Origin of the sequence: Neobacillus vireti, from assembly GCF_036962465.1 — a bacterium.
In the GTDB taxonomy this organism is placed as follows: Bacteria; Bacillota; Bacilli; order Bacillales; family Cytobacillaceae; genus Neobacillus; species Neobacillus vireti_B.
This window is the reverse complement of record NZ_JBALNF010000030.1, coordinates 49,863-107,533: the sequence shown is the minus strand read 5'-3', so window position 1 is coordinate 107,533 and position 57,671 is coordinate 49,863. Positions and strand designations below refer to the sequence as shown.

Sequence of the window (57,671 nt, the reverse complement as noted above, 5' to 3'; positions counted from 1 at the left end):
TAAGCGTTATATGGCTTTGCCGATTGTATTTGATAAAGATACAAAAGATCAATATTTGGATCCGCCTAACTTTGTAAGTAACCGCGGTATTGGTATCACAGTAAGTGCAAAAGATCCAGTAAGAATTATAAAATATTTGGACAATATGCTTAAAGAAGACAATCAAAAGTTGATTTTATGGGGAATTAAAGGCCAAACATATGATGTGAATGATAAAGGTCGTTTCGTTCGTACCCAAGATCAAATCAACAAAACTGCTGATGATAAGTTTAGAGAAGATTTCGGTTCTAAGATTTATGAGTGGGGCTGGCCTCGCGGAAATGGACTATTCTCTGACGGAAATGCATATGAACCTAGAAGACAAGTTGAAGTAGCGCAATTGTCCTATGATGAAGGCGACAAGAAATTGCTTAATGCCTATGGAGTTAAGGTTTTCTCAGATTTATTTGCTAAGCCAGATGAACGTCCTTGGTATCCTGCATGGGGTATACAGTTAGAAGAAGGTTCTAAGGAGCAAATCTTCACTCAACGACAAACTGATTTGGAAAAGAAATATTTCCCTAAGTTAGTTTTAGCCTCTCCTTCTAAATTTGATTCTGTTTGGAATGAGTATGTAAAACAGTACAATGCTCTCGATGTAAAAGCATATGAAAAGAAAATGACCACGGAAGTTAAAAAGCTGATTGAAATGTCTAAGTCCAACTCTAAGTAATATAACATAACTAACTTGCGTAACGGAGGCCGATATTGCCAAATTGGCTTATCGGCTTACTATTTTTTTACAATGTTTTATCTTCGAGATTATAAGCCTCATCTTGGTTAGAGAGAGAATGAGTATCTAAGGTGTGGCTTATGATGATTGAGTTTTGTATGTATTTGTTTTTTAAGAGGAGGGGTAAAAATGCAGGTTCAGACTGAAACAACAAAGACTGTTGTGGATTCTTCCGTATCGGTTCAATCGAAAAAAACTAAAAAAACATTTTTGAAAAAGGCAATGTCACAAAAAGCACTCATTGCAATGAGCTTTCCCTTTTTAATTTGGCTATTTGTTTTTAAATATATTCCATTATGGGGCTGGTCCATTGCCTTTCAAGACTTTAAACCCGCAAAAAGTTTGTTCGATCAAGAGTGGATAGGATTTGAACATTTTAAATTTTTATTTGCTGACCCGAACTTTTACCGCGTGCTTCGTAATACTTTAGGGATGAGCACCATTAACTTGGTATTGGGTTTTGTTACAGCTATTGGACTAGCACTTCTTTTAAACGAGCTAAAAGCTTTAAAGTTCAAGAAAGTTGTCCAAACCATTAGCTATATGCCACATTTTATTTCATGGGTTGTTGCTGCTAGTATTGTTTCCTATGCACTTTCACTCGATAACGGGATTGTAAATATTGTATTACTGAAATTAGGGATTGTTGATAAACCCATTCTATGGCTAGGCAAAGAGAAATGGTTTTGGGGAATCCTTGGTGCTTCTGATGTATGGAAAAACGTAGGCTGGAACACCATTATCTATTTGGCGGCTATCACGATGATTGACCCTGAGCAATATGAGGCAGCAGATATTGACGGTGCCACTAGATTGCAGCGAATCAAATATATCACGCTCCCATCTTTAAAACCAACGATCATCATTTTGCTGATTATGAATTTGGGCTATATTTTAGAATCTGGTTTTGAAGCCCAATATTTACTGGGGAATCCATTAAACCTCGACTACTCGGAAAACCTTGATATTTATGTGTTAAAGTACGGTATTTCTCTTGGTAACTTTTCACTTGCCACTGCAGCGGGGATCTTTAAGACCGTCGTGAGTTTCATCTTCTTATTTGCAGCAAATAGTATTGCCAAAAAGTTTGACCAGCCAAGGCTTTTCTAGGAGGGGATTTTATGGGAAAGAAACAACTTTTCAAAGCAACCAGGAGTCATACAGGCGCAAGCGACTATATTTTTGATATTTTTAACTATACCTTTATGTTTTTCCTTTGTGTCGTGATGTTATATCCATTTATTAATCAGATGGCTGTTTCTTTGAATGATGCGAATGATTCCATAAAGGGAGGAATTTACCTTTGGCCGAGGGAATTTACCTGGTCAAATTATAAATATGTGTTCGGAGAATCCAGTATTTTTCATTCGTTTATGATTTCAGTTTTGAGAACACTAATCGGAACATTGACATCCGTTCTTGGCACAGCAATGGTAGCTTATACGATTAGTCGAAAGGATTTTGTCTTTAAGAAATTTGTGACAATTGCTTTTGTTTTAACCATGTATTTTAGTGGCGGATTAATTCCAAATTACTTGCTTATCAAAGAACTTAATTTATTGGATAGTTTTTGGGTATATATTATCCCTGGGATTATCGGCGTATTTAATCTCATTGTTATTCGTTCTTTCATTGAAGGCATCCCAGAGAGTTTATTTGAATCAGCAAAAATCGATGGAGCAGGAGATTTTACTACATTTATAAAAATTGTCTTACCATTATCGCTTCCTGTATTGGCAACCGTTTCATTGTTTGTTGCTGTTGGTCAATGGAATTCTTGGTTTGATGTTTTCTTGTACAATTCTTCTTCTCCTGAACTAAGTACCTTGCAATATGAGCTCATGAAAATTTTACAGAATTCAAATGCTTCTATGTCAGGGAAGACTGCGGCAGATGCATTTGCTAGCAGTAATTCAGCTGCAAACACAGTAACTCCTACTTCCATAAGGGCAACCATGACGATAATTGCAAGTTTACCAATTATTATGGTGTACCCATTCCTGCAAAAGTATTTTGTAAAAGGCTTAACCTTGGGTGGAGTTAAGGGATGATTCTAAAAAAAATGGGACAATATGTCCCTTTTTTATTGAACATCTAGTGTTGAATGAAATAAAGAATATTTTGTAAAAAAATGAGGTATAAGCAAACTTATTATTAGGATACAAGGAGTGGAGTGACTAATGAAGCAAGGATTTAATCCTTATCTTCCACCTTGGGAATATATTCCTGATGGAGAACCATATGTTTTTAATAATCGAGTGTATGTGTATGGCTCTCATGACTGTTTTAACGGGCATGTCTTTTGCGTAAACGATTATGTGTGCTGGTCTGCACCGATGGATAATTTAGGTGATTGGCGGTATGAAGGCGTCATTTACAAAAAAACAGATGATCCACTCAATCCTGATGGCAGAATGTGTCTTTATGCACCGGACGTCACGGTGGGTCCAGATGGTCGATATTATCTCTATTATGTGCTTGACAAAGTTCCCATTGTGTCAGTAGCTGTCTGTGATTCGCCTGCAGGCCGTTACGAATTTTACGGTTATGTGCATTATCCAGATGGAACTCGTTTGGGGGAAAGAGAAGGCGACCAGCCTCAATTCGATCCAGGGGTCCTAACCGAAGGTGAGAAAACCTATTTGTACACCGGATTTTGTGCACCAGGTGACAAATCAAGAAAAGGTGCCATGGCGACGGTACTGGGTCTGGATATGCTTACCATTATGGAAGAACCAGTTTTTATTGCACCAAGTGAGCCCTACAGCAATGGCAGCGGGTACGAAGGACATGAGTTCTTTGAAGCACCGTCCATAAGGAAAAGAGGCAATACATATTATTTGATCTACTCCTCTATTCTCATGCATGAGCTTTGTTATGCGACAAGCAAGCATCCGACAGAAGGCTTTGTCTACCAGGGAGTCATCGTAAGCAATGCCGATCTTGGTATCGATACTTACAAACCAGCGGACAAGCCTATGTACTATGGTCACAATAATCATGGAAGCATTGTTGAAATTAATGGGAAATGGTACATCTTTTATCACAGGCATACCAACGGAACCGTTTACAGCAGGCAAGGCTGTGTTGAACCGATTGAGTTTAGAGACGATGGCACAATACCCCAAGTAGAGATGACATCCTGCGGGGCCAATGGAGGACCACTAGTGGGACGCGGGGAATATCCAGCTTATGTGGCATGCAATCTATTCTGTAAGGATGAGGAATTGTATTCGGGTACTCTCGGGGCATGGATGGACGGACGATTTCCGAAGGTTACACAGGATGGTAAGGATGGAGATAAAGAAATCGGATACATTGCGAATATGAGGGATACTGCTACAGCTGGTTTTAAATATTTCCAATGCGGCGTTATTCGAAAAGTCAAAATCAAGGTGCGTGGATATGCCAAAGGGAGTTTTGAAGTCAAAACAGCATGGAACGGGCCTGCCCTCGGAGAAATACCGGTTGATTTTACGAACATATGGACAGAATATTCCGCTGATATTACCATTCCGGACGGTATACAGGCGTTGTATTTTACTTATAAGGGGATCGGTAACGCAAGTCTCGCTTCTTTTACTTTGAAATAAATATACTTATGAGTAACCTCCTTTAAACTATGGAAAATAAGGGCATAGATACTGAATTCGTTAAAGTTTAAACTATCTTACTAATGAGAGGATGGAAAATATGGGACAAAAGGCAAAATTGATTCTTGAAAAGGATTTTAAAGTTTCTGAGATTGATAATCGTATCTACGGTTCTTTTATCGAACATCTAGGACGTGCCGTCTATGGCGGAATTTATCAGCCCGGTCATCCGCAGGCAGATGAAAATGGTTTCCGTCAGGATGTGATGGAAATGGTAAAGGAGCTTCAGGTTCCTATCATTCGTTATCCAGGTGGAAACTTTGTTTCTGGTTACAACTGGGAAGATGGCGTAGGACCAGTTGAAAATCGCCCACGCAGGCTTGATTTAGCCTGGCGCACTACTGAAACCAATGAAATTGGTACAAATGAGCTCATGAAATGGGCAAAGATGGTAAATGCGGATGTAAACATGGCTGTTAACTTAGGAACACGCGGGATTGATGCTGCAAGAAACCTTGTAGAATATTGCAACCATCCAGGCGGTTCTTATTATAGTGATTTGCGGATTTCACATGGGATTAAAGAACCGCATAAAATTAAAACTTGGTGCTTGGGTAATGAAATGGATGGTCCTTGGCAAATTGGCAGTAAAACTGCTGAAGAATATGGGCGGATTGCTGCCGAAGCAGCCAAGGTCATGAAGTGGGTTGACCCAACCATTGAACTTGTTGCATGCGGAAGCTCCGGCCGAGGCATGCCGACCTTTGCAGATTGGGAAGCAACTGTTTTGGATCACACCTATGATCATGTTGAATTTATTTCGCTTCATCAATATTACGGAAATCGTGATAATGACATCTCCAACTATTTGGCAATGACCCTCGAAATGGATGACTTTATCCGTTCAGTCATATCCATAGCCGATTATATTAAAGCGAAAAAACGAGGAAAGAAGAATATTAATCTTTCTTTTGATGAATGGAATGTGTGGTATCACAGTAATGATGCAGATAAGAAAATTGAACCTTGGAGCATTGCACCTCCGCAACTGGAAGATCATTATAATTTTGAGGATGCCCTATTGGTTGGATGTATGCTGATCACGTTATTAAAGCATGCTGACCGCATTAAAATTGCTTGTCTTGCCCAGTTGATCAATGTAATTGCACCTATTATGACAGAAGAAAATGGACCAGCCTGGAGGCAGACCATTTTCTATCCATATATGCACGCATCGGTATTTGGGCGCGGCGTTTCCTTGAATCCGATTATTTCAAGTCCAAAATATGATAGCAAGGATTTTACGGATGTACCTTATTTAGAATCAACAGCTGTATATAATGAAGAAAATGAACAGTTAACCATTTTTGCAGTAAACCGCCATTTAAAGGAAGGCTTGGAACTAGAGTGCGATATTCGTAATTTTGAAGGGTATGAGGTTGTGGAGCATATCGTGCTTGAAAACGAAGACTTAAAACTAACTAATTCGGCTAAGGGAACACCGGTTGCTCCTCATTCAAATGGTAATGCCTCGATTGAAAATGGTTTGGTTTCAGCTGTGTTGTCAAAATTGTCTTGGAATGTAATCCGGTTAGCAAAACGTAAATAGTTTCGAATCCAAATCCATAGTACAGTTCATTGGAAAAGGGAGTTTATGGCAGCGTAGAAATGATAGTAATAAAACTGGAGGAATACAAATGAATTACAGATTACTGGGAAAAACAAATTTAAAAGTTTCCGAGATAGGATATGGCGCCTGGGGTATAGGGAATACTGGATGGCAGGGAGCAAACGATGAAGAATCCATTAAGGCACTAAACAAAGCAATTGATCTCGGCCTGAATTTTATTGATACGGCCCTAGGTTATGGAAATGGCCACAGTGAACGTTTGGTTGGACAAATATTAAGAGAACGTCCAGAAACAATTTATGTATCAACCAAGATTCCTCCGAAAAATTTAAAATGGCCTGCTCCGGCTGGTATTCCTGCAGAAGAAGCCTTCCCGGCAGATCATATTATTTCCTGCACGGAAGAGAGCTTGCGCAATCTTGGTGTCGATACGATCGATGTCCAACAGTTCCACGTTTGGTCTGACGACTGGGTAAATCAAGGGGACTGGCTTGAAGCCATTAAAAAGTTGAAAGAGCAGGGGAAAATTAAATATTTTGGTGTTTCCATTAATGATCACCAGCCGGAAAATGCCATCAAGCTGATTGAGACAGGCGTAGTTGATACCATTCAGGTCATCTACAATATTTTTGAACAAAGACCGGAGGATAAGCTGTTCGCTGCATGTGAAAAAAATAATGTCGGTGTTATTGCCCGTGTACCTCTAGATGAAGGGGGACTAACCGGCAGGATCACCCCGGAAAGTCGATTTGAAGAGGGAGATTTCAGAAATCATTATTTTAAGGATGATAGGAAACTTGAAGTCTACAACCGGGTACAAGAAATCGTAACAGATCTTAACATTTCTATCGAAGATATAGCTGAAACTTCATTGAGATATATTTTAAGCCACCCAGTGGTTTCTACCGTTATACCCGGCATGCGTACGATCAAAAATGTCGAAAAAAACTGTAAGGTTGGAGACGGAAAAGGGCTTTCTCAAGAAGCGGTTACGAAGCTGAAAGCTCACAGGTGGATTCGTAATTTTTATCAGGCATAATTTTTGTTTAACCCATCTAAAAAAGTCTTTATTACCAAAGGATTTTACACGTCATTTACAACGGAGTAATAATTAATTCCTGCTTGTCATTATGACGGGCAGGCGGAGTCTCATCAAATATAGATGAAATATGTTAATAGGAGATGGATTAATGATGGCAAAGACAAGTGTTGAGGTTTCTTCTTTACAGAAAGTCTATGAAAGCTATTTTAATATTGGTGCAGCGGTTAACCTACGTACAATTGAAACACAACAGAATTTATTAGCAAAACATTTTAATAGTATTACAGCAGAAAATGATATGAAATTTGAGTTGCTACAACCGGAAGAGGGCAAATTTACATTTGAACGAGCCGATAAATTGGCAGCGTTCGCACAAACACACAGGATGAAGATGCGTGGGCATACTTTGGTATGGCACAATCAAACTCCTGACTGGGTTTTTGAGAATTCTAATGGAGAACAGGTTACTAGAGATCAATTGTTACAACGAATGAAAGACCATATGAACACGGTCATGCAAAGATATAAAGGACAAATTTACTGCTGGGATGTAGTCAATGAGGCAGTAACAGATGAAGGTCCAGAATTGTATAGAAAAACCAATTGGCTTGACATCATCGGCGAAGATTACATCGAAAAAGCTTTTGAATTTGCACATGCTGCTGACCCAGATGCATTGCTTTTTTACAATGATTATAATGAATCCAATCCAGGAAAACGGGAAAAGATTTATCAGCTTGTGAAATCATTGGTTGACAAAGGGGTCCCGATTCATGGAGTCGGTCTTCAGGCACACTGGAATTTAACAAACTCAAGCCTCGAGGACATTCGTGCGGCTATTGAACGTTATGCATCCCTTGGATTGAAACTGCAGCTGACAGAATTAGATATATCTGTGTTTAACCATGAAGACAAGCGCACGGACCTTATCGAACCGACAGCCGAAATGATTGAACTGCAGACCCAAAGATATCAACAGGTATTCGAATTACTTAGGGAATATCGTGGGGTCATTACGGCCGTAACGTTCTGGGGGGCGGCCGATGATTATACATGGTTAAATGATTTTCCAGTAAGAGGTCGTAAAAACTGGCCATTCTTATTTGATGAAAATCATCAGCCAAAAGAGGCTTTTTGGAAGGTTATTAACTTTTAAGAATTTCTAGTTTCACCAAAAGATAAATGTATATAGAAAGAGTTGCCTCAGACGATTTGGCAACTCTTTCTATTAAGGAAATTCTTTTTTAGAGTAGGTGAAAAAATGACATTAACCGTTAAAAATGTTTTGGATCGATTAATGGAGCCAGTGGACCAAATTCAAAATACTGTAGACATGCTCAAGTTCGGCCATCCAAACATGGAGGTCAAAGGAATTGCCACCACGTTTATGGCCACACAGCAAGTCATTGAGCGGACGATTGATCTAGGGGTCAATCTTTTAATTACCCATGAGGGCCTTTTTTATAGCCATATCGACAATCCAGAGTTATGGGAAGAAAGCACTGTCTTTTCTGAAAAACGTAGGATCATTAGAGAATCCGGGCTATCAATCTATCGGTTTCATGATTATGTACATCGCTACGAGCCAGATGGGATTATGGCTGGCTTGATAGAAGCCTTGGAATGGAAGGCATTTATAGAAAAGGACACCCCAACATCAACGATAGTTAAAATTCCTCCGATGTCTGTTAGGAAAATTGCTGAGTATGTCAAAGATAAGCTGGAAATTCAATTTGTACGTACAGTTGGAGAGCTATCTGATACTTGTACACGTATTGGATTGTTAGCAGGATATAGAGGGGGTGGAACTTTATCGATCCCGCTCTTTGAGAAGGAGGATGTAGATTTAATTATTTCAGGTGAAGGTCCAGAGTGGGAAACCCCCGAGTTTGTCAGGGATGCTGTCTATCAGGGGAAACGAAAAGCATTAATCGTGTTAGGACATGCTGAAAGCGAGGCACCTGGTATGAAATATTTAGCAAAATGGATCCAATCTGAATTCCCTGGCATTCCAGTCCATTTTATTCCTGAAAAACCACTTTTCAAAGTTGTATAATCGGCTTTTTATACGTGTTACTTATTTTTAAGGAGGAGTGATCCAATTTGAAAGTGGGCTTCAGATGGTATGGCGTGGGAAATGATACCGTCACTCTTAAAGCTATTAAACAAATACCTGGCGTTGAGACAATCGTTTGGGCGCTTCATGACATGCAGGCCGGCGAGGAATGGCCAATGGAACGAATCGAAGAAGTAAAATGGCAAGCCGATGAATATGGTTTTAATATCGATGTAGTAGAAAGTGTTAACGTACATGAAGATATTAAACTAGGGTACCCTACTCGGGACCATTACATAGAAAACTATAAACGCACGATTAAAAAACTGGCTAAAGTCGGAGTAAAGGTTATGGGATGAACAGTGCCGTCCTGGTTATGGGTTGTATGACCGGGCACTAGGTATCATGTACTTATTAGGCGCCTGGGATGCCTTCAGCCGATAAAAAAAAGAGTAATAGTACGACTCACTAACTTCCCCAAAAACCTATTTCAATGGAGGATGCCCTGTAATGGAAAATACAATCGATCATACTTGGAACAATCTAACCCAACAATACAAAGTAAACCATAAAGAAAGTTATTCCGCATGGCTTCAGTATAAAAAAGTTGAGGATCCTACCTTGGTAATGGAGTACCATCAACTCACTGCCCATATAGAAAGTTTTGCAGATTCCGTCGTCATAGAATCTGCACGAGATGAGCTTCGCACCGGCCTTTCTTCCATGCTAGAGGTTCATCCAGAAACATCATCGGGGACTAAACCAAATAATAGGATTGTATTAGTTACCAAGGCGGAATTAAATTTGTTAGAAAATAAGATTGAGGTAGATTTTAATCAAATCAATGATGACGGTTATTTTATCAAGACAGTTAAAACCAGTGAAAATACTACTATTTATCTAGTCGGCAAAAGAGATATAGGTGTCCTTTATGCCGCTTTTCATCTATTAAGATTGATCCAGAATCGGGAAAGCATAAATGATTTAAACATTGTGGAATCTCCTAAAAATCAATTAAGAATGATTAATCAGTGGGATAACATGGATGGCAGTATTGAACGCGGTTATGCTGGAAAGTCTATTTTTTACAAAGAAAATGTTTTTTCTGATGAACTAAATCGTATTCAAGATTATGCAAGATTGTTATCTTCTGTAGGGATCAATGCCATCGCCATTAATAATGTAAATGTCCACCAAGTGGAAACTAATTTAATTACTGCTAGCCTACTTCCTCGTGTAGTGGAGGTTGCCAGCATTTTTAGAGCTTATGGAATTAAAACATTTCTTAGTATTAATTATGCAAGTACGATTCAACTGGGGGATTTGGAAACGGCAGACCCGCTTGATCCTGAAGTGAAAGAATGGTGGAAAAATAAAGCCAAGGAAATTTACCAGTACATTCCTGATTTTGGAGGATTCCTCGTAAAAGCAGACTCCGAACACCGGCCTGGTCCATTTACTTATAACCGAAATCATGCAGATGGTGCAAATATGTTAGCTGAAGCATTAGAGCCATTTGGCGGTTTGGTTATTTGGAGATGTTTCGTCTATAACTGCATGCAGGATTGGCGTGATCGCTCAACCGATCGTGCAAGGGCTGCCTATGACCACTTTAAACCATTAGATGGAAAGTTCCATGAGAATGTGATCTTGCAGATTAAAAATGGACCGATGGATTTCCAGGTGCGGGAGGCGGTTTCCCCATTATTTGGTGCTATGCCGAAAACCAATCAAATGTTGGAGTTCCAAATCACCCAAGAATACACAGGGCAGCAAAAACATCTTTGTTACCTGGTTCCTCAGTGGAAGGATATCCTTGATTTTGACACCTTTGCAAATGGAGAAGGTTCACCCGTCAAACAGATCGTCGACGGTTCTTTGTTCCCGTACCGTTATTCAGGTATCGCAGCCGTTTCGAATATTGGGAATGACTACAACTGGACTGGACATACGTTAGCTCAAGCGAACCTATATGGTTTTGGCCGTTTAACATGGAACCCTGACCTTGAAGCAGAAACCATTACCAATGAATGGATTGGGCAAACATTCGGCCAAGATAAGATGGTTAACGAACTAATTAGTCAGATGCTTCTTAAAGCGTGGGAAATCTATGAACATTATACCTCACCACTTGGAGTTGGCTGGATGGTGAATCCGCATCATCACTATGGACCGAATGTCGATGGTTATGAATATTCGGTTTGGGGCACGTATCATTTTGCTGACTGCCATGGAATTGGTGTTGACCGCACTGTAAAAACAGGTACCGGTTATTCAGCACAGTATTTTAAAGAGAATGCCGACATGTATGAATCACTAGAAACCTGCCCGGATAAATTGTTATTGTTCTTCCACCATGTTCCCTATACACATAAGTTAAAATCAGGCGCTACCGTGATTCAGCATATTTACAATACCCACTTTGAAGGAGTTCGGGAAGCAGAGGAATTAAAAGAACGATGGACAAGATTAAAGGGAAGAATTGATTCCGAGCGTTATGAAGACATTTTAAATAGATTGGAAGAACAAGTATCACATTCTAAAGAGTGGCGCGATATCATTAACACGTATTTTTACAGAAAATCAGGCATCGCCGATGAACAAAATAGAAAAATCTATTAAGACGAGTTAAAGGTGGAGCTGTAATGGGAATTTCAAATAGCCAGGGAGCGGCGCCGCAAATAAGTTTGCTTAAGCTAACATGGCCCATTTTTATTGAACTGTTTCTTCAAGTGGTTATGGGCAGCACGGATACGATTATGTTGTCCCATATTTCTGATGATGCGGTAGCCGCAGTTGGGGTATCAAATCAACTTGTTTTCTTTACCATTCTTATCTTTAATTTTGTTTCAATGGGGACCGCTGTAGTCCTCTCCCAGTATTTAGGAGCGGGCCTGCGTGAACAAGCTAAGATCGTAACGACCATGTCAATCAAGCTAAATTTCATCATGGGTTTTATTATCAGTATCATCATGGTCATTTTTAAAAGCGAATTTTTGGCATTTTTTCATCTTCCAGAACATCTTGCCGGGTTAGGAAAGCAGTATCTTTCCATTGTTGGCGGAACTCTTTTTATTCAGGCATTATTGCAAACCGTCTCTTCTATTTTAAGGGCGAATGGCTACACGCGAGATGCGATGTTTGTGTCAATGTTCATGAACGTTGTTCATTTAGCGATCAACAGTATTTTGATTTTTGGTTTATTGGGATTCCCACAACTAGGTGTGAAGGGGACGGCCATCTCAACTGGAATAAGCAGAACAGCAGCCCTATTGGTGATTCTCGTGATTATGTATAAACGGATTCCAATGAATATTAAGTTAAAAGATTATCTAACAAATGATAGTACACAAGTAAAAAAAATCATAAACATTGGTATTCCGGCTGCTAGTGAACAACTCTGTTACAACGCCAGTCAGTTAGTGATCACGTCGATGATCGCTATTCTTGGTGCTGCTGCCTTAACCACCCGTGTTTATACACAAAGTGTTAATTCTTATATTGTTCTATTTGGCTTGGCCATGGGGCAGGGAACACAGATTTTAATAGGTTATAAGGTAGGTGCCCGTGATTTTGATGGTGCCTATCGCCAATTATTAACTAGTTTAAAATACAGCTTTATTCTCACCTTTACGGTTGCTGTATTTATTTGTTTCTTCCGGGAATCTCTGCTTTCAATTTTTACGGATAATAAAGAGATTATTTCGATGGGAAGCAAATTATTATTGTTTTGCTTCATTTTGGAGCCGGGCCGAACGTTTAACTTGGTCGTCATTAGTTCACTAAGGGCAGCCGGTGATACTACCATCTCCGTTAAAATGGCCGTTATCTCGATGTGGGGGATTTGCGTGCCGCTGGCTTACTTTCTAGGTATTCATCTTGGATTGGGACTGCCGGGGTTTTGGATCGCGTTTATTGTAGATGAGTGGGTAAGAGGGATTACCATGTTCTTTAGATGGAGAAGCAGGGCATGGGAGAAAAAAGTCTTGGTTCAAAATCAAGTTTCACCAACTGCCTAAAAAAGAATGATCGAAAAATTTTCATCCTCTTAAAAAGGCGGAGATGTTTTATGGAAATAGGTAAAAATTAATGAAAAAGAGAGAGATTAGAAGGAACATGTTAGGACATGAAGAATATATAAGCTTAGTCTCCTTGTTTTGCTTTGTAAAGATAGGTCAAAAATATCTATTTTTATACACTTAATTCGGACGTCCAACAAACATAACGGTTGGTGAATAGGAGGAAATCAAATGAAAGAGAAGCTGCGCTGGGGAGTCTTAGGATGCGCCAATATTGCCATCCATTCTGTTATTCCAGCTATTAAAAACTCTGAATCTAGTGTGGTGCTTGCGATTGCCAGCCGGAGTTTAGAGAAAGCAAGGTCGACTGCTGCTGAATTAGGCATTGAAAGATCATATGGTAGTTATGATGCACTTTTGCAAGATCCTGATATCGACGCGGTTTACATTCCGCTGCCTAATCATCTGCATAAAGAATGGACCATAAAAGCCGCAAAAGCAGGTAAGCATGTTTTATGTGAAAAGCCGCTAGCGCTAAATCAGGAAGAAGCTAGCGAGATGGTTACGGCATGCAAAGAGGCGGGGGTCAAATTGGGCGAAGCATTTATGTACCGTTATCACCCTCGGTATGAACGAATTAAGGAAATTTTAAATTCCGGAGAAATAGGAACCATTCGCGGACTGCATGGGAGCTTTACCTTTAATAATGCCGAAGACAAAGACAATGTCCGCTACCGTGCAGAATGGGGCGGAGGTTCTATATATGATGTCGGCTGTTATCCAATTAGTGCGGCCCGATTGTTGCTGGAGCAGGAACCAGAAGCGGTTACCGTTCAAGCCTTTTTTTCACCTGAACATGACAATGTCGACATGATGGTTACAGGCTTAATCGAATTTCCCAATCAACTTGGTGTAACGTTCATGTGCGGCATGTGGGCCAATTTTCAAAACACATTGCAAATCGTAGGAACAAAGGGGAAGATTGATGTTTCAAACGCATTTATAGTGAATTCCAATTTAGGGGGAAGCTTTACTGTAACTGTAGATGGAGAGACACGGACCGAACCAGTTGAGGAGTTTAACCAGTATACCCTCCAGGTAGATGAATTTGCCGAAAGTATTCTTGCTGGCACATCTCTTCGTTTTCCATCCGAAGATTCGATTAAAAATATGAAAGTCATCGATGCGTGTTTATTATCCGCAAAAAATAAACAACGTGTGTCACTTACTTAAGACTAGAATTTTATTCCTAAGGAGATATTAAAATAGTAAACCATTAAGCTTTTATATGAGGAGGAATCACGCTTGGAATATACTACATTGGGAAGAACCGGATTGAAAGTTAGCCGCCTATGTCTCGGGACCATGAATTTTGGTGTAGATACAGAAGAAAAAGAAGCATTTCGCATCATGGATGCGGCGTTGGATGCAGGAATTAACTTCTTTGATACAGCCAATGTATATGGCTGGGGCGAAAATGCTGGAAGAACAGAGGAGATCATTGGACGCTGGTTTGCTCAGGGAGGCGGCCGCAGGGAGAGAGTAGTCCTTGCCACAAAAGTATTTGGAGAGATGCACAATCCGCTAGAGGGTCCGAACAATACTCCTGGATTATCTGCATTTAAGATTCGACGGCACTTGGAAGATTCACTGCGCCGTCTGCAAACCGATCATATTGAACTCTATCAAATGCACCATGTTGACTGGAAAGTCAGTTGGGCTGAAATTTGGGGAGCATTTGAGTTGGCGGTTCAGCAAGGAAAAGCCGGATATATAGGAGCAAGCAATTTTCCGGGGTGGAAACTAATGGAGGCGCAAAAAGAAGCTGAATCACGCCATTTCCTCGGGCTGGTTTCTGAACAGCATAAATACAATTTAAATTGCCGTCTTCCGGAATTGGAAGTGTTACCTGCCGCACAGCATTTAGGGATTGGAGTGATTCCTTGGAGCCCGCTTGATGGTGGATTGTTGGGAGGGAATGCTTTAAAGAAGCAGCCTGGAACAAGAAGCGGCAGAGATGCTGCTAGAATCGAGAAGCACAGAATTCAATTAGAACAATTTTCTGGTCTTTGCAGGGAACTGGGTGTAAGAGAAGATACAGTGGCGTTAGCATGGCTGCTTGCAAATCCTGCTGTAACTGCGCCTATTATTGGCTGCCGGACAATGGAGCAGTTTGAGCAATCGCTCCGCGCAGTTGAAGTAGTATTGAATGAGGAAGTATTGAACCGTTTAGACGAAATATTCCCTGGACCCGGAGGACAAGCACCTGAAGCATACGCTTGGTAATCATTGATAAGAAGTACAAGGAATCTTTTAATGGGCCGTTTTAGAAGCGTTGCTTAATCAAGCTTTTGGACACGGTCCATTCCTAGATTATATTTTTTTAAAAACTTAGTTTGTTGAATGCGCAAACAAACTAGAGGGTGATATAATGAAATTAGTTTTTTAAAGCATTGGTTATTTGAGTTTAACAGAAGCCCCTCATGTATATAAGCACAATGACTATTATTATTTGAGGACTGCTGTGAAGGAAACCATTATCAAGATTATGATCCAACGAGATAAGAAAAATGTATAGGCATCTGAATCAAACTAAATATCGAAAAGAGGGAATTTGATGACTAATAAAGATCAAGTTGCAGAGAAAAATATACTCGGTACGAATGTCATTGCTCAAATTGGAATCCTTGTTCATGATATTGAAAAAACCAGTCAAGCGTATGCCGATTTTTTTGGTGTGGAAAACCCGGGCTGGAGTCTTACCGATACGGTGGATAAAGCGGAAACTGAATATAACGGGAACTCAACCGAAGCACGTGCAAAACTCGCATTCTTTGATATGGGGTCTCTTCAATTAGAATTAATTGAACCAGACCAGCATCCAAGTACATGGAGAGAATATCTCGACGAGCATGGTGAAGGTCCCCATCATATTGCGTTCATTATAAAAGGCATGAAAGAAAAAATTACTTTAATGGAAAGAAACCAAATGCCGTTAATGCAAAAGGGCGAGTACACCGGAGGAAGGTATGCATACATGGATACCTTTAAGGATTTGAAAATTATTTTAGAGCTATTAGAAAATGACAATTAAACAAGAGACTCTCTACTAAATTTTCACAGGACGGTGAATAGAATATGAGGATTTTGGTTACAGGTGCCAATCGAGGCTTAGGGCTTTCGCTCGCTAAATTAGGGGCAGAAAAAGGACACCATATTATTGCAGGAGTCAGGGATCCAGAACAAGGAAGAGAAAAATTATCTGATCTTGAATTCTCAAAGTCTATTACCATTGTTCCATTAGATGTGACAAAAGAAGATTCTGTTAGACAAGCTGCTAGTTTTGTCAAAGAGCAATTTGGAACCATTGATGCGATTATTAATAACGCTGGAATCCTATTGGGACGAGATAAACAAATAGAAGATTTAGATCTAGAGCAAGTTCAAATATCCTTTGATATCAATCTATTTGGTCCAATGAGAGTTGTTAAATATTTCCTCCCTTTACTGTTATTGGGCAACAGTTCATCGATTATCAATATTTCTTCTGAAGCGGGAAGTATTGAAAATGCTTATGGTGGAGATTATGCTTATGCTGCATCTAAAACAGCCCTAAATATGTTTTCTCAACAATTGAGTAAACATGTGAATGGGAAAAACATTCAGGTTTATGCTGTTCATCCTGGATGGATCCAGACAGACATGGGTGGTATAAATGCCCCTGGAAATCCTGATGATACAGCAAATGGAATTTTTGAGCTTATTGAACAAAGACCATCAATAGAAAGTAAATATGTGTTCATTGATTTTAAAGGAAACCCTATGCCAATTTAATTAAACAAAATTTGTGAGGGATAGCGAATGGTAAAATTGCTGGCAATTTTAGGAGATTATTATCACCCGGCAGACTGGGCTAAAGAGTCGCTTGAGGAGGCGGTTCGAACCAATTTGGGAGGTGAAGATGTTCAACTCATTTTTGGTTCCTATGAAACATTAAAAGATGAGCTTTTAAATCAGCCAGATGGGGTCATTCTTTTTAAAGAGAATCGCTTAAACCCGACGGATGAAATCGTAAAGGATTGGATGACAGAGGATCTTGCTACAGAGATTACTAGATATGTATCGAATGGCGGAGGATGGTTGGCTTGGCACTCTGGTTTAGCATCCTATTCTTCTGAAAGCGGCTACACCAAGATGTTAAGAGGCTTATTTCTTCATCATCCAGAAAAGCATCAGATCGTAAAGTATTCTACTGTAGAAAAAGATTCATTCCTTCCTGGTCCATCTTACTTTGAATTTTCGGATGAACATTATTTCGTCCAGTGTGATGAGGCTAATACCCATGTCTTTTTACAATCGGAATCCATTGATGGTCAAGCTGTAGCGGGTTGGTCACATTCTTTTGGAGCGGGAAGGGTATGTTGTTTAACACCCGCTCATACCAAACAGGGTCTGTTGAGTCAGGAATTTTTGAACATTTTGGGAAGTTGTATCAATTGGATTACCTCAAGGTAAGAGCTTGCTAAAAATTAGTTAAAAAGTGATTTAGGGTAGGTATTATTCGCATGAATTATTTTGGTGTGTGTCATGTTAATTGATATGGAGGAAAAATGAATGAGGCTTGAAGCAGCTCAGAAACTATTATTTATTGGTGATTCTGTAACGGATTGTGAGAGAGCGAACCCTGAAGGAGAAGGGTTATTTGGTGCCTTAGGGAAAGGATATGTGGCAAAGGTGGATGCACTTCTGCAGGCCGTTTATCCGGAATTGGGCATTCGGGTGGTGAACAAAGGAATCAGTGGGAATACCGTTCGTGATTTAAAGAACAGATGGCAGGAGGATGTCCTTGATCAAAAACCCGACTGGTTATCGATTATGATCGGTATCAACGATGTTTGGCGGCAGTATGATACGCCTTTTATTAAAGAATGGCATGTCTATGCTGACGAATACGAGGAAACACTGCGTAAGCTTGTGACAGAAACGAAGCCGCTCACAAAGGGTCTTGTCCTGATGACTCCATTTTACTTGGAAAGCAATGAACAGGACCAGATGCGCAAAACGATGGACCAATATGGACAAATCGTTCAAAAAATTGCCGAAGAGACTGGCAGTTTATTTGTAGATACACAAGCTGCTTTTAATGAAGTATTAAAAGAGCTCTACCCGGCGACCATTGCCTGGGATCGTGTTCATCCATCCGCTGCAGGACATATGATATTGGCTAGGGCATTCTTGCAGGAAATCGGGTTTAAATGGGACCGCGCTTAAACTAATTATTTTTTAATGGAGATGAAGAAATGAACTATCGTGAATTAGGAAATACAGGAATCAAGATCAGTGAAGTCAGCTTCGGAACTTGGGCGATCGGCGGCTCATGGGGGAAGACAAGCGACGAAGAAGCCTTAAAATCATTGAATTATGCAATTGGACAAGGTGTAAACTTCTTTGATACAGCCGATGTTTATGGGGACGGCCATAGTGAAGAGCTATTGGCCAAAGCAACAAAGGGTCGTGAGGATCAAATCCATATCGCAACTAAGTTTTGCCGGCAGGGAGATATCTTTGATCCCAATAACTACAGCTATGAAAAGGTAAGTGCTTATTGTGAAGACAGTCTCCGCCGCTTGAAGCGGGAAGCAATCGATTTGTATCAAATTCATTGCCCGGCAACTGAATTATTGCGGGATGGCAGTGTATTTGAAGTACTTGATCGATTGAAGCAAGAAGGGAAAATTAAGCAATACGGGGTTAGTGTGGAAACCGTCGAAGAAGGCTTAATTTGTTTGGAAAACCCAAATGTAAAAAGCCTTCAGATTATTTTTAATATCTTTCGGCAGAAACCATTAGAGAATTTAATCCCCGAGGCCTATCAAAAAGGCGTAGGGCTTCTCGTTAGATTACCACTGGCAAGCGGACTGCTTACGGGGAAATTCACAAATAATCATCAATTTGAAGCGGATGACCATCGCCGTTTTAATGAAAATGGAGAGGCCTTCAATGTAGGAGAAACGTTTGCAGGGCTTGGCTTTCAAAAGGGTGTGGAATTAGCTGATCAGCTTAAATGGATTTCAGAGGGACGGAATTCTATGGCAAGTGCGGCCCTTCGCTGGATTTTGGACCACAAGGAGATTACTTGCATTATTCCGGGCTTTAAAAATGTAAAACAAGTCGAGGATAATCTATTAGCAATGGAAACAAAGTCATTTTCTGAAGAGGAAAAACATAAACTCCAAAACTTTTATCAGGAAAAAGTAAAGAGTTATATTAGAGGAGCATATTAAAAACCTCTTAGCCCCAAGTGTACAGACCTTAACTAGGGGCTACCTTAGTGTGTAATTGTGATTGATAAAACTTATACTAGGAGTGAGTCCATTGGCAGAGTTAACTATGATTAACGAAGTTTCTACATCACAAAAGGCAGTTGCTATTACGTTCGATGATGGTCCGAATCCGAGTTATACACCGGAAGTGTTGGATATTTTTGCAAAGGCAGAAGGAAAAGCAACATTTTTTATGATTGGTGAACAAATGGAAAAAAATCCTGATATAGTAAGACAAGTGGCGGAACAAGGACATGAAATTGGCAATCATACGTTTTCCCATCCTAAATTATCGGAGTTAAGTCCTGCTGACTGCTTATTGGAAATTGAACGAAATGAGAAGATAATTCAAGAATTGACCGGACAACCCCCCTTTGTCTTCCGGCCTCCTTATTTAGACTATAATAATGATACGATTTCAATCTTAAAGGGTAAGGGATATCCAATGATTGGGGCATTAAATATGGAGGCCCAAGACTGGGAGCAGCCTGGAGTAGAACATATTCTTTCAGCCTCAAGAAAGTGTGTGAGAAATGGCAGTATTTTAATCTTTCATGACGGCTATGGAGATCGTTCTCAAACGATACAAGCGGTTAAGAAGCTTGTCTTCGAGCTTAAATCTGGAGGTTATCAGCTTCTAACCGTAAGTGAGTTATTAAACTTAGACTAGGTATATTTATAGTAAAAAGGGGTCGGAAAATTACTAAATTTTTCTGGTCCTTTTTTTTGCTGTTTTCACTTATTTTTATACTAAAATAAGTTATGATTATACTAAAAAAGAATATTGGTAGAAGGTGGCCAAATGCTTTCAAAATTGCAGAGATGGAATACAATGAGAAATCAAATTTTAGTCGTGTTTTTAATTGTCATGGCTATTGTTTTATTAATCGTTGGCAGTTTAACTTTTAATCAGGTTTCCAATATGCTGAACAATAATGGAGAAAAGCAAATACAGCAAACGGCCATAGAGGCAAACGGAAGATTGGAATCACTATATGAACAAGTGAATACGGCCTCAAAACTGGTCATGACGAATGATAAAATTCAAGGGATCCTATCAAAAGCATATTTAGACAGAAAAGTAAGTTTTTCTGATCTTCAAGAAGCAAAAGGAACGGTTAATACCATTCAAGCTAATACGGAAGGTATTTTCTCATTCGAGATTTTTACGAAAGATCAGAATCGCTTGTTACCAAATGATGACTCTAAGTTAGCTGTCCGCATTGGCAAGCGGTGGATCACGCAGGCCGAGGAAGCAAAGGGCCGTTTAGTTTGGATAGGAGAAGACCCTCTCAATTCTGATTATATTTTAGCCCTTAGACAAGTGAATCTCATGGGGAATGACTATGGGAAGGGTGGTTATCTCCTTATTAGGGTTTATCATAGCTATTTTCAATTTGCAAACCAAGACAATAATAGTATTAATCAATATTCTATATTACTAGACAAAAATTTAAAGCCGATTTTGTCAAACTATACTGGTTCGCCTGCCCCGATTATAAACAATGATAAATCAATTATTTCACTAAACCATAAAGATTATATGGTTACAAAACAAGCTTCGAAAAATACCGGATGGACGCTTATTATTTTAACCCCTGTTAAAGCGCTTACCAAAGGGATTAATGTCTTGAGAATGGGGATTATTTTTTCAGGAATCATAGGGCTTTTTATCTTTTTTATCAGTTCATTATTTCTATCAACCATCATTACAAGACCTATTATTAAACTGACAAAGACGATGCAAAAAGCAAGTGAAGGTTCTTTATCTTTGAATCCTTATGTCCCATCTGTTAATGAAATAAATGAACTGAATATTACCTATAACCAACTTGTTAAAGAAACCAATCATCTCATAAAAATGGTTTATCAAAAAGAAATTATTCGCAGTCAAAGTGAACTAAAGGCACTGCAGGCACAGATTAATCCACATTTTCTTTTTAATACCTTAGACGCTCTCAGATGGTCACTGGATGATAAAGAAGAAGAGGAGCTTGCCGACCTTGTCATTGCGATGTCTAACTTATTTCGTTATACCATCACCAAGCAGTCCGATAGTGATTGGGTATCAATCAAGGAAGAAATCAAACATATTGAAGATTATCTGGATATTATGAAAATGCGTTTTGGCGACCAGTTAAATTGGAAATTGAATATTGCTTCAGAGTGGAATGAGGTTAAGATACCAAAATTATTAATACAGCCTTTGGTGGAGAATGCGGTCCTTCATGGGGCTGGAAATACGGTCAAGCCATGTACGGTTACGGTCTCGATTCAACCTTCAGCCGATTCTAAATACCTCGAAATACTTGTACACGATGATGGTCCTGGCATGAATCAGGAAAAGTTAGACATTGTAAAACACTCCATGAAGGAAGGGGGAGGCCCCTCCTTAAAAGGAAATGGGATGGCGATATCCAATGTTTTTAAACGCCTTCTATTATACTATCATGCTCATTTAAAAAGGGGATTAACGATTTCAAGTGAGGTAAATAAAGGTACAACGATTTCTTTTGAAATTCCCGTGAAAATGGAGGAGAGCCAAGTTGTATAGACGAACGATTTTAATAGTTGATGATGAACCAAGAACCCGGCAAGGTCTTAAGAAGACATTGGATACCTGGGCAAAAGGGGAATACCAAATAATAACGGCTGCAAATGCGGAGGAAACAATCGAAATTATGCGTCAGCAAAAGATTGATATCCTCTTAACAGACATTCGTATGCCGGAAATGACTGGTTTAGAGCTCTTAAAAGTAATCAAAGAGCAAAATATGTCACCTGTTATTATTGTTATTTCTGCGTATTCGGAATTCGAATATGCCCATGAGGCTCTTCGGCTCGGGGTTATTAACTATTTATTAAAACCAATTAGCAAAAATAATCTAATTGAAGCAGTGGAGGATGCCGTGAAGGCTGTGGAGAAACAAGAACGGGCAGGAATGATTGAAAAAGTGGTGGATACTAAACTTGTTGATGTAAACACCCAAAATCCTTCCAATCGGCTGCCAATCCGGGAAGCGCTCGATTATATTAATCAACATTTGAAAAATGAACTTTCCCAAAAGGAAGTTGCAGACCATGTTCACTTAAATCCAAGTTATTTAAGTGTATTATTTAAGGATCATGTTAAACTGACTTTCAGTGAATATGTAACAAGAAGGAGAATCCAACGCGCCAAGGAGTTATTAATGTCAACTAATCTTCCGATTGCTGATATCGCAGAGGAATCAGGTTACAAAACGGCTAAATATTTTATTAAGATTTTTAAGGAAATGGAAGGAGAAACACCTAGCGCCTATCGTAAAAATTATAATGAAAAGGCTGTCCAATAATTTTGTTTCACTTTCCTAAGACCTATTTTCTAACTATCTGAATACTTACCTATCAATCTAAACACTCAAGATAATAATAGGTCATAGGAGGAATATCCATTGTTTAAAAAGAAAATGATTTCAGTATTGGTATGCTTGGTCTTGATTGCTGCAATAACTGCTGGCTGTTCTTCATCAAGTTCGTCTGGTGATGTAGTGGCTTTGAACGACAGCAAGAAAGTGATTCATTTCATGCATATATGGCCCGAAGGCAGTTCCAATGCTCAGTATTCAATCTTGAAAAATATCATTACTGATTACGAAAGACAACATCCTGATGTAAAAATTGAAACAGAAATTGTTAACTCTGATCAATATAGGGACAAGCTTAAAGTTTTAGCTACAGCGAATGAATTACCAGACATTGGGATGACTTGGTCAGATGGATTTATTAAACCATACGTAAAAGGTGACTTGTTAGAGCCATTAGACGATATTGTTAATGGAGATACAGATCTTAAAGATGCGTTTATTCCTGGTGTTAAAGAATCGTATGCCGTTAATGAAAAGACTTATGGATTACCCTTAGAATTAAACATATCGTATGTTTTTTATAACAAAGAAATATTCAAGAAGTATAATCTTGAAGTACCTAAAACATTTGAAGAGTATAAAAAAGTCGTAAAAACACTAGCGGAAAATGGGGTGATCCCTGCTACTGTAGGTGCAAAGGATGGATGGCCGGCATCCTTCTGGTTTATGTATCTAGCAGATCGTATTGGCGGGCCAACCATTTTAACTGATGTTATTCATGGAAAAGCAAAAATGGATGACCCTGCACTTCTAAAAGCAGCACAAGAAGTTCAAAATTTAGTTAATATGGGCGGTTTTGTAAAAGAGGCAAGCACATTATCATATGAAGATTCCGTAGATTACTTCATGTATGAAAAAGCAGCCATGTTTCTAACTGGACTTTGGCAATTGCCGGCATTCACTACAAGCCCTGATGTACCACAAGAGTTTAAAGATAAAATTGGCTACTTCAAATTCCCGCTGTACGAAGGCGGCAAAGGGACCGATATTAACAGCTATGTAGGAGGACCCGGTGTAGGGTTATTCGTAGCGAAAGATTCAAAGGTTAAAAAAGAAGCAAAAGATTTTGTTGGATTTTTAGTAAAAGAATGGGGCAAAAAATCAGTTACGGATGCAGGTATCATCCCAGCAACAAAAGTGGACACATCCAATATGAAACTTTCACCAATGTACATGGATATTTTAAAGGATTTGAACGAAGCATCCAATGTTACTACTTATTTCGATACTCAATCCAGCCCTGCTGTATCCGAATTACACCACGATTTACTTACGGCTTTATTCGGAAAACAAGTAACCCCAAAAGATTTTATTAAACAACAAGCAGACGCATTAGCTGAAGAACAAAAATAAAAAAGTTTTATTCATTTGTGTATTACAGGCTCTCAGTTATTTTTGCTGGGAGTTTTTTGTGTACACGGTTATAATGTCCAGCTCCAGCGCCTAGGGGCTCGGGCGCATAGGCCAATCCGTCAAGAAGGCTAAAAAACAGCCTTCTCGCCGGCTCTTCTTATGCCTGTCTCCCCTGTTCAAGGTCTGCTTTCCCTATTGTCTAGCTCCAGCGCCTAGCCCCTCGAGGTCACAAGCCAAGCCGGCCAAAAGGTTAAAAAACAACCTTTCGGCCGGCCTGTCTTGTGCTTGTCGGGGCTGATCAAGGCGCTTCTGCTTTTCTTGTGAAAGGGCTTTCTAAAAAAAGTGGTATTTTTCCTAATCGTTGTGACCTATTTTCAAAACTATCAGAATGATATTCTATAAATGTAAACAAACACACAATAAAAGGTCATAGGGGGAATAACAATTGTTTAAAAAGAAAACGATTTCAGTCTTGATGTCCTTGGTAATGCTTGCTGCCTTAGCACTTGCTGGCTGTTCTTCATCAAGCTCATCTAGTAAAGAAAGCGCTTCGAGCAGTGGCAAGAAAGTAATTAAATTTATGCATTTATGGCCGGAAGGCAGTTCAAATGCACAGTTTTCAATCGTAAAAAATATCATTGCTGATTATGAAAAACAGCATAAAGATGTAAAAATTGAAACAGAGATTCTAAGCCCTGATCAATACAGAGACAAGCTTAAAGTTTTAGCATCATCCAATGAATTACCAGACATTGGGATGACATGGTCAGATGGATTCATTCAGCCTTATGTACAAGGTGACATGTTAGAACCATTAGACGATATCGTTAATGGAGATCCAGCTCTTAAGGATGCTTTTATCCCTGGTGTAAAAGAATCATATGCGGTTAATGGTAAAACTTATGGTTTACCATTAGAATTAAACATTTCATATGTTTTCTACAACAAAGAAATTTTCAAGAAATATAACCTTGAAGTTCCTAAGACTTTTGAAGAATATAAAAATGTTGTTAAAACATTAGCAAAAAATGGAGTTACTCCTGCGACTGTAGGCGCTAAAGATGGCTGGCCAGCATCCTTCTGGTTTATGTATCTAGCAGATCGTATCGGTGGACCTAAGATTTTAACAGATGTAATTCATGGAAAAGCAAAAATGACAGACCCTGCTGTTGTAAAAGCAGCGCAAGAAGTTCAAAACTTAGTAGATATGGGTGGCTTTGAAAAAGGTGCCAGCGCTTTATCTAATGAAGATGCAAAAGGTTACTTTATGAATGAAAAAGCAGCGATGTTCTTAACCGCTACTTGGGAGTTGCCAAACTATACAACAAGCCCTGATGTTAAACAAGAGTTTAAAGATAAGATTGGCTACTTTAAATTCCCAACTTATGAAGGCGGTAAAGGTACAGACATTAACAGTTATGTAGGCGGCCCTGGCGTTGGTTTATTCGTAGCGAAAGATTCTAAAGTGAAGAAAGAAGCCAAAGATTTTGTTGGATTCTTAGTGAAAGAATGGGGTAAAAAATCAGTTACTGATGCTGGTGTTATTCCTGCAACAAAAGTAGACACATCTAGTTTGAAACTTTCTCCAATGTACATTGATATCTTGAAGGATTTGAGTGAAGCATCAAACGTTACGACTTATTTTGATACTCAATCCAGCCCGGCTGTATCCGAATTACACCATGATTTAATGACAGCTCTATTCGGAAAACAAATTACGCCGAAAGACTTTGCTAAACAACAGGCAGATGCTCTTGCTAAAGAACAAAAGTAATTAAGCGTAATTCATTCACTTAAAGATAGAGGGCATACAAACTATGCCCTCTATCTAATTTAGACTATTCAGCTTCAGCGCTTAGGAGCGACAGGCTTAATTCAATCCTTCAAGGAGGCTCGAATTAAGCCTGTCGCCCCTACCCAAGGCGCTTACGTTTTTAATTAGAAGGGAGTATAGAAAAATGAAAAACGTAATGTCAAACAAGTTAGCCATAAGCCTCTACGTACTTCCTGCCTTACTACTTATTCTTATATTGATTTATATCCCAATCGTTCAAACAGGTTATTATGGTTTAATGGACTGGAACGGCATCGGGAAGATGAAGTTTATAGGTTTAGAGAACTACAAAAATCTAATTCATGACAAAATGTTTTGGCAAAGTACATGGCATTCCTTATTACTCGGTATTTTCTCCACAATCAGCTTGATTGGTTACTTGATTTTATCGTTAATTTTAGCGAGTAAGATTAAGGGAGCTAACTTTTTAAGGAAAATTTACTTAATCCCCATGTTGTTATCTTCTGTTGCCATAGCACAGTTATGGGCGAAGATATTTGACCCATCTAACGGAATGATCAACAGATTGTTAATGACATTTGGTGTTGAAAATCCACCTCTTTGGTTGGCAGATTCAAACATCGTATTATATGCCCTTTTTATCCCAATTGTTTGGCAATATGCTGGTTTTTATATCATTATTTTCTATGCGGCATTAAAGAATGTTCCTGAAGAACTGATTGAAGCTGCGAAAATTGATGGAGCCACAGCTTTTCAAATCGCTTATAAGATTAAAGTTCCTCTAATCGCAGGAGTCATCAAGGTAATGGTCATATTAGCCATCGTTGGTTCATTAAAGTATTTTGATTTAATTTTCGTCTTGACTGGCGGCGGCCCTAACCATGCGAGTGAGGTTATGGCATCCTATATGTATACAGAAGCATTCACAAAATATAATTTTGGTTATGGAAGTGCTATTGGGTTCGGTTTACTTGTTATCTGTATGCTGATGACCTGGTTAATTCAAAAACTACTATCTACTAAAGATGTAGATTATTAAAGAAGGGGAGTGAATAAGATGAGCAAAGTTGCATATGAAAAACAAACACATTCGACCCTATCCGCTTCATATAAAACTAGTAATACATTTGGGAAAAAAATTGGCTACGGAATTCTCTATTTTATTCTAGGAATCATTGCTATTATCCAGATTTACCCACTTATATGGTTATTCCTTTTTTCCTTAAAAACTAATCAAGAGGTCTTTGGTATGTCCCCATTCTCATTGCCTCAACATCCACAATGGGGCAACTATCTGAAGGCTTGGACTGCTGGGCATATTGATGCTTACTTTTTAAATAGTGTGATTTACACTGTTATAGCGGTTGTTCTAACTGTTATTCTAGCTAGCTTTGTGACATTTGCGATTACAAGAATGCAATGGAAACTTAGCGGGTTAGTTCTAGGGTTGTTTATGGCGGGATATATGATTCCACTTCACTCAACATTGATTCCGTTATTTAATACCTTTAAATCAGTCCATTTAATCGATAATCCTATTTCAGTCATATTATCGTATGTAGCTTTCAACTTACCCATCACGATCATGATTTTAAGCGGGTTTTACAAATCTCTTCCAAGAGAGGTAGAAGAAGCGGCAGTAATTGATGGCTGTTCCATTCATCGTATCTTTTTTCAAATTACACTGCCAATGACTGTACCAGTACTTTCAACAACGGTGATCATTAACATGATATACAACTGGAATGAATTCGTGTTCGTTAATACGTTCTTAAGTTCTGATAAATGGAAAACCATCACAGTTGGGGTTAATAACTTTGTCGGACAGTATTTAACAGATTGGGGCGCGATTGGTGCGACTTTAATGATTAGTATTATTCCAGTATTAATTGCTTTCTTCGTTCTTAGTGATCGAATTGTGGAAGGTATTGCAGCTGGATCTGTAAAAGGATAAATAAAAATATTCTAGAGTACTAGAATTATCATAATTTCATTAAGATATAAAAAGGAAGCTGATTGAATACAAGAATCAGCTTTTTTTTTACAGAAAGTAGGTATAAATATAAAACTTAGTCTAATCAATATATGAACCTGATAGGCAAGGAAGTAGTGATAAAAAGGTGGGATTATAGAATTATGAGTAAAACTAATTTAACCAATCCCATTATATGGGCAGATGTCCCGGATCCTGATGTGATAAGAGTCGGGACAGTTTATTATATGATAAGTACGAGCATGCATACCATGCCAGGATGCCCTATCATGAAGTCAGAGAATTTGGCAGATTGGGACATTATCGGATATGTATTTGACATTTTGGAAGACAATGATGCTCACAATTTGAAGGATGGAAAAGGAATTTACGGAAAAGGTTCGTGGGCTGCAAGTTTACGATATCATCATGAAACGTTCTATGTTTGTTTTTCAAGTAACGATATGAATCGATTTTATATTTATCAAACGAATGATATAGAGGGTGGACAATGGACTCGTTCATCTTTTGAAGGGGTTTACCATGATCCCGCACTACTTTTTGATGAAAATAGGGTGTTTGTGATTTATGGCAATGGTGACATTCGTATTACAGAATTGGCAGAAGACGCAACTGCAATAAAACCGGGAGGCATAAATCAATCATTGCTCGTAACCGATAATGAAGATATTGGTTTACGATGCGAAGGATGCCATGCGTATAAGATAGACGGGCAATATTATTTATTATTTATCGAATGGCCAAAAGTCGGAAATATGCGCAGAAGGCAAATATGTTATCGCTCAAGCCATCTTTTGGGTCAGTATGAGCGTAAAGTGATTTTTGATGATGACATGGATTATCATAATCATGGAATTGCACAAGGGGCTATTTTTGATACACCAGAACGTGAGTGGTTTGCCATGTTGTTTCAAGATCATGATGCCGTTGGCAGAATCCCCTATATACTGCCTGTCACTTGGAAGGATGGATGGCCCCTGATGGGGATTGACGGTAAGGCACCAAGAGAATTGGAAATAAACTTGCCTGCTTCTTCCAAAAAGCCGTTAGTAATTAACGATGAGTTTGACTATACAGAAAATAAATTGGCCTTGAATTGGCAGTGGAATCATAATCCGGATCATAATCTATGGTCATTCACGAAACGACCAGGCTATCTGCGCTTGGAAACCGGCCATTTAACTAACAGTATTTTGTATGCACGTAATACATTAACACAAAGAACGGAAGGACCTGGCTGTACAGGAATCACGATGATGGATATTTCCAATATGAAGCCTGGTGACTTTGCAGGATTGGTTGCTCTCCAGAATTGCTTTGGGACTGTGGGGATGAAGGCGGAAGTGAACGGAGATAAATTCGTCACAATGTGTGTAAATCGAGGTGATGGCCATGAGGAAGTAGTTGAAAAGACACCGTTTTATAGCAATCAGATTTATTTAAAAGTCGAGTTGAATTTTGAGGATAGTGTGGATCTAGCCGAGTTTTTCTATTCTGAAGACGGAGAAAACTGGAGTAAAATTGGCGGCCCATTAAACATGAAGTATACATTAGATCATTTCATGGGTTACCGGATTGGCTTATTTAATTATGCTACTGCGCAAATCGGAGGATATGTAGATATAGCTTATTTCCATTATCAAAGAGGCTCATTGAACGGACTGTAGGGTTCTAGCATAAAAAAATAGATGATATATAGGAGAGAAAGGAACAGTGACTGATAAAAGAAAATTTTTAAAAGATGATAAAAGAGCAGGAGCTTTCAAGGCACCAAAAGATCAAGTGGTAAAACGGGATAGCTTTTTCGTTATGTTTGAGAGTGTGATTGAGGCAACTCCCCGTAATCAAGGCAAGCCCTCACAGGAAATCTATTTAGAAGGAGAACAATTGAAAAGTATCGCAAGACTTGTTGGCGGCGTGAAAGATGAGGAAATATTGACTCTCCTTAAAGATTGCAAGGGATTTCATAAGCTGGTTCACAGTATAGGGGTAGTAATAAAAACAGGAAATGAAAATGCAGGAAAAATCTATTTTGTATTACAGAACTATGGAAAAGGGAAAAATTATGATACTGGATCACTACTAAGAATGCCATGTCCAACAGATGGAACCGAGATAATTATAGACCTTGAGGAATACCAATGGTCCCAAGATGATGATGTTCTAGGTAAATTTGCTTTTGAATTTGAACATCCAGGTGAACTAGCAACAGCAAGCGTTAAATTCTATCTGCATGATGCCTATAAGGTACCTTGGATACCGTTAGAACCGCCGGTCGCATTCGGCTCAAAAGGATACCAGTCCATGATTAGAAAATCCCTTTTAAGCAAAGGAAACAATAAAAGGTTAAAAGCTGCAATTGAAAAGGCAGAAAGAGGCGAAGATGTTACTATCGCCTATATAGGGGGTTCCATTACTCAAGGTGCTGGAGCAAAACCAATCCATTCTCATTGTTATGCCTATCAATCATACTTGAAATTTAGAGAAATGTCTGGAAAAGATGAGGGAAAGAATGTCCATTTCGTGAAGGCCGGAGTAGGAGGTACACCATCTGAGCTCGGCATGATTCGCTATGAACGGGATATTTTAAGGAATGGAAAAGTAGAGCCGGATATCGTAATTGTTGAGTTTGCGGTAAATGATGCAGGAGACGAAACAAAGGGAATTTGTTATGAGAGCCTATGTTTAAAAATACTTTCTTCGGAAAACAAACCAGCTGTTATTTTATTATTCAGTGTGTTTGTAGATGACTGGAATCTGCAGGATAGGCTTTCTCCCGTAGGAAAGCACTATGATCTCCCAATGGTAAGTGTAAAGGATGCAGTGGTAGAGCAGTTTAGACTTACAAAGGAACAGGGAAACATCATAACCAAGCGGCAATTTTTTTACGATATCTATCATCCAACAAATGACGGTCATACTATAATGGCAGATTGCCTTTCTTATCTATTTTCTGAAACGAAGAAATCCTTTAGAGATAGAGATGATGTAAAAATAGATATATCGCCGGTTATTGGTAATTGTTTTAAGGATGTTCAGTTACTTGATAGGAAAGAGAATCCAATAGATGCAAGGATAAAGGTGGGCAGTTTTTGGGAAACAGATGAAGATTTGCAGATGGTAGAGATGGATGCTAACACTTTCGTTACTCCTCAATTTCCAAATAACTGGATGAATTCAACTTCAACGGAAAATGAAAGTTTCAAAATGACGCTAAATAGTAGAAGCCTCATTCTTGTTTATAAGGATTCAGGAAGCAGTGAGTTTGGAACAGCTGATATTTATGTAGATGGTCAGCATATAAAAACTGCTGACCCTCATGAAGTTAACTGGACTCATTGCAATGCTGTAATCTTGTATCATGAGGATGTCTGCGGGGAACACCAGGTAGAAATCAAGATGGCTTCAAATAATGAAGAAAAATGTTTTACCATTTTGGGATTCGGGTATACTTTATAATTTTTTATTCCTGCACGGTGTTTTTATGACCAAGCATTATATGGATCTAAATTAACAATATCAGGTGTGCCCATTGGGACCGTGGAAGAATTGCACATTAATTAGGAGCGCCCAGCCACTAGTTTACATTACTAGTGGCTGGGCGCTTAATTTTTTGCGACTTGTCCATACAAGTTTCAGGAAGGATTAGCACGTTGAATTTTAATAAATACCCGATTACATAAAAAGTAAATACTATAGGCACCGAGACTAAAAATAAATAAAAAGGTAATTGGCCATGTAAATAGAATAAGCGCCAATAATCCAATATAAAGGATGGCTGCTAGTGTAGTTACTAGATACCTAATGGAAAAAAATAAAGAATTTTTAATTGCATTCAACCAACTCAAATTAAAATTAGCGATAGCAGGAAAGATAAAAATTGAAGTAAATAGAAGCAAGATACCCATTATTGATAGGATTGGTAACAAAATATACTGAAAAGATCCTAGATTTTTCATTAAGAGAAAATCAACAAAAAACAAACCACTAAATGCGAGCCAGATCAATCCCAAACCGAAACTTTGTTTGAAATTTTCCTTAAAGTAATGAATAAATGGCCGAAAAACACTATAGTCCTTATGCAAAATCCATTGTCTGGTAACACAATACATAGCAACCGTAGCAGGAAAAATAGTAATTACAGGTAAACAAAGTAACAACCATAGAAAATTCAACTGAAAAAACGCTGTAACTACTTCAAGGATACGGAAGAATTTACCGTCATATCGCAACATTAGTTTCACCAAAATCCTTTCATTTTTTAGAGTACCATAGAAATAGAAATAGAAATAGAAATAGAAATAGAAATAGCATAGCTATATTTATAAAAGAAGTGATATTCAATTGGCTTTCTTAACAGACCATTATCGAATTTGGTTTTAATATAAATCTTCCTTTCTATTATTTAATTTTATATGAAAACATGTTAATGTGGAAGTGGACCGTACAACTTTTTTGAAAATCTAATAGAAGAAGGGGACTTGTATAATGAAACACCATACATTTGCAACAACTCCACCATTAGGCTGGAATAGCTGGGATTGCTATGGAGCAGCTGTTAGAGAAGAAGAAGTTAAAGGGAATGCTGCTTATATGGCAGAGCATTTGAAATCATATGGCTGGGAGTATGTAGTTGTAGATATCCAATGGTATGAACCCGGTGCGCATTCCTCTGTTTATCGTCCGTTTGTACCACTTGAAATGGATCAACACTCAAGGCTAATACCGGCTGTCAACCGCTTTCCTTCTGCCGTTGATGGCAATGGATTTAAGAATCTTGCTGAATATGTCCATAATCTCGGGCTAAAATTTGGCATTCACATTATGCGTGGAATCCCACGCCAAGCTGTCCATGCGAATACCCCAATATTAGGGACAAAGGCAAGAGCAAGAGATATCGCTCATCCTAATTCAATTTGTCCATGGAATACTGATATGTACGGGGTAGACGCATCCAAACAGGGAGCCCAGGAATATTATGATTCCTTGTTTCAAATGTACGCCGAATGGGGTGTAGATTTTGTCAAAGTGGATGATATTGCAGCATCAAGGCTGTACGATACACACTTAGATGAAATTAAACTGATTCGCCGCGCAATCGATCATTGTGGGAGAGATATGGTGCTCAGCCTTTCCCCCGGTCCAGCTCCATTAGAATATGCCCGGGAACTAATAGCCAACGCCAACATGTGGAGGATGACCGATGATTTTTGGGATCATTGGAGTTTGTTATACGGTATGTTTGAACGGTGTGAAAAATGGATTGTACATTCAGGAAGTGGGCATTGGCCGGATTGTGATATGCTTCCTTTAGGCCATATTGGAATCCGTTCTGTTGATGGAGGCGGTGCAGACCGTTGGACCCGATTCACAAAAGATGAGCAAATAACGATGATGACACTTTGGTCGATTTGTCGTTCCTCGCTTATGTTTGGCGGTGAACTTCGAGATAATGATGAGTGGACACTATCTTTGCTGACAAATAAAGAAGTACTCGAGTTAAATCAACATAGTCATAGCAATCGCCTTGTCTACCGTAAGGGTGACAAAATGGTCTGGAAGGCAAAAGATCAGGATCAGCATACGTATGCTGCTTTGTTTAATGCTACAGATGAAACGGCAGACGTTGAAGTCTCTTTCGAGCAGTTGGGACTGCCGTCTAAAGTAAGAGCAAGGGATTTGTGGGAGCAAAAAGAGCTTGGAGAAATGACGGATAGAATAAAGCAGACAATTCCTCCCCATGGTTCCGTTCTAATTAAGCTAATTTAAAACAAGCAGGGAGTCCCCGAAAGTTTAGGGACTCCCTGCTTGTTCTATTAGCTGTTAGGTTATCGATAAGTTTTTATCCAATGCTGCCGTTGAGTTCCGGATCATAAGTTCCGGTTCATAGACCGTTGAATGGGGAGTGCTGCCTTTTTTTTCAACAGCAGAAACAATCCATTTAGCTGCTTCAATCCCCATATCCATTTTTGGATGTGTAACCGAAGTTAGTTTTACGTCTGTTGCCTCAGCTAAAGAGGAATCGTCATAGCCGACAATTGAAACATCTTCAGGAACATTTAAGCCAAGACCTCTTAACATAAAGAGTACCTGCAATGCTAACTGGTCATTATAACAAACAATAGCAGTTGGCTTCTTGTCTGTCATAAAAAACTTCTGTAATTGCTCCACTAAATTACTATCCCGTTCTTCTGTTGTATAAGTAATCACCATATCCGGAAAAAACGGGAGGTTATGCTCTCTAAAGGCACGGATAAACCCCTGCATTCGATTGACTCCCTGCAAGTCATCGGTTTTGAATAGGCCAATTATTTTCTCGTGACCAAGACTGATTAAGTGTTCAGTGGCAATAAACCCCCCGTGTTCATCATTCATAATAATATGTGGAGGCATAAGCTGAGAGTAAAACTGGTTAATCATCAGATAGGGAATATTATTTTGCTCAAGTTCTAAGTAGTAATTAATGTTTGGGTTGTAATTACTGCTTTTAGTAGGTTCGACAATGAGACCATCAATATTCCTGCTTAACATCGTTTGCAAACACTGTTTTTCTTTTTCCACATCGTTATCTGTACATGCAAACGTTAGCGAGTAACCTTGTGCAGTTAAATAAGATTCAATTCCTTTGATAATCGAAGGGAAAATATAATCAGAGATATAGGTAGTAATAACGCCAATATTCTTTCCATTTGTAGTTAAACTTTGAATCGGAGAATGAGTTTCAGGTCCAACACTTTTTTGCAGCATTTTATTAGAACAAAATGTACCTGCTCCTTGTTCACGATAAAGCCAGCCTTCATGAACTAAATCCCCAACGGCTTGACGCACCGTATGTCTGCTTACCCCAAACATTTTAACCAGTTCATTTTCGGAATAAATCTTTTCACCGGGCTGAACTGTCCCGCTTGTGATCCATTCCGTTATTTTTTCCTTTACCATATTATATTTGGTCTTCTGAGCCATTGGTATCACCTCTTTCAACTTGTATGAAAGTTTTTCAACTTATACGTACAACAAATATATATTATTATCGTAACAAAAAAAAGTAAAAATGACTATGAAATAATTTAATTAAATCCTTTATAGAATAAAAATTGAAAAATAAATAAACTTAAAAAATGTATAAATCAACTGTAAAAGGGAATAGGAAGGTTAAAATGTCAGCAAACGTACTGAATGACCAAAGAAAATAATCATATACGAAAGCCATAACTTATGACCAAATTAACACGTACGTACAAAAATAAAATTTATATAAAAGTGGTTGACATGTACGAACAGGTATATTACTATTTGAAATATAAGGAATACGCTTTCAAACTTCTACAAAAATCGAGACAAAAATCTTCTAAAATACCATACTAAGACAGATCATTCCTGTGAAATGAGGCTTTTTAGGAGGGATTCAAATCTAATCACTTTTACATGTCCGTACATCTTGGTTAAAGAGTTAACTAGTTTACTAACATTAACACTTTAATTGTATTGAAAAGTGATTACGCTTCCAATGGTTTTAATTTTTACACAATTCATAAAAACAATTTTATTGGAGGGATTTACTTGTTTAAAGCATCTAAAAAAATCAGCGCATTGTTACTGCTTGCGATTTTAGTAGTTGGCTCAATCCTTGCAGGTTGTGGGAATCAAGCTAGTAGTGGTAAAGAAGGCGGTAAAACGCAGCTTACTTTTATGTTCCGCGGTCAGCCTAAAGAGCTAGAAGCTTATAAGAATACCGTTAAAAAATATGAAGAGTCTCATCCTAATGTAAAGGTTACAGTTGTATCTGTTGCTCCTGACCAATACGATACAAAGCTAAAAGCTGCAATTGCAGGACATAAAATTCCGGACGTTTTCTTCTATAACCCAGCCCAAGTTAAAGCATATGTAAACTCTGGTATCTTACTAGATATGACAAAGTATGTTGAAGGTTCAAAAGATGTTAAGTTGAGTGATATGTGGGAGAAAGGTGTAAACAAATACCGTTACGATGGTAAAGAACTTGGTCAAGGTGCAATTTACGGTTTACCAAAAGATATCAGTGGATTTGCACTAGGCTATAATAAAACAATGTTTGAAAAAGCAGGGGTTCCACTACCTGACAAAGATAAGCCGTATACATTAGATGAATTCATCAATGTTGCAAAACAATTAACCAAAGATACAAATGGTGACGGTAAAATTGATCAATTCGGTACAGGATTCAACGTACAATGGTCATTACAGCCAATCGTATGGAGTAATGGTGCTGATTTTATCGACAAAACACATACAAAGGTCACTATCGATGATCCTAAATTTGTTGAAGCATTACAATGGTTTGCTGATCAGCAAAACAAATACAAAGTTACTCCATCTATCTCGGAAGCACAAACTCTTGACACATACCAAAGATGGATGAAAGGTCAATTAGCATTCTTCCCTGTTGGTCCTTGGGATATGGCAACATATGCTTCACTACCATTTGATTATGATTTAATTCCATGGCCAGCTGGTTCAACTGGAAAAACAGCTGCATGGATCGGTTCCCTTGGTATTGGTGTAGGAGCTACTACTAAGAACCCTAAAGCAGCTGCTGAATTAGCGACCTATCTATCAGCTGACCAAGAAGGACAAAAAGCACTAGTTGATGCTCAAATCCAGCTTCCAAACAGCGTGAAAGTTGCTGAAGAGTGGGCAGCAAATACTTCTATTAAACCAGCAAACAAGCAAGAATTCTTAGATATTATTAATGATTATGGCCGCAGCTTCCCAGGTGAGTTCACTTATACTAGTGAGTGGTATGATGAATTCTTCAAAAACATTCAACCTGTACTTGATGGCAAGAAAACAGCTGCTCAGTATGTAAAAGAAGAACAGCCAAAAATGCAAAAACTTTTAGATGCAGCCATTCAACAAGAAAAACAATCTGCAAAGAAATAATATCGTTTTGACATAGTGTAAATGGTGCTAGTTTAAGAAAGTTTTGCTAGCGCCATTTATTCCTTTTATCTAACTTTTTTAGAGATAAGAAATTTAGAGAAAGGGAAATGTACTTGAAAAATCCATTGAAAGGGTGGGGGAAGATGAAAACAACATCCAAGCTGTATCGCACGGAACAAAGATACGCCTATTTATTTATCGCGGCACCGGTTTTAGGATTCCTCATATTTGCCATGGTTCCTTTATTGTATTCGATTTACGGCGCATTTACAGATTGGAACGGTTTAGGACAGATGAATTTTATTGGCCTAGAAAACTTTAAGAATTTATTTCATGACGAATATTTCTATAAGACTATGTATAATACCATCTTCATGATGCTGGGAATTCCAATTGGTATCGTATTAGCACTATTACTTGCTTTAGCATTGAATAGAGGGATCCCTGGAACAAATACCTTCCGGGTCCTTTACTATATCCCGGTTATTTCTTCCCTTGCTGCAATCTCGATTTTATGGCAATGGGCTTACAATGGCGATTATGGTTTAGTTAACCAATTTTTAGATCTATTTGGCATAAAGGGTCCAAACTGGCTGCAAAATACAAACACAGTAAAACCAGCCTTAATTATTATGGCAGTATGGAAGGGCTTGGGCTATACGATGTTATTATATTTAGCGGCATTACAAAGTGTCCCTAAGTCCTTTTACGAGGCGGCTAAGTTAGATGGCGCAAATGCTTTTAAATCTTTCTGGTACATCACTTTGCCAATGGTTAAACCAGTAACCTTCTTTATTATTGTGACAAATATTATTGGCGGTGCGCAGATTTTTACTGAAATTAACGTTATGACACCAACTGGCGGACCTGAATTTAGCTCCGCATCCGTTGTATTCTACATCTGGCAGAAAGCATTTGGTAACTTCCAATTAGGTTATGCATCGGCAATGGCCTTGGTACTGGGACTGTTCATCTTTATTGTTACCTTAATCCAGTTTAAGATCAACGAGAAAAATTCTTTTGATTTGGATTAAAATCGGTGAATAAGAGAGTAATAGAAAGGGGCTATAAAAATGGAAGTTGCAATTGCAAAAAAGACAGTTAAAGCAGAACCAATGTCTGAAAAAAAGAAAAATAGAATTACCAATATTTTTGTTTTTATTCTACTTAGTATAGGAGCAATCTTCATGATCGCTCCATTATTGTGGATGTTTTCCACATCCCTTAAATCAAAAGAAGATGTCTTTTCCTTACCACCAGTGTGGATTCCCGATACTATTTCTTTTAGCAAGTACGCCGAAATTTGGGATATGGGGCCGCTTTTATCTGGTATCGGTAATAGTTTGATAGTTGCGGTAACTGTCACAGTAATCGGAACATTCACATCCAGCTTAGCAGCGTTTGCCTTTTCGAAACTGCAATTTGCTGGAAAGAATAAAATTTTTATTGCACTTTTTGCTTCCGTCATGATTCCGTATCCTGTTGTTATGATCCCGCAATTCATTATGTTTTCAAATATTGGCTGGATCGATAGTTTATTACCTTTAATTATACCTGGATTGTTTGGTAATATTTTCATGATTTTCTTTTTACGTCAATTCTTAACCAGCATTCCAAACTCAATCATTGAAGCAGCAAAAATTGATGGATGCTCTTATTTCCAAATCTTTTATAAGATTATCTTTCCGTTAATCAAACCAGCGGTGGCTGCGCAGTTAATTCTGTGGTTTATGGGAATTTGGAATGATTATTTAGGCCCTATTCTTTATTTGAACTCACCAGAAAAACAAACATTGCAGTTAGTTATAGCAAACTTTAACGCCTCATACGCAATTCAAAGTGACTACCCGCTGATTATGGCAGCTTCCATGGTGGCATTATTGCCAATGTTAATTGTATTCATTATTTTCCAAAAGCAAATCATCGAATCGATTGCTATTTCTGGTGTAAAAGGCTGATTCAACTTAAGTCTGCTCGTGCATTTTTGCTTAATAATGATATTTAATAGAAAAAAGTAAGGCACTTATTCTCAATGGTTTTGATAAGTGCCTTTTCTTATATCGAAAAAACCTTAAATCGTTTCTTGTATTGGGAGAATGAAAAATGAAAATGAAAACAAAGGTCAGCCTGATTGGTGCACTGCTAGTTATTCTAATCATCCCAGCCGTCATCCTAGGCTTGCAGCATTATCAACCAAAGAAAACTGATTTTACAGGAATAAAGCTGCCTTTAGCACCTGCAAAATCTGCTCTTAAAAATGTTAATACAGATGTACTTTATGATGAAAAGAAGTGGACGACTAATTTCACTCATGATGGGGCGATTATAAAAGCGGATGGCTGGTATTATGTGTTTTCTACCGATTATATGGTAGGAGCACCGCCCACTCCGGGGATACAGATCCGAAAATCAAAGGATTTAATTCATTGGCAGTTTGTTGGGCGTGTATTTGAACAAGTTTCCCGAGAGGCATGGAATTGGACGCATGGAACCACATTTTGGGCGCCAAATGCGATTCAAATGAATGGAAAATACTTTTTATATTATTCGGTTTCTGAGGTAGGGAAAAGAAATTCCTATATTGGTTTAGCGACAAGTGACAAAATTGAGGGGCCATGGAAAGATGAAGGAGCTGTCTTTAAATCCCAAGAAGGTGACGGGAATACGGTTAATGCAATTGACCCCGATATAACGATTGATAAAAATGGTCAGCCATGGATGGTATATGGCTCCTATTTTGGCGGCATTTTTGTTACAAAGGTGGATAAAACCACAGGAAAATTAGTCAATCCAAATAATCAAGGGACACTGCTAGCCCAAAGAAAAGACATGAACTTCGGAATTGAAGGTCCGGAGATTATCTACAACAAAAAAACAGGTTATTATTATTTAACCGTTTCATACGACTGGCTGGAAGATACGTATAACGTAAGAGTAGCACGGTCTAAGGAGATCACAGGACCATTCTTAGACTATAACCATAAGGATATGGTAGATCCAAGCGACGACTCTTTTAATACTGGTAATAAAATTGTCGGCCCCTATTCGTTTGGAAAAGACCCAGGCTGGCTGGGGACAGGACATAATGGTTTACTGCAGGATGGAGAAAATTACTATTTAATTCACAACGCCAGAGCCGGAGAGGATAAATATTGGTCGCATTTACATGTAAGAAAAATAGTCTGGACTGATGACGGCTGGCCGGTAGTTTCACCTGAGCGATATGCAGGTGAAACAGAGCAAAAGGTAACGGAGTCCAATCTAATTGGGGATTGGCAGCAGATTGTCCTGAATCGCTTTGATGATACAAAGCAAGCTTCTACAAAACTTCAACTACTCGCTAATGGTGAAATAAAAGGGAGCAAAGGGAGAAGTCATTGGAAATTAACCGGGAAGAATACCTTAAAACTTTCTCTTTATGATCCAGAGGTTGCTCCTAAGAACTATTGGAATTTTACTGTAAATGTCCTTCCGGCTTGGGATTGGGAGAACTGGAACGGTACATTGGTTTTCACTGGTATGAATCAAGAGGGGACCGTTATTTGGGGGAAGAAAATAATTAAAAATGATTAGTATCAGATTTAAAAGGAAATGGGGAGAAGGAACATGAAGGTAAAAGCATTTAACCTTAACCGAGTTCGTATCACTGGGGGGCCATTGAAACACGCAATGGAATTAAATAAAACCTATTTATTGGAACTTGAGCCAGACAGACTTCTTTCAAGGTTTCGGGAATACGCAGGATTACAGCCAAAGGCAGCTCATTATGAAGGCTGGGAAGCACAAGGTATTTCCGGACATACGCTTGGGCATTATCTATCTGCCTGTGCGATGATGGCTGCTGCCAGCGGTGACAGTAGATTTGCTGAGCGGGTTCAATACATAGTTGACGAATTAGAGGAATGCCAAAAAGCACATGGTGATGGTTATATTTCAGGTATTCCCCGCGGTCGAGAAATCTTTAATGAGATTAAAAACGGGGATATTCGCTCTCAGGGCTTTGATTTAAATGGAGGATGGGTGCCTCTATATACGATGCACAAATTATATGCAGGTCTTCGAGATGCCTATCAGCTGACCAACAACGAAAAGGCGCTTACCATCGAGGAAAAGCTTGGGGTGTGGCTGGAAGATATCCTTGCTGGTCTTAATGACGACCAAGTACAAGAGATACTTAAATGCGAATTTGGCGGGATGTCGGAGGTGCTCGCTGACCTTGCCGTTGATTCTGGTGACGAAAGGTTTTGGAGATTATCGGAAAGATTTCATCATCACGAAGTACTTGATCCGCTTAGCAATCAAAAAGATGAATTGGCAGGCAAGCATGCAAATACCCAGATTCCAAAAATCGTTGGTTCGGCCCGTCAATTTGAAATTTCTAAAAAGGATTCCTATCGCGCTATCTCTGAATTCTTCTGGAATCAGGTTGTCCATCATCATTCTTATGTTATTGGCGGTAATAGCATGAATGAGCATTTTGGTGAAACCGGAAAATTGAGTGACCGTCTGGGTGCCTTTACGTGCGAAACCTGCAATTCTTATAACATGCTAAGGCTAACAAAACATCTTTTCCAATGGAATGTCTTGGCGGAGGAAGGCGATTATTATGAGAGAGTCTTATATAATCATATTCTTGCCTCTCAACATCCCGAAGACGGAACAGTGACTTACTTTGTTTCCTTAGATATGGGCGGCCATCGAGTATACAATTCAAAATTTAACGATTTTACCTGCTGTGTTGGTTCAGGAATGGAAAACCATTCTAGTTATGGGAATGCTCTTTATTTCCATGGAGACCAAGCACTTTATGTAAATCAATATGCGCCTTCGCGCTTAGAGTGGACAGAGATGGGCGTAACTGTTAATCAGGAAACCACTTACCCGGAAGGTGGTTATATAAAACTATTAGTGGAAACGTTGGTGCCAAAAGCATTTTCTCTATCGCTTCGGAATCCTTATTGGGCGGAGCAAGGGATAACGGTCAAGATAAACGGTATTCCTTATGAGCATAAAACAAAACCCTCAAGCTTTATTACGATCGATCGCCTCTGGGAAAATGGAGATACGGTAGAACTAGACATTCCAATGACAGTTCATTTAGAAAAAATGGAGGATCAACCTAATCGAATTGCCTTCATGTACGGACCACTCGTTCTAGCAGGAGATCTTGGCCCAATAAACCAAGGAGAGGAAGCGCGTGACCTGCTCTTCACTCCGGTATTAGTGACAAATGAGGAGGACATTCTCAACTATCTAAAGCCTGTACCGGACAAGTTAAATACATTTGTCTTGGATAAGCTCGGTTACCCTCGTGATGTGGAGTTAGCACCTTTTTACAGGATGCATGACCGCAGCACTACCGTATATTTTGACCTATTTTCAGAGGAAGAGTGGGAAAAAGCAGCCTTATTATATAAAACCTCCATTGAGAAGGAGCGTGAACTTCAACTTCGAACCATTGATTTTGTCCAGCCAGGTGAAATGCAGCCAGAGCGAGATCATGAGTTTACGGGCGAACATGTGGGCTTAGGGATTCACTCCAATCGTAAGTACAGGGACACCTGGCCTAACGGTTATTTTGTTTTCACCCTTAAAGTACTTTCTGATCAACCGAACGATCTTATTGTTATGTATACGAAAGAGATAGAGTCAATGACTGCTTTTGATTTAACCGTAGACGGTATCTTGTTAGATCAGGGAATCGTAGAACAGGAAGAAATGAACAAATTTGTGCTAATTAAATACGAGATTCCTGCTGAAACCACTTCTGGGAAGGAAAAAGTCAACGTCAAATTCCATGCACATCCAGGGGAAAAGGTTCCGAAGGTTTTTGGAATTCGCATGATAAAAGGATAGGTTCGTGTGAAAAAATGTAAAAATATATTTAAGTTTTCTAGATATTATCTTTACTATAATAATAAGAGTTTAAAAATTAATAGAAAACTTTAATTAATTTTTAAAATACCTTGAAAAAAAACAGATAGATGGTAAAATTTAATCAAGGTTATACGTACAAGTTAAAGTTGTTTGGTTAACTTGTAAGGAATACTAATAAGGGTACACTATATTAGCTAATCTTGTACGTATAAAAAATATATTTATAGAATAACTGAAGACGCGATTAATCTTTAAAGATTAAATAAAATTTTTTACCAGATTTGTAAACGTATTCTTATAAAGGACAGGTGATTTTCATGGCGAAATATACGATTGGTGTAGATTATGGCACACAATCAGGAAGAGCTGTACTTGTTGAAGTAGGAACCGGCCGTGAAGTGGCAACGGCTGTGAAACCATACACACATGGGGTTATGGATGAATTTCTCCCTAATGGAACCACAAAATTAGAGCATGATTGGGCCCTGCAGCATCCTGCAGATTATCTTGAAGTATTACAGGTAACCATACCTGAAGTATTAAAAAACGCACAAGTTACAGCAGACGATGTGATCGGCTTAGGGATTGATTTTACAGCTTGTACGGTCCTTCCAATTGATGCAAATGGAACACCATTATGCTTTAAAGATGAATTTATTAATCATCCACATAGCTATGTGAAGCTTTGGAAACACCATGCCGCACAAGATGAAGCAAATCGTTTAAATGATATTGCCGAAGAACGTGGAGAAAAGTTTTTACAGCGCTATGGCGGGAAAATTTCTTCCGAGTGGCTATTTCCAAAGGTTTGGCAGATTCTGAATGAGGCACCTGAAATTTACCAAGCAGCAGATCAAATTCTGGAAGCAACTGACTGGGTGATTTCCGAGTTAACAGGGGAAATCAACCGAAACAGTTGTACAGCTGGATACAAAGCGATTTGGCATAAGCAAGATGGTTATCCATCAAATGAATTCTTCAAAGCACTTGACCCTCGCCTGGAAAAGGTAGTCGAAGAAAAACTTTCTACTAACATAGTTCCAATTGGGTCAAAGGCAGGGGAAATTACTAAAAAGGCCGCTAAACTTACCGGTCTAAAACCTGGTACTGCCGTAGCCGTTGCGAACGTAGACGCACACGTTGCTGTTCCAGCCGTTGGGATTACTGAACCCGGTAAATTGTTAATGATTATGGGAACTTCCACTTGTCACATTCTTTTGGGAGAAGAAGAAAAAATTGTACCAGGTATGTGCGGTGTAGTTGAAGATGGTGTTATCCCTGGATATATGGGGTATGAAGCCGGCCAATCTTGTGTGGGTGATCACTTTGAATGGTTTACAGAAAACTGTGTACCTGCAAGCTACCACGAAGAAGCAAAAGAAAGAGGAATCAATATACACCAATTATTAACGGAAAAGGCAAGTCAGTTGCAAGTGGGTGAAAGCGGTCTCCTTGCCTTAGATTGGTGGAATGGTAATCGTTCAACGCTTGTTGATGCAGACCTAACCGGTGTTCTTCTTGGGGCAACTCTATTAACGAAGCCGGAAGAGATGTATCGTGCCTTAATTGAAGCAACTGCCTATGGTACGCGCATGATTGTTGAAACCTTCCGTAAAAATGGAGTTCCGGTAAATGAAGTATACGCTGCAGGCGGAATTGCTGAGAAAAATGCGATGATGATGCAAATTTATGCTGATGTATTAAGTATGGATATTAAGATCTCCGCTTCTTCACAAACCCCAGCCCTCGGTTCTGCAATGTTCGGAGCTGTTGCAGCAGGAAAAGAGCGGGGCGGATATGACAGCATTACAGAGGCAGCAAAAGATATGGGAAGAGTGAAAGATTACATCTATCAGCCTATTAAAGAGAATGCGCAGGTTTATCATCAACTTTTCACTGAATATGCACGTCTCTATGACTACTTTGGACGCGGCGAAAACAATGTCATGAAAACCTTAAAAAATATTAAAAAGGATAGCTCCTTAGGGAAAAAGGAGGAAGAAACAGTATGCTAGAACGTTTGAAAAGAGAGGTTCTGGAAGCTAACTTAGCGCTTCCAGAACATGGTCTGGTTACGTTTACTTGGGGAAATGTTAGTGGAATCGACCGTGAAACAGGCCTCGTTGTGATTAAACCAAGTGGTGTTCCGTATGATGAGTTACAAATTGATGATCTAGTTGTCTTAGATTTAGATGGAAACATCGTGGAAGGGAACTTAAGACCTTCTTCCGATACACCAACACACCTTTCCTTGTATCGTGCTTTCCCGCAAATCGGAGGAATTGTTCATACTCACTCCCCTGGTGCGACAAGCTGGGCACAGGCAGGACGTCCAATTCCGGCACTCGGAACAACACATGCGGATTATTTTTACGGGGAAATTCCTTGTACACGCAAGTTGACTCAAACAGAAATTGACCGGGGTTATGAGCTTGAAACGGGAAATGTCATTATCGAGACCTTTGAAAAGGAAGGACTTGACCCTGTGGCCATGCCTGGAATTTTATTATCAGGTCATGCTCCATTTAGCTGGGGGAAGAATGCCAATCAAGCGGTGCATAATGCAGTTGTTCTAGAAGAAGTCGCTAAAATGGCGTTAAACACATTTACGCTTAACCCGCAAATTGAGCCAATCGACCAATTCCTGCTTGATAAGCATTATCTTCGAAAGCATGGTGCTAACGCTTATTACGGACAAAAGTAGTAGTTTAAGAGGAATACCCACGCCAGCATAAAGGATAACTTGTACGGATGTTCTAGTGGTTGAATGAGAAAACATGAATTGATCATACCTATCTTTTATATACTTAGGAGGAATTACCTTGTTAACAACAAAAGCTTATGAATTCTGGTTTGTAACAGGAAGTCAATTATTATATGGAGAAGATGTTCTTCGGCAGGTTGAAGAAAACTCAAAAACGATTGTAAATGGATTGGATTCTGCTGTACCTTATAAATTAATTTTTAAATCAGTCGTAAAGGATTCTGATTCCATCCGCAAATTAATCCTAGAAGCAAATGCGGATGAAAATTGCGCCGGTATCATTACTTGGATGCACACATTCTCACCATCAAAAATGTGGATTGCAGGTCTTTCGGCATTGCAAAAGCCATATCTGCATTTGGCAACCCAATTTAACCGTGATATCCCTTGGGATTCAATCGATATGGATTTCATGAACTTGAATCAAGCTGCACACGGTGACCGCGAACATGGATTCATCGCAGCACGCATGAATGTAAAACGTAAGGTTGTCGTTGGTCATTGGGAAAACCGAGAAGTAAGAGAACGTATTGGCAGCTGGATGAGAACTGCAGCTGCATTCGAGGAAAGTAAGACCCTTAAGGTTGCAAGATTTGGTGACAATATGCGCGAAGTAGCGGTAACAGAAGGGGATAAGGTAGAAGCGCAAATCAAGTTTGGCTGGACAGTCAACGGTTATGGTGTAGGCGACCTTGTTCAACGCATGAACGATGTTACAGAACAAGAGATTGACCAGTTAATGGCTGAATACGAAGAGCAATACGATATTACCCCAGAAGGATTGACTGATGGTCCAGTTCGTGATTCCATCCGTTATCAAGCTAGAATTGAACTTGGTATGAAGGCATTTTTAACAGAAGGCGGTTATACTGCATTCACAACTACTTTTGAAGATTTACACGGTATTCGTCAGCTTCCTGGTTTAGCCGTACAACGTTTAATGGAACAAGGCTACGGTTTCGCTGGTGAGGGTGACTGGAAAACAGCAGCTCTTGTTCGATTGATGAAAATTATTGCCGGTAATGAAGGAACATCCTTCATGGAAGATTATACGTATCATTTTGAGCCAGGGAATGAAATGGTTCTTGGTTCTCACATGCTTGAAGTGTGCCCAACCATTGCTGCTACTCGCCCGAGAATCGAAGTTCATCCACTTGGAATCGGCGGTAAAGAAGACCCTGCACGAATTGTATTTAATGGAAAAGGCGGCTGCTCAGCCTTAAATGCAACCATCGTGGACCTCGGACATCGTTTCCGTCTACTTGTAAATGAAGTAGATGCGGTTGAGATTGAAAGAGATATGCCAAAGCTTCCTGTTGCACGTGTACTTTGGAAGACCCAGCCATCTTTAAGTCAAGCAGTCGAAAACTGGATCCAAGCGGGCGGAGCACACCACACAGGCTTCTCTTATAAAGTAACAACTGAACAGCTTAGAGATTTTGCTGAACTGGCAGGGATTGAGTTCCTAGTAATCAATAATGATACAAACACTCATGCATTTACTAACGAAATTCGCTGGAACAACGTTATTTTCCGTTAGACTTTTTTTGAAAGAGTTTATATCCATACTAAATATAACATCAGGGCTATTAGAAGATTAATAGCCCTGATGTTAAATTGGCACAACTTTTCAATGCTAATTAAAGATTGTTTATAATCATCTGCGGCAATCAAACAAGGATTGTGAACTCCTTTTAATACTATCACTCTCATAAAATGGAGGCGTTACTATTGGCAAATCAAGTCATTATCAACACTGATATCCCAAAAGGAAAAATCAATAAAAATATCTATGGTCATTTCGCAGAGCACCTTGGAAGATGTATTTATGAAGGAATTTGGGTGGGAGAGGATTCCTCCATCCCCAATACAAAAGGGATTCGCAATGATGTATTGGCAGCATTAAAGAATATTAAAGTTCCGGTTCTTCGCTGGCCGGGCGGATGTTTTGCCGATGAATACCACTGGAAAGATGGTATTGGTCCTAAGGAAAATCGTAAACGCATGGTTAATACTCACTGGGGCGGTGTCGTTGAAAACAACCACTTTGGTACACACGAATTTATGCTTCTTTGTGAGTTATTAGAGTGTGAGCCATATATTTGCGGAAATGTTGGAAGCGGAACGGTTCAAGAGATGTCTGAATGGGTTGAATACATGACCTTTGAAGGCGAATCACCAATGGCCAACTGGCGTCTTGAAAACGGCCGTGAAGAGCCATGGAAATTAAAATATTTTGGTGTAGGAAACGAAAACTGGGGCTGCGGCGGAAACATGCGTCCTGAATATTATGCTGATCTATATCGCAGATACCAAACCTATGTAAGAAACTATGGAAATAACAAAGTTTATAAAATTGCCGGCGGCGCGAATGTAGACGACTACAACTGGACAGAAGTGTTAATGAAAAATGCCCACTGGTTAATGGATGGCCTAAGCCTTCACTATTACACCATTCCAGGAGATTTCTGGTTAGGCAAAGGCTCTGCCATTGATTTCCCAGAAGATGAATGGTTCATTACTATGAAAAAGGCGCTTCATATGGATGAGTTAATTACAAAGCACAGCACAATTATGGATAAGTACGACCCACAAAAACGAATTGGCATGATCATTGATGAGTGGGGTACATGGTTTGACGTAGAACCAGGTACAAATCCAGGATTCCTTTATCAGCAAAATACGATCCGTGATGCATTAGTGGCTGGTTTACATTTTAACATTTTCCATAACCATGCTGATCGTGTTCAAATGACAAATATTGCCCAAACGGTTAACGTGCTTCAAGCGATGATTCTAACAGAAGGCGAGCAAATGATCCTTACTCCGACCTACCACGTATTTGATATGTACAAAGTTCACCAGGATGCAGAAGTTTTAGCCGTTGATTCTTCATTTGGTACATACGAGTTAAACGGTGAAACATTACCTCAAGTAACCGTATCTGCATCAAAAAATGCAGAAGGAAAGATTCACGTAAGCTTATGTAATATCAACCACCAAAACGGGGCTGAATTAGATTTAGATCTTCGAGGTATTAATGCAGCGAATACAAAGGTGACAGGCACCATTATCACTGCGGACACGATGAATGCTCATAACACTTTTGAACAGCCGGATGTTGTTAAGCCTGTTGAATTCACTGGTGCAGCTGTTGAAAATAATAAATTGGCCATCAAGCTTCCAGCAATGTCTGTTGTGACATTAGTTATTGAATAACAGAAAGAGAGGGGAATGACAGTGAATCAAAAAAGTCTGTGCAAGGGCTGCGTGGAAAGTGTAATTGTAACGGAAGAGATCATTCAAGAATTAGTTAGGGAAGCTGAAGAAAATCCGACTGTTATCGTTTCTGACGAGATCTACCTAGCAAGACTAAAGACTTGTGAAAACTGTCCTTCCCTGCAATATGGCACCACTTGTGCACATAGCGGATGTATTGTCCGCTACCGGGCAAAGTTTAAAAACAAAAGCTGTCCATATGCAGGAAAACCAAAATGGCAAAAGATCAGTTAACTACTTAATAATCTTTCCGTTTACTAGACTATTAACAAAGACAGGGGAGGTAAATCAGAACATGGCCAAAAATAAAGCAAAAATGATCCTAGAAAAGGATTTTAAAATCGCTGAAATTGATAATCGTATATATGGTTCTTTTATTGAACACTTAGGACGTGCCGTATACGGTGGTATTTATGAACCTGGTCATCCTCAAGCAGATGAAAAAGGCTTCCGTCAAGACGTGATTGAACTGGTAAAAGAACTGCAAGTACCACTTGTCCGTTATCCAGGCGGAAACTTTGTATCCGGATACAATTGGGAAGATGGTGTAGGACCTGTTGAAAGCCGCCCGCGTCGTTTAGAACTAGCATGGCGTACAACGGAAACAAACGAAATGGGTACGAATGAGTTCATGAAATGGGCCCAGCTTGTAAACGCGGATGTAAACATGGCCGTTAACCTTGGAACACGCGGTATTGATGCAGCGCGTAATTTAGTAGAGTACTGTAATCATCCAGGCGGTTCTTTTTATAGTGATTTACGAATTTCCCATGGAGTAAAAGATCCTTATAACATTAAGACCTGGTGTTTAGGGAACGAAATGGATGGTCCTTGGCAGATTGGTCACAAGACTGCTGCTGAATATGGCCGTCTTGCCCAAGAAGCGGCAAAAGTAATGAAGTGGGTTGACCCTTCAATTGAGCTAGTTGCCTGCGGAAGCTCGAACAGAAATATGCCTACATTTGCAGATTGGGAAGCGACAGTTCTTGATCATACCTATGATCATGTTGAGTTTATTTCTCTGCATCAATATTACGGCAACCGTGACAATGAAATTTCAAACTATTTAGCTCTATCCTTAGAAATGGATGATTTTATTAAATCAGTCATTTCAATTGCTGACTACATTAAAGCGAAAAAACGCGGCAAAAAGAATATTAATCTATCTTTTGATGAGTGGAATGTTTGGTATCACAGTAATGAGCAGGATAAAAAAATTGAACCATGGAGCATTGCACCACCACAGTTAGAGGATATTTATAACTTTGAAGATGCTTTATTAGTAGGCTGTATGCTGATTACACTGCTAAAACATGCGGACCGTGTGAAAATTGCCTGCCTGGCACAATTGGTGAATGTTATTGCGCCAATTATGACAGAAGATAACGGACCTGCATGGAAACAAACGATTTTCTATCCATACATGCATACATCTGTATTTGGCCGTGGAGTTTCACTGAATCCTATCATTTCAAGTCCTAAATATGATAGCAAGGATTTTACAGATGTTCCATATTTAGAGTCAACGGCTGTTTACAATGAAGAGGAAGAAACATTAACCATCTTTGCAGTAAACCGTCACCTTCAAGAAGGCTTAGACCTAGAAGTGGATATCCGTAATTTTGAAGGCTACGAAGTAGTCGAGCATATTGTCCTGGAAAATGACGATATAAAGCAAACGAATTCAGCTAAGGGAACACCTGTAGCTCCTCATTCAAATGGAAATGCTAAGACCGAGAATGGCTGCGTAACGGCTGTACTTCCGAAACTTTCTTGGAATGTAATCCGTTTGGCGAAACGTATGTAATTCTTTCTCTTCCATATCTTTTTAGTCAACTAGACTAAGAGGATATGGCCTATTTTTTATTTGAATGATATGCACGTAAGTGATCACACAGGAATGAAAGGCAGGATTAATATGAAGGTTATCCAAGAAAAGTTTGGTGAATTAAACAATCAAACGGTTCATTCTTATACACTCGTTAACGACCATGGTATGGAGCTTACTTGTATTAATTATGGTTGTATTATTACGAAAATCATCACTCCCGATCAGAACGGGAATTTTGAAAATATTGTTTTAGGATATGATACATTGGAAGAATATGTGAGTGGCAGTTATTTCTTCGGTACAGTTGTCGGACGTGTAGCCGGCCGCATAAAGGGCGGATCGTTTGAACTTGACGGAAAAACTTATACACTCGCAAAAAATGAAAACAACAACCATCTCCATGGGGGGAATAAAGGGTTCGATAAAGTAATTTGGAATGCATCTATTAAAGAGAATGACGAAGAAGTAAGTGTTCAATTTGCGTACCTGAGCCCTGATGGTGAAGAGGGTTACCCAGGAAATGTAAATATAAAGGTAACTTATACACTTAATAATCAGAATGAACTAACCATTCACTATTCAGGAATTTCGGATGAAAAGACATTATTAAATATGACCAATCACTCCTATTTTAACCTAAGTGGAAATATTAAACGGGATATTCTTAATCATTCACTATCGATGAAAAGTGATAAGTTTTTAGAATTAAATGATGAATTGCTTCCAACCGGAGAACTGCTGGACGTTCTTGGGACACCATTTGATTTTACTGGTGAACGATTAATTCAAACGGGTGTTGTAGCCGATCATCCGCAAAATCAATTAGCAGACCAGGGATATGATCATCCTTTTTTACTATCAACCAACCATGACCAAGAAATTGTTCTTACAGATGCCGAGAGCGGTCGTACATTGATCATTGAAACCGATGAGCCTGGAGTCGTTGTCTACTCAGGAAACCAAATGAAATCAGAAGGTGAGATCTACGGTGTTCCATCCCGTAAATACCTTGGGATTTGTTTAGAAACTCAAGGGTTGCCAGATGCCATCCACCACCCTAACTTTCCTTCATGGATCTTAGAAAAAGATCAAGAGTACACATCCGTGACGAAGTATAAATTCGGGGTTGCAGTTAATTAGGTTTAAAAAAGTTGAAGGAGCAGGAGGAACGATAATGGAAAAAATAATCACTGAAATGATGAGACTAGCCAATAGTTGTCACTGCGGCAATCATCATAATCAGATTCCGATTGAGACCATTTTAGTAGGGAAAAATGTACTAGGGGAAGCTGCTGCTTATATGGAAAAGAAATCATTTAAAAAAGCAGTCATCATTGCAGACGAGCAGACTTTTCGTGTTGCGGGGGAAAAACTAACCAATCATTTATCAACAACAAAGGTTGGCTATTCTACCTGTTTGCTGCAGCCTGACGAGAATAATGATGTTGTAGCAGACGAGAAGTCTTTAGTACAAGCATTGTTGGAAACGTCACAAGAGACTGATGTGATTTTAGCGGTAGGGTCCGGAACGATCCACGATATTGCTCGTTTTACAAGTACTAAAATGAAAATTCCATTCATTTCTGTTCCTACTGCTCCTTCCGTTGATGGATTTACATCTATGGGAGCCCCCCTTATTGTGAGAGGAATGAAGAAAACCTTCCAAATGATGGCGCCTATTGCCGTATTTGCTGATTTAAACGTATTAAAAAATGCACCAAAGAAAATGATTGCGGCAGGATTTGGGGATATGTTAGCCAAATATACATCCCTTGCGGATTGGAAATTTGGACAAATGACTTATGGTGAATCCTATTGTCCCCTTGTTGCAAACATTACGAGAGAAGCTCTTCATTTATGTGTTGAAAATACAGATAAAATTGCGGCCGCTGATGAGGAAGGGATCCGCATTTTAATTGAAGCCCTCATTCACTCTGGATTAGCGATGTTACTATTTGGTCAATCACATCCTGCTTCAGGAGGGGAGCATCACCTCTCACACTATTGGGAGATGGAATTCTTACGACAAAACCGCCCGCAAGTCCTTCATGGGGCCAAGGTGGGGGTGGCGGTTGCGCTCCTAGCAGATGTATATGAAAGGGAATTCATCCCATCCATCTCTTTACTGAGAAAATTAGATGATACGATTAAAACGCTTGAAGACTATAGTATCGTTAGAAACATTAAAGAAAACATTGAAGAAATTAAAGCTGTCTACGCAGCTATACCAAAAGCTTCTCAACTGCGTGAACTTATCGAAAAAGTTGGAGGCGAAACTCTGCCGGGCCAACTGGGGATTGACGGAAATCTTGTCATGAGAGGTTTAACCGAAGCCCATCATTTAAGAGATCGTTTTACAGCGCTAAAGTTTTTAAATGAGGTAATTAAAGCTAACCATCATGTTGAAGTAAGGTAAATGAAAGAGAAAGGTGATCAAATATGCCTAAGAATGAAACATTAAATAACCCCATCGTCGAGCAGCGTGCTGATCCATGGGTATATAAACATACAGATGGTCACTACTATTTCACAGCGTCTGTTCCGGAATATGACCGAATTGAAGTCAGAAGGTCTGCAACCATACAAGGGTTGGGTGAAGCAGCCCCTGTCGTTGCTTGGAGAAAACATGAAGAAGGCCCGATGAGCGCCAATATTTGGGCCCCCGAAATCCATTATATAAATGGAAAATGGTACATCTATTATGCAGCTGCAAGGGAAGATGAGATTTTTGACCATCGCATGTATGTCATCGAAAACGATTCCCAAAATCCTTTAGAGGGAACTTGGGTAGAAAAAGGCCAAGTGAAAACAGAATGGGAGTCATTCTCTCTGGATGCGACTACCTTTGAGCATAAGGGGCAAAGGTATTATGTTTGGGCACAAAGAGACCCTGAAATTGTTGGCAACTCCAACCTTTACATTGCAAAAATGGTCAATCCTTGGACGATTGAAGGACCTCAAGTGATGATCACAAAGCCTGAATATGATTGGGAAACCATTGGCTTCTTGGTAAACGAAGGAGCAGCCGTCTTAAAGAGAAATGGAAAAATCTTCATTTCCTATTCTGCAAGTGCCACAGACTACAATTATTGTATGGGCCTCCTTTCTGTAGATGAAAATAGTGATTTATTAGACCCTGCATCGTGGGAAAAATCAGAAACACCTGTATTTCAAACAAATGTAGAAAACAGTCAATACGGACCGGGACATAACAGTTTCACAGTATCAGAAGACGGAAGACAAGATATTTTGATCTATCATGCTCGTAACTATCGCGATATTGAGGGCGACCCGTTATGGGATCCAAATCGTCATACTCGGGCTCAAGTGTTTACTTGGAATGAAGATGGAACACCGAATTTTGGGGTACCAGTCGCCGATGCAAAATAATATTGAATAGCTTACATTTTTGGAAGGAAGATTACGATGGTAAAAGTAACAATCGAAGAGTCAAAAACAGCACAGGATCTGATTATCGAGCAGAGAGCGGATCCATGGGTTTATAAACATACGGATGGATATTATTATTTTACCGCATCTGTTCCTGAATATGACCGTATCGAGGTTAGACGTTCAAAAACCATTCAGGGTATAGCCGATGCAGAACCTGTTACCGCTTGGGAAAAACATGAAACTGGACCATTAAGTGCGCTGATTTGGGCTCCAGAGATTCACTTTATTAATGGCAGCTGGTACATTTATTTCGCTGCTGCACCATCAAAAGAAATAATCGATGGGCTCTTTCAACATCGCATGTTTGTGATTGAAAACAAATCAGCTAATCCGTTAGAAGGGACATGGGAAGAAAAGGGACAAATTAAAACCGCTTGGGAATCATTTGCATTAGATGCAACAACGTTCGAGCATAAAGGACAGCAATATCTTGTCTGGGCTCAAAAGGATCCTAACATCAGAGGTAATTCTAATTTATATATTGCTCCATTAGAAAACCCTTGGACGATCAAAGGGTCGCAAGTGATGATTGCTAAACCGGAATATGATTGGGAAACGATTGGATTCTGGGTGAATGAAGGGCCAGCTGTACTAAAGAGAAATGGTAAGCTCTTTATTTCCTATTCCGGAAGTGCAACGGACGAGAATTATTGCATGGGCCTTTTGATTGCAGATGAATCAAGTGATGTGTTGAACCCAAATTCATGGAGTAAATCGGAATCACCGGTATTTAAAACTAATTATGAAGCAGGCCAATATGGTCCAGGACATAATAGTTTTACAGTTTCCGAAGATGGAAGCAAGGATATACTTGTCTATCATGTAAGGAATTATACAGAAATTGTCGGAGATCCACTTTATGATCCAAACCGCCACACTTGCGCGAAAGAGTTTACCTGGAATCCAGATGGTACTCCAAACCTAGGTTTTCCTAGTTAACTCTAAAAATAATTAGCAGAATAGGTTCATATCTTTTCTGGATATGAATCTTTTTCTGTAAAAAAAGCGATCTATATGAAGAGGCCGGCTGGTCTTGGCGTAGAGCATTTATGATGTGAAATTTTATAAGGTGGACAGGAAAATGGGAACTTCAATTGATCAAAGAAACATGAGACTAAGAACTATCACATGGCCTATTTTCATAGAGTTATTCTTGCAAACAATCATGGGCAGTACCGACACCATTATGCTCTCGCATATTTCTGATCACGTAGTAGCAGCTGTTGGTGTTGCCAACCAGCTTGTCTTTTTTACGATACTGATTTTCAGTTTTACTGCAACAGGAACGGCGGTTCTTGTTTCACAATATTTAGGTGCGGGAATGAGAAAAGACGCAAAGCAAGCATCAGCTATATCCATATCTATTAATCTAGTCATCGGATTAGTGGTTAGTTTGTTAATGGTCATATTTAAGGGGCCGCTTTTAGCAATGTTCCATCTTAAACCGGATATTGCCGAAATAGGTTATGAATATTTATCTATTGTGGGCGGGACCCTGTTTTTGCAGGCTGTCCTCGTTACAGTTTCCTCTATTTTAAGAGCACACGGCTTTACAAGAGAAGCCATGTTTGTCTCTGTGATGATGAATGTAATTCACTTAGCAGGCAATAGTATTGTTATTTTTGGATTATTTGGATTCCCGGTGCTGGGAGTTAAAGGTGTTGCTATTTCAACTGCTTTAAGCCGGGCTGCTGCTTTACTTATAGCATTTATCCTTATGTATAGAAGGCTTCCAATAGCTATAAAAAAGGAAGATTATTTTAACTTCCAAATATCGCAAATTAAAAAAATCTTAAAAATTGGCATACCGGCTGCTAGTGAACAAATTAGCTATAATACGAGCCAGATGGCGATGACTGCTATTACCGCGATTATTGGAGCGGCCGCTCTTTCCACTCGAGTGTATACCTGGAATATCATGTCGTTCATCATGTTATTTGGATTAGCGATGGGGCAGGGAACGCAAATTCTGATTGGATATAGAGTAGGGGCAGGAGATTTTGAAGGTGCCTATCGTCAATTACTGAAAAGTTTAAAATATAGCTTTGTTATTACCATTTTCATCTCGATTTTAGTTGCTATTTTTAGAGAAGATATTATGCGCATCTTTACAAATGATAAAGAAATTATCCATACGGGTGGTAAGTTATTACTATTGTGTTTGATACTCGAACCGGGCCGTACCTTTAACATCTTGGTCGTCAACTCACTCCGCGCAACCGGTGATGCCGCGTTTTCAGTAAAAATAGGCGTGCTATCCATGTGGGGGATTGCTGTACCCATTTCCTACTTTTTAGGGATTCATTTGGGATTAGGCTTGGCTGGAATTTGGATTGCCTTTATCGTCGATGAATGGGAAAGAGGCATTGTCATGTATTTCAGATGGAGAAGCCGGGCATGGGAGAAAAAAGTATTGGTTGTTAATTCGAAAACGGCATATCAATGAAAGTGAAGGGGATTGAAATAATGAAATATCGCAGACTTGGAAATAGCGGTTTAAAGGTTAGTGAAATTGGTTTAGGAAGCTGGTTAACATATGGTAAGGCTGTTACTGACAATACAGCACATGACTGCATCCATAAAGCATATGAACAGGGTATAAATTTTTTTGATACTGCAAATGCCTACGAAGGCGGGAAAGCAGAAGAGGTTCTTGGTGAAGCACTAAAAGTTTATCCAAGGAGTAGTTATGTAGTCGCCACGAAGCTATTCTTCCCAATGGGGGATCGGCCTAATGAGCGCGGCCTTTCAAGGAAACATATCGTTGAACAATGTGACGCCAGTCTCAAGCGGCTTGGCCTGGACTATATTGATTTGTACCAATGTCATCGCTTTGATTCAGAGGTACCAGTTGAGGAAACCCTATATGCTTTAGATGATTTAATCAGGCAAGGGAAAATATTGTATGCAGGCGTCAGTGAATGGAGTGCTGCCCAAATTGAAAACGCTGTGGGAATCGGTAAGACCCATCACTTACGGCCGATTATTTCCAATCAGCCAATCTACAACATGTTTGAGAGATATATAGAAAAGGAGATTCTGCCGGTTTGTACGGAAAAAGGAATCGGCCAAATTGTCTTTTCACCATTAGCCCAAGGCGTTTTAACAGGAAAGTATAAACCTAATACAGAAAAGCCTGAAGACAGCCGCGCAGCGAATGATTCGACTAACTGGGTCATTAATAGTTATTTCCGGAATGATGTTCTGGAATGTGTACAGCAATTGAGGGGTGTGGCTGAGGAGTTAGGCTTAACCTTGAGCCAGCTGGCACTTGCCTGGATTCTTCGTCATCCTAGTATTAGTTCAGCAATTATTGGGGCCAGCCGTCCAGAGCAAGTGGTGGAGAATGTTAGAGCAGTAGATGTGGTATTAACTCATGATGTATTGGATGAGATTGAAAACATACTAGAACAGGTAAAAGATTTTGCGCCGTTAAGGTAGAAGCTACGGTTTGAATAAATGTCCTTTAGGGAATTCTATAAGACAAAAACAATACCACTATATGATTTGTCCAATAGAAAGAGTCTATAAGACAAAAACCATGGGGAATCTAGGAAAACTGTCC

47 protein-coding genes and 1 pseudogene (1 of these 48 only partly in view) are annotated in these 57,671 nt (G+C 39.2%); 46 read left to right on the top strand and 2 right to left on the bottom strand.

Annotated features, from left to right (window positions below; all coding sequences use genetic code 11):
- The 28 genes and pseudogenes from V7077_RS13490 to V7077_RS13360 form a co-directional block, all read left to right on the top strand.
- Positions 1-712, top strand: the final stretch of a protein-coding gene (locus V7077_RS13490) for an ABC transporter substrate-binding protein (RefSeq protein WP_335502327.1). It extends 965 nt beyond the left edge of the window; only the last 712 of its 1,677 coding nucleotides appear in the window; its start codon lies beyond the left edge, outside the window; the stop codon is at positions 710-712.
- 189 nt (positions 713-901) lie between these two features.
- Positions 902-1,882: an ABC transporter permease gene (locus V7077_RS13485; protein ID WP_335502325.1), complete on the top strand. Its 981-nt coding sequence runs from the start codon at positions 902-904 to the stop codon at positions 1,880-1,882.
- An 11-nt stretch (positions 1,883-1,893) separates the two neighbouring features.
- Complete coding sequence (locus tag V7077_RS13480) at positions 1,894-2,823, top strand: carbohydrate ABC transporter permease (RefSeq protein ID WP_335502321.1); 930 nt, start codon at positions 1,894-1,896, stop codon at positions 2,821-2,823.
- 129 nt (positions 2,824-2,952) lie between these two features.
- Positions 2,953-4,365 (top strand): family 43 glycosylhydrolase, encoded by a 1,413-nt coding sequence (locus V7077_RS13475; RefSeq protein WP_335502319.1) that lies wholly within the window; start codon positions 2,953-2,955, stop codon positions 4,363-4,365.
- Positions 4,366-4,465: 100 nt separating this feature from the next.
- Positions 4,466-5,974: an arabinosylfuranosidase ArfA gene (gene arfA, locus V7077_RS13470; RefSeq protein ID WP_335502318.1), complete on the top strand. Its 1,509-nt coding sequence runs from the start codon at positions 4,466-4,468 to the stop codon at positions 5,972-5,974.
- Positions 5,975-6,062: 88 nt separating this feature from the next.
- Positions 6,063-7,034, top strand: a complete 972-nt coding sequence (locus V7077_RS13465) for an aldo/keto reductase (RefSeq protein ID WP_335502315.1) — start codon at positions 6,063-6,065, stop codon at positions 7,032-7,034.
- 154 nt (positions 7,035-7,188) lie between these two features.
- The gene (locus tag V7077_RS13460) at positions 7,189-8,193 is read left to right on the top strand and encodes an endo-1,4-beta-xylanase (RefSeq protein WP_335502483.1); all 1,005 of its coding nucleotides are present in this window, start codon (positions 7,189-7,191) and stop codon (positions 8,191-8,193) included.
- A 105-nt stretch (positions 8,194-8,298) separates the two neighbouring features.
- Positions 8,299-9,093 carry a Nif3-like dinuclear metal center hexameric protein gene (locus V7077_RS13455; protein ID WP_335502313.1) on the top strand — a complete coding sequence of 265 codons (795 nt, stop codon included), beginning with the start codon at positions 8,299-8,301 and terminating at the stop codon, positions 9,091-9,093.
- Positions 9,094-9,140: 47 nt separating this feature from the next.
- A pseudogene (locus tag V7077_RS13450) lies at positions 9,141-9,446 on the top strand (mannonate dehydratase); the annotation flags it as partial.
- A 28-nt stretch (positions 9,447-9,474) separates the two neighbouring features.
- Positions 9,475-9,537, top strand: coding sequence for a hypothetical protein (locus tag V7077_RS27730; RefSeq protein WP_420489650.1), 63 nt, complete (start codon positions 9,475-9,477; stop codon positions 9,535-9,537).
- A gap of 66 nt (positions 9,538-9,603) precedes the next feature.
- On the top strand, positions 9,604-11,715 hold the full coding sequence (locus V7077_RS13445) for an alpha-glucuronidase family glycosyl hydrolase (RefSeq protein ID WP_335502311.1): 2,112 nt from the start codon (positions 9,604-9,606) through the stop codon (positions 11,713-11,715).
- Between the two features lie 23 nt (positions 11,716-11,738).
- Positions 11,739-13,112: an MATE family efflux transporter gene (locus tag V7077_RS13440; protein WP_335502309.1), complete on the top strand. Its 1,374-nt coding sequence runs from the start codon at positions 11,739-11,741 to the stop codon at positions 13,110-13,112.
- Positions 13,113-13,343: 231 nt separating this feature from the next.
- Complete coding sequence (locus tag V7077_RS13435) at positions 13,344-14,345, top strand: Gfo/Idh/MocA family protein (protein WP_335502306.1); 1,002 nt, start codon at positions 13,344-13,346, stop codon at positions 14,343-14,345.
- A 72-nt stretch (positions 14,346-14,417) separates the two neighbouring features.
- Positions 14,418-15,398 carry an aldo/keto reductase gene (locus tag V7077_RS13430; protein WP_335502304.1) on the top strand — a complete coding sequence of 327 codons (981 nt, stop codon included), beginning with the start codon at positions 14,418-14,420 and terminating at the stop codon, positions 15,396-15,398.
- Between the two features lie 331 nt (positions 15,399-15,729).
- Positions 15,730-16,206, top strand: a complete 477-nt coding sequence (locus V7077_RS13425; RefSeq protein WP_335502302.1) for a VOC family protein — start codon at positions 15,730-15,732, stop codon at positions 16,204-16,206.
- 44 nt (positions 16,207-16,250) lie between these two features.
- Complete coding sequence (locus V7077_RS13420; protein ID WP_335502300.1) at positions 16,251-16,946, top strand: SDR family NAD(P)-dependent oxidoreductase; 696 nt, start codon at positions 16,251-16,253, stop codon at positions 16,944-16,946.
- A 27-nt stretch (positions 16,947-16,973) separates the two neighbouring features.
- Positions 16,974-17,627, top strand: coding sequence for a ThuA domain-containing protein (locus V7077_RS13415; RefSeq protein ID WP_335502298.1), 654 nt, complete (start codon positions 16,974-16,976; stop codon positions 17,625-17,627).
- Positions 17,628-17,726: 99 nt separating this feature from the next.
- The gene (locus tag V7077_RS13410) at positions 17,727-18,383 is read left to right on the top strand and encodes an SGNH/GDSL hydrolase family protein (protein ID WP_335502296.1); all 657 of its coding nucleotides are present in this window, start codon (positions 17,727-17,729) and stop codon (positions 18,381-18,383) included.
- A 29-nt stretch (positions 18,384-18,412) separates the two neighbouring features.
- Positions 18,413-19,396, top strand: coding sequence for an aldo/keto reductase (locus V7077_RS13405; protein ID WP_335502294.1), 984 nt, complete (start codon positions 18,413-18,415; stop codon positions 19,394-19,396).
- Positions 19,397-19,502: 106 nt separating this feature from the next.
- Positions 19,503-20,105, top strand: a complete 603-nt coding sequence (locus tag V7077_RS13400) for a polysaccharide deacetylase family protein (protein WP_335502480.1) — start codon at positions 19,503-19,505, stop codon at positions 20,103-20,105.
- Between the two features lie 132 nt (positions 20,106-20,237).
- Positions 20,238-21,989 carry a sensor histidine kinase gene (locus tag V7077_RS13395; RefSeq protein ID WP_335502292.1) on the top strand — a complete coding sequence of 584 codons (1,752 nt, stop codon included), beginning with the start codon at positions 20,238-20,240 and terminating at the stop codon, positions 21,987-21,989.
- The gene (locus V7077_RS13390) at positions 21,982-22,770 is read left to right on the top strand and encodes a response regulator transcription factor (protein ID WP_335502290.1); all 789 of its coding nucleotides are present in this window, start codon (positions 21,982-21,984) and stop codon (positions 22,768-22,770) included. The genes V7077_RS13395 and V7077_RS13390 overlap by 8 nt, the downstream gene beginning before the upstream one ends.
- Positions 22,771-22,884: 114 nt before the next feature.
- The gene (locus V7077_RS13385; RefSeq protein WP_335502477.1) at positions 22,885-24,195 is read left to right on the top strand and encodes an extracellular solute-binding protein; all 1,311 of its coding nucleotides are present in this window, start codon (positions 22,885-22,887) and stop codon (positions 24,193-24,195) included.
- Positions 24,196-24,670: 475 nt separating this feature from the next.
- Positions 24,671-25,969: an extracellular solute-binding protein gene (locus V7077_RS13380; RefSeq protein ID WP_335502475.1), complete on the top strand. Its 1,299-nt coding sequence runs from the start codon at positions 24,671-24,673 to the stop codon at positions 25,967-25,969.
- A 184-nt stretch (positions 25,970-26,153) separates the two neighbouring features.
- Positions 26,154-27,029 carry a carbohydrate ABC transporter permease gene (locus tag V7077_RS13375; protein ID WP_215044632.1) on the top strand — a complete coding sequence of 292 codons (876 nt, stop codon included), beginning with the start codon at positions 26,154-26,156 and terminating at the stop codon, positions 27,027-27,029.
- Positions 27,030-27,047: 18 nt separating this feature from the next.
- Positions 27,048-27,944 carry a carbohydrate ABC transporter permease gene (locus V7077_RS13370; RefSeq protein ID WP_335502284.1) on the top strand — a complete coding sequence of 299 codons (897 nt, stop codon included), beginning with the start codon at positions 27,048-27,050 and terminating at the stop codon, positions 27,942-27,944.
- A gap of 182 nt (positions 27,945-28,126) precedes the next feature.
- Positions 28,127-29,650 (top strand): glycoside hydrolase family 43 protein, encoded by a 1,524-nt coding sequence (locus tag V7077_RS13365; protein WP_335502281.1) that lies wholly within the window; start codon positions 28,127-28,129, stop codon positions 29,648-29,650.
- A gap of 46 nt (positions 29,651-29,696) precedes the next feature.
- Positions 29,697-31,442 (top strand): SGNH/GDSL hydrolase family protein, encoded by a 1,746-nt coding sequence (locus V7077_RS13360; protein ID WP_335502279.1) that lies wholly within the window; start codon positions 29,697-29,699, stop codon positions 31,440-31,442.
- Between the two features lie 176 nt (positions 31,443-31,618).
- On the opposite strand, the gene V7077_RS27725 is transcribed toward V7077_RS13360, so the two are convergent.
- Positions 31,619-32,218 (bottom strand): YesL family protein, encoded by a 600-nt coding sequence (locus V7077_RS27725; protein ID WP_420489649.1) that lies wholly within the window; start codon positions 32,216-32,218, stop codon positions 31,619-31,621.
- 253 nt (positions 32,219-32,471) lie between these two features.
- Between V7077_RS27725 and V7077_RS13355 the strand changes: the two genes are divergently transcribed.
- The gene (locus V7077_RS13355; protein ID WP_335502277.1) at positions 32,472-33,752 is read left to right on the top strand and encodes a glycoside hydrolase family 27 protein; all 1,281 of its coding nucleotides are present in this window, start codon (positions 32,472-32,474) and stop codon (positions 33,750-33,752) included.
- A 54-nt stretch (positions 33,753-33,806) separates the two neighbouring features.
- Here the strand turns inward: V7077_RS13355 and V7077_RS13350 are convergent, their stop codons facing one another.
- The gene (locus V7077_RS13350; protein WP_335502275.1) at positions 33,807-34,946 is read right to left on the bottom strand and encodes a GntR family transcriptional regulator; all 1,140 of its coding nucleotides are present in this window, start codon (positions 34,944-34,946) and stop codon (positions 33,807-33,809) included.
- A 597-nt stretch (positions 34,947-35,543) separates the two neighbouring features.
- Here V7077_RS13350 and V7077_RS13345 point away from each other — a divergent pair.
- The 17 genes from V7077_RS13345 to V7077_RS13265 all read left to right on the top strand — a co-directional run bounded on the left by V7077_RS13345 (position 35,544) and on the right by V7077_RS13265 (position 57,547).
- On the top strand, positions 35,544-36,902 hold the full coding sequence (locus tag V7077_RS13345; RefSeq protein ID WP_335502273.1) for an ABC transporter substrate-binding protein: 1,359 nt from the start codon (positions 35,544-35,546) through the stop codon (positions 36,900-36,902).
- Positions 36,903-37,045: 143 nt separating this feature from the next.
- Positions 37,046-37,936 carry a carbohydrate ABC transporter permease gene (locus tag V7077_RS13340; RefSeq protein ID WP_335502271.1) on the top strand — a complete coding sequence of 297 codons (891 nt, stop codon included), beginning with the start codon at positions 37,046-37,048 and terminating at the stop codon, positions 37,934-37,936.
- Between the two features lie 81 nt (positions 37,937-38,017).
- Positions 38,018-38,860 (top strand): carbohydrate ABC transporter permease, encoded by an 843-nt coding sequence (locus V7077_RS13335; protein WP_335502472.1) that lies wholly within the window; start codon positions 38,018-38,020, stop codon positions 38,858-38,860.
- Between the two features lie 145 nt (positions 38,861-39,005).
- Complete coding sequence (locus V7077_RS13330; protein ID WP_335502269.1) at positions 39,006-40,475, top strand: arabinan endo-1,5-alpha-L-arabinosidase; 1,470 nt, start codon at positions 39,006-39,008, stop codon at positions 40,473-40,475.
- 33 nt (positions 40,476-40,508) lie between these two features.
- Entirely contained in the window at positions 40,509-42,758 is a 2,250-nt protein-coding gene (locus tag V7077_RS13325; RefSeq protein WP_335502267.1) for a beta-L-arabinofuranosidase domain-containing protein, read from the top strand.
- Positions 42,759-43,096: 338 nt separating this feature from the next.
- Positions 43,097-44,794: a ribulokinase gene (gene araB, locus V7077_RS13320; RefSeq protein WP_335502265.1), complete on the top strand. Its 1,698-nt coding sequence runs from the start codon at positions 43,097-43,099 to the stop codon at positions 44,792-44,794.
- The gene (araD, locus tag V7077_RS13315) at positions 44,788-45,483 is read left to right on the top strand and encodes an L-ribulose-5-phosphate 4-epimerase (protein WP_335502263.1); all 696 of its coding nucleotides are present in this window, start codon (positions 44,788-44,790) and stop codon (positions 45,481-45,483) included. Before araB ends, araD begins: the two co-directional genes overlap by 7 nt.
- Positions 45,484-45,601: 118 nt before the next feature.
- Entirely contained in the window at positions 45,602-47,083 is a 1,482-nt protein-coding gene (araA, locus tag V7077_RS13310; protein WP_335502261.1) for an L-arabinose isomerase, read from the top strand.
- A 176-nt stretch (positions 47,084-47,259) separates the two neighbouring features.
- A complete protein-coding gene (locus V7077_RS13305; protein WP_420489648.1) occupies positions 47,260-48,762 on the top strand; it encodes an alpha-N-arabinofuranosidase in 1,503 nt (500 codons plus the stop codon).
- A 21-nt stretch (positions 48,763-48,783) separates the two neighbouring features.
- Positions 48,784-49,056: a DUF6171 family protein gene (locus V7077_RS13300; protein ID WP_335502258.1), complete on the top strand. Its 273-nt coding sequence runs from the start codon at positions 48,784-48,786 to the stop codon at positions 49,054-49,056.
- Positions 49,057-49,117: 61 nt separating this feature from the next.
- Complete coding sequence (gene arfA / locus V7077_RS13295) at positions 49,118-50,629, top strand: arabinosylfuranosidase ArfA (RefSeq protein ID WP_335502256.1); 1,512 nt, start codon at positions 49,118-49,120, stop codon at positions 50,627-50,629.
- A gap of 111 nt (positions 50,630-50,740) precedes the next feature.
- Positions 50,741-51,793, top strand: coding sequence for an aldose epimerase family protein (locus tag V7077_RS13290; protein ID WP_335502254.1), 1,053 nt, complete (start codon positions 50,741-50,743; stop codon positions 51,791-51,793).
- Positions 51,794-51,827: 34 nt separating this feature from the next.
- On the top strand, positions 51,828-53,069 hold the full coding sequence (locus tag V7077_RS13285) for a sn-glycerol-1-phosphate dehydrogenase (protein WP_335502252.1): 1,242 nt from the start codon (positions 51,828-51,830) through the stop codon (positions 53,067-53,069).
- 23 nt (positions 53,070-53,092) lie between these two features.
- Positions 53,093-54,043, top strand: coding sequence for a glycoside hydrolase family 43 protein (locus V7077_RS13280; RefSeq protein WP_335502250.1), 951 nt, complete (start codon positions 53,093-53,095; stop codon positions 54,041-54,043).
- Positions 54,044-54,079: 36 nt separating this feature from the next.
- Positions 54,080-55,045, top strand: a complete 966-nt coding sequence (locus V7077_RS13275; RefSeq protein WP_335502248.1) for a glycoside hydrolase family 43 protein — start codon at positions 54,080-54,082, stop codon at positions 55,043-55,045.
- 142 nt (positions 55,046-55,187) lie between these two features.
- A complete protein-coding gene (locus tag V7077_RS13270) occupies positions 55,188-56,552 on the top strand; it encodes an MATE family efflux transporter (protein WP_335502246.1) in 1,365 nt (454 codons plus the stop codon).
- A gap of 20 nt (positions 56,553-56,572) precedes the next feature.
- Complete coding sequence (locus V7077_RS13265) at positions 56,573-57,547, top strand: aldo/keto reductase family protein (RefSeq protein WP_335502244.1); 975 nt, start codon at positions 56,573-56,575, stop codon at positions 57,545-57,547.
- Positions 57,548-57,671 lie beyond the last annotated feature (124 nt).

Bases quoted from the DNA above. Each gene is read 5' to 3' on its own strand.
- V7077_RS13485 (WP_335502325.1), top strand. From the start codon at position 902: ATGCAGGTTCAGACTGAAACAACAAAGACTGTTGTGGATTCTTCCGTA.
- V7077_RS13480 (WP_335502321.1), top strand. From the start codon at position 1,894: ATGGGAAAGAAACAACTTTTCAAAGCAACCAGGAGTCATACAGGCGCA.
- V7077_RS13475 (WP_335502319.1), top strand. From the start codon at position 2,953: ATGAAGCAAGGATTTAATCCTTATCTTCCACCTTGGGAATATATTCCT.
- arfA (WP_335502318.1), top strand. From the start codon at position 4,466: ATGGGACAAAAGGCAAAATTGATTCTTGAAAAGGATTTTAAAGTTTCT.
- V7077_RS13465 (WP_335502315.1), top strand. From the start codon at position 6,063: ATGAATTACAGATTACTGGGAAAAACAAATTTAAAAGTTTCCGAGATA.
- V7077_RS13460 (WP_335502483.1), top strand. From the start codon at position 7,189: ATGGCAAAGACAAGTGTTGAGGTTTCTTCTTTACAGAAAGTCTATGAA.
- V7077_RS13455 (WP_335502313.1), top strand. From the start codon at position 8,299: ATGACATTAACCGTTAAAAATGTTTTGGATCGATTAATGGAGCCAGTG.
- V7077_RS13445 (WP_335502311.1), top strand. From the start codon at position 9,604: ATGGAAAATACAATCGATCATACTTGGAACAATCTAACCCAACAATAC.
- V7077_RS13440 (WP_335502309.1), top strand. From the start codon at position 11,739: ATGGGAATTTCAAATAGCCAGGGAGCGGCGCCGCAAATAAGTTTGCTT.
- V7077_RS13435 (WP_335502306.1), top strand. From the start codon at position 13,344: ATGAAAGAGAAGCTGCGCTGGGGAGTCTTAGGATGCGCCAATATTGCC.
- V7077_RS13425 (WP_335502302.1), top strand. From the start codon at position 15,730: ATGACTAATAAAGATCAAGTTGCAGAGAAAAATATACTCGGTACGAAT.
- V7077_RS13420 (WP_335502300.1), top strand. From the start codon at position 16,251: ATGAGGATTTTGGTTACAGGTGCCAATCGAGGCTTAGGGCTTTCGCTC.
- V7077_RS13415 (WP_335502298.1), top strand. From the start codon at position 16,974: ATGGTAAAATTGCTGGCAATTTTAGGAGATTATTATCACCCGGCAGAC.
- V7077_RS13410 (WP_335502296.1), top strand. From the start codon at position 17,727: ATGAGGCTTGAAGCAGCTCAGAAACTATTATTTATTGGTGATTCTGTA.
- V7077_RS13405 (WP_335502294.1), top strand. From the start codon at position 18,413: ATGAACTATCGTGAATTAGGAAATACAGGAATCAAGATCAGTGAAGTC.
- V7077_RS13400 (WP_335502480.1), top strand. From the start codon at position 19,503: ATGATTAACGAAGTTTCTACATCACAAAAGGCAGTTGCTATTACGTTC.
- V7077_RS13395 (WP_335502292.1), top strand. From the start codon at position 20,238: ATGCTTTCAAAATTGCAGAGATGGAATACAATGAGAAATCAAATTTTA.
- V7077_RS13385 (WP_335502477.1), top strand. From the start codon at position 22,885: ATGATTTCAGTATTGGTATGCTTGGTCTTGATTGCTGCAATAACTGCT.
- V7077_RS13380 (WP_335502475.1), top strand. From the start codon at position 24,671: ATGTCCTTGGTAATGCTTGCTGCCTTAGCACTTGCTGGCTGTTCTTCA.
- V7077_RS13375 (WP_215044632.1), top strand. From the start codon at position 26,154: ATGAAAAACGTAATGTCAAACAAGTTAGCCATAAGCCTCTACGTACTT.
- V7077_RS13370 (WP_335502284.1), top strand. From the start codon at position 27,048: ATGAGCAAAGTTGCATATGAAAAACAAACACATTCGACCCTATCCGCT.
- V7077_RS13365 (WP_335502281.1), top strand. From the start codon at position 28,127: ATGAGTAAAACTAATTTAACCAATCCCATTATATGGGCAGATGTCCCG.
- V7077_RS27725 (WP_420489649.1), bottom strand. From the start codon at position 32,218: ATGTTGCGATATGACGGTAAATTCTTCCGTATCCTTGAAGTAGTTACA.
- V7077_RS13355 (WP_335502277.1), top strand. From the start codon at position 32,472: ATGAAACACCATACATTTGCAACAACTCCACCATTAGGCTGGAATAGC.
- V7077_RS13350 (WP_335502275.1), bottom strand. From the start codon at position 34,946: ATGGCTCAGAAGACCAAATATAATATGGTAAAGGAAAAAATAACGGAA.
- V7077_RS13340 (WP_335502271.1), top strand. From the start codon at position 37,046: ATGAAAACAACATCCAAGCTGTATCGCACGGAACAAAGATACGCCTAT.
- V7077_RS13335 (WP_335502472.1), top strand. From the start codon at position 38,018: ATGTCTGAAAAAAAGAAAAATAGAATTACCAATATTTTTGTTTTTATT.
- V7077_RS13330 (WP_335502269.1), top strand. From the start codon at position 39,006: ATGAAAATGAAAACAAAGGTCAGCCTGATTGGTGCACTGCTAGTTATT.
- V7077_RS13325 (WP_335502267.1), top strand. From the start codon at position 40,509: ATGAAGGTAAAAGCATTTAACCTTAACCGAGTTCGTATCACTGGGGGG.
- araB (WP_335502265.1), top strand. From the start codon at position 43,097: ATGGCGAAATATACGATTGGTGTAGATTATGGCACACAATCAGGAAGA.
- araD (WP_335502263.1), top strand. From the start codon at position 44,788: ATGCTAGAACGTTTGAAAAGAGAGGTTCTGGAAGCTAACTTAGCGCTT.
- V7077_RS13305 (WP_420489648.1), top strand. From the start codon at position 47,260: ATGGAGGCGTTACTATTGGCAAATCAAGTCATTATCAACACTGATATC.
- arfA (WP_335502256.1), top strand. From the start codon at position 49,118: ATGGCCAAAAATAAAGCAAAAATGATCCTAGAAAAGGATTTTAAAATC.
- V7077_RS13290 (WP_335502254.1), top strand. From the start codon at position 50,741: ATGAAGGTTATCCAAGAAAAGTTTGGTGAATTAAACAATCAAACGGTT.
- V7077_RS13285 (WP_335502252.1), top strand. From the start codon at position 51,828: ATGGAAAAAATAATCACTGAAATGATGAGACTAGCCAATAGTTGTCAC.
- V7077_RS13280 (WP_335502250.1), top strand. From the start codon at position 53,093: ATGCCTAAGAATGAAACATTAAATAACCCCATCGTCGAGCAGCGTGCT.
- V7077_RS13275 (WP_335502248.1), top strand. From the start codon at position 54,080: ATGGTAAAAGTAACAATCGAAGAGTCAAAAACAGCACAGGATCTGATT.
- V7077_RS13270 (WP_335502246.1), top strand. From the start codon at position 55,188: ATGGGAACTTCAATTGATCAAAGAAACATGAGACTAAGAACTATCACA.
- V7077_RS13265 (WP_335502244.1), top strand. From the start codon at position 56,573: ATGAAATATCGCAGACTTGGAAATAGCGGTTTAAAGGTTAGTGAAATT.